Source organism: Variovorax sp. 05T418 (assembly GCF_056396385.1).
Genome location: NZ_JBFTLJ010000002.1, coordinates 506,364 through 560,848 on the forward strand (window position 1 = coordinate 506,364; position 54,485 = coordinate 560,848).

Annotated in this window: 57 protein-coding genes (2 of these 57 cut by a window edge); 21 read left to right on the top strand and 36 right to left on the bottom strand. The window is 68.2% G+C overall.

Translation table 11 applies throughout. The annotated features are described in order from the left end of the window. The 10 genes from AC1DMS_RS05690 to AC1DMS_RS05735 form a co-directional block, all read right to left on the bottom strand. Positions 1-230: the start of a bifunctional sugar phosphate isomerase/epimerase/4-hydroxyphenylpyruvate dioxygenase family protein gene (locus AC1DMS_RS05690; protein ID WP_478180794.1), read on the bottom strand. The gene continues 1,663 nt to the left of window position 1, outside the view; the window shows 230 of its 1,893 coding nt (coding positions 1-230); its start codon is at positions 228-230; the stop codon falls past the left edge of the window. A gap of 143 nt (positions 231-373) precedes the next feature. Then, entirely contained in the window at positions 374-1,138 is a 765-nt protein-coding gene (locus AC1DMS_RS05695) for an alpha/beta fold hydrolase (RefSeq protein WP_018905582.1), read from the bottom strand. After that, positions 1,135-2,355 (bottom strand): MFS transporter, encoded by a 1,221-nt coding sequence (locus tag AC1DMS_RS05700; RefSeq protein ID WP_478180795.1) that lies wholly within the window; start codon positions 2,353-2,355, stop codon positions 1,135-1,137. Before AC1DMS_RS05700 ends, AC1DMS_RS05695 begins: the two co-directional genes overlap by 4 nt. Then, positions 2,352-2,783, bottom strand: coding sequence for a carboxymuconolactone decarboxylase family protein (locus tag AC1DMS_RS05705; RefSeq protein WP_027729465.1), 432 nt, complete (start codon positions 2,781-2,783; stop codon positions 2,352-2,354). The genes AC1DMS_RS05700 and AC1DMS_RS05705 overlap by 4 nt, the downstream gene beginning before the upstream one ends. Next, positions 2,783-3,991: a 3-carboxy-cis,cis-muconate cycloisomerase gene (gene pcaB / locus AC1DMS_RS05710; protein ID WP_012748422.1), complete on the bottom strand. Its 1,209-nt coding sequence runs from the start codon at positions 3,989-3,991 to the stop codon at positions 2,783-2,785. The genes AC1DMS_RS05705 and pcaB overlap by 1 nt, the downstream gene beginning before the upstream one ends. A gap of 99 nt (positions 3,992-4,090) precedes the next feature. Beyond that, a complete protein-coding gene (locus AC1DMS_RS05715) occupies positions 4,091-4,924 on the bottom strand; it encodes a shikimate dehydrogenase family protein (RefSeq protein ID WP_018905578.1) in 834 nt (277 codons plus the stop codon). A 16-nt stretch (positions 4,925-4,940) separates the two neighbouring features. Then, positions 4,941-5,951, bottom strand: coding sequence for a TRAP transporter substrate-binding protein (locus AC1DMS_RS05720; protein ID WP_012748424.1), 1,011 nt, complete (start codon positions 5,949-5,951; stop codon positions 4,941-4,943). A 50-nt stretch (positions 5,952-6,001) separates the two neighbouring features. Then, positions 6,002-7,282 (bottom strand): TRAP transporter large permease subunit, encoded by a 1,281-nt coding sequence (locus tag AC1DMS_RS05725; protein ID WP_012748425.1) that lies wholly within the window; start codon positions 7,280-7,282, stop codon positions 6,002-6,004. A 15-nt stretch (positions 7,283-7,297) separates the two neighbouring features. Then, positions 7,298-7,849, bottom strand: a complete 552-nt coding sequence (locus AC1DMS_RS05730; RefSeq protein ID WP_012748426.1) for a TRAP transporter small permease — start codon at positions 7,847-7,849, stop codon at positions 7,298-7,300. 32 nt (positions 7,850-7,881) lie between these two features. Beyond that, positions 7,882-8,805 (bottom strand): shikimate dehydrogenase family protein, encoded by a 924-nt coding sequence (locus AC1DMS_RS05735; protein WP_012748427.1) that lies wholly within the window; start codon positions 8,803-8,805, stop codon positions 7,882-7,884. 201 nt (positions 8,806-9,006) lie between these two features. Between AC1DMS_RS05735 and AC1DMS_RS05740 the strand changes: the two genes are divergently transcribed. The 6 genes from AC1DMS_RS05740 (at position 9,007) to AC1DMS_RS05765 (ending at position 14,688) form a co-directional block, all read left to right on the top strand. Continuing rightward, entirely contained in the window at positions 9,007-9,801 is a 795-nt protein-coding gene (locus AC1DMS_RS05740; protein ID WP_018905576.1) for an IclR family transcriptional regulator domain-containing protein, read from the top strand. A 73-nt stretch (positions 9,802-9,874) separates the two neighbouring features. Continuing rightward, positions 9,875-10,885, top strand: a complete 1,011-nt coding sequence (locus AC1DMS_RS05745; protein ID WP_012748429.1) for a Bug family tripartite tricarboxylate transporter substrate binding protein — start codon at positions 9,875-9,877, stop codon at positions 10,883-10,885. Between the two features lie 24 nt (positions 10,886-10,909). Beyond that, positions 10,910-11,575, top strand: coding sequence for a response regulator (locus AC1DMS_RS05750; RefSeq protein WP_012748430.1), 666 nt, complete (start codon positions 10,910-10,912; stop codon positions 11,573-11,575). Next, positions 11,572-12,978 carry a sensor histidine kinase gene (locus AC1DMS_RS05755; RefSeq protein WP_478180796.1) on the top strand — a complete coding sequence of 469 codons (1,407 nt, stop codon included), beginning with the start codon at positions 11,572-11,574 and terminating at the stop codon, positions 12,976-12,978. Before AC1DMS_RS05750 ends, AC1DMS_RS05755 begins: the two co-directional genes overlap by 4 nt. A 17-nt stretch (positions 12,979-12,995) precedes the next feature. Further along, the gene (locus tag AC1DMS_RS05760; protein ID WP_478180797.1) at positions 12,996-14,015 is read left to right on the top strand and encodes a tripartite tricarboxylate transporter substrate-binding protein; all 1,020 of its coding nucleotides are present in this window, start codon (positions 12,996-12,998) and stop codon (positions 14,013-14,015) included. 196 nt (positions 14,016-14,211) lie between these two features. Continuing rightward, the gene (locus AC1DMS_RS05765) at positions 14,212-14,688 is read left to right on the top strand and encodes a hypothetical protein (RefSeq protein ID WP_478180798.1); all 477 of its coding nucleotides are present in this window, start codon (positions 14,212-14,214) and stop codon (positions 14,686-14,688) included. A gap of 6 nt (positions 14,689-14,694) precedes the next feature. On the opposite strand, the gene AC1DMS_RS05770 is transcribed toward AC1DMS_RS05765, so the two are convergent. The 3 genes from AC1DMS_RS05770 to AC1DMS_RS05780 are packed head-to-tail and all read right to left on the bottom strand — an operon-like array spanning position 14,695 to position 16,741. Beyond that, positions 14,695-15,033: a putative antibiotic biosynthesis monooxygenase gene (locus AC1DMS_RS05770; RefSeq protein ID WP_478180799.1), complete on the bottom strand. Its 339-nt coding sequence runs from the start codon at positions 15,031-15,033 to the stop codon at positions 14,695-14,697. A 50-nt stretch (positions 15,034-15,083) separates the two neighbouring features. Continuing rightward, positions 15,084-15,977 carry an NAD(P)-dependent oxidoreductase gene (locus tag AC1DMS_RS05775; RefSeq protein WP_478180800.1) on the bottom strand — a complete coding sequence of 298 codons (894 nt, stop codon included), beginning with the start codon at positions 15,975-15,977 and terminating at the stop codon, positions 15,084-15,086. Positions 15,978-15,979: 2 nt separating this feature from the next. Beyond that, positions 15,980-16,741, bottom strand: coding sequence for an SDR family oxidoreductase (locus AC1DMS_RS05780; RefSeq protein WP_412511307.1), 762 nt, complete (start codon positions 16,739-16,741; stop codon positions 15,980-15,982). Between the two features lie 167 nt (positions 16,742-16,908). Here AC1DMS_RS05780 and AC1DMS_RS05785 point away from each other — a divergent pair, with 167 nt between their 5' ends. Both AC1DMS_RS05785 and AC1DMS_RS05790 read left to right on the top strand, forming a co-directional pair. Next, positions 16,909-17,862, top strand: a complete 954-nt coding sequence (locus AC1DMS_RS05785) for a 2-hydroxyacid dehydrogenase (RefSeq protein WP_018905573.1) — start codon at positions 16,909-16,911, stop codon at positions 17,860-17,862. Positions 17,863-17,874: 12 nt separating this feature from the next. Next, complete coding sequence (locus AC1DMS_RS05790) at positions 17,875-18,945, top strand: L-idonate 5-dehydrogenase (RefSeq protein WP_012748438.1); 1,071 nt, start codon at positions 17,875-17,877, stop codon at positions 18,943-18,945. 18 nt (positions 18,946-18,963) lie between these two features. Here AC1DMS_RS05790 and AC1DMS_RS05795 read toward each other — a convergent pair whose 3' ends face one another. Then, entirely contained in the window at positions 18,964-19,974 is a 1,011-nt protein-coding gene (locus AC1DMS_RS05795; RefSeq protein ID WP_062366636.1) for a LacI family DNA-binding transcriptional regulator, read from the bottom strand. A gap of 231 nt (positions 19,975-20,205) precedes the next feature. On the opposite strand from AC1DMS_RS05795, the gene AC1DMS_RS05800 reads away from it, so the two are divergent. From AC1DMS_RS05800 to AC1DMS_RS05840, 9 genes are read left to right on the top strand one after another with little or no spacing between them, the layout of a single operon-like run. Beyond that, complete coding sequence (locus AC1DMS_RS05800; protein WP_478180801.1) at positions 20,206-21,138, top strand: SMP-30/gluconolactonase/LRE family protein; 933 nt, start codon at positions 20,206-20,208, stop codon at positions 21,136-21,138. Next, positions 21,135-22,652: a sugar ABC transporter ATP-binding protein gene (locus tag AC1DMS_RS05805; protein ID WP_478180802.1), complete on the top strand. Its 1,518-nt coding sequence runs from the start codon at positions 21,135-21,137 to the stop codon at positions 22,650-22,652. Before AC1DMS_RS05800 ends, AC1DMS_RS05805 begins: the two co-directional genes overlap by 4 nt. Continuing rightward, positions 22,649-23,740 (top strand): ABC transporter permease, encoded by a 1,092-nt coding sequence (locus AC1DMS_RS05810; protein ID WP_478180803.1) that lies wholly within the window; start codon positions 22,649-22,651, stop codon positions 23,738-23,740. Before AC1DMS_RS05805 ends, AC1DMS_RS05810 begins: the two co-directional genes overlap by 4 nt. A gap of 28 nt (positions 23,741-23,768) precedes the next feature. Continuing rightward, positions 23,769-24,890 (top strand): ABC transporter substrate-binding protein, encoded by a 1,122-nt coding sequence (locus AC1DMS_RS05815; RefSeq protein ID WP_062366633.1) that lies wholly within the window; start codon positions 23,769-23,771, stop codon positions 24,888-24,890. Positions 24,891-24,893: 3 nt separating this feature from the next. Then, positions 24,894-25,604 (top strand): cytochrome b family protein, encoded by a 711-nt coding sequence (locus tag AC1DMS_RS05820; RefSeq protein WP_278876933.1) that lies wholly within the window; start codon positions 24,894-24,896, stop codon positions 25,602-25,604. Between the two features lie 26 nt (positions 25,605-25,630). After that, the gene (locus tag AC1DMS_RS05825; RefSeq protein WP_307592158.1) at positions 25,631-26,725 is read left to right on the top strand and encodes an ABC transporter ATP-binding protein; all 1,095 of its coding nucleotides are present in this window, start codon (positions 25,631-25,633) and stop codon (positions 26,723-26,725) included. 32 nt (positions 26,726-26,757) lie between these two features. Continuing rightward, entirely contained in the window at positions 26,758-28,089 is a 1,332-nt protein-coding gene (locus tag AC1DMS_RS05830) for an extracellular solute-binding protein (protein ID WP_062366631.1), read from the top strand. Between the two features lie 19 nt (positions 28,090-28,108). After that, positions 28,109-28,984, top strand: coding sequence for a carbohydrate ABC transporter permease (locus AC1DMS_RS05835; protein ID WP_012748447.1), 876 nt, complete (start codon positions 28,109-28,111; stop codon positions 28,982-28,984). Then, positions 28,981-29,805, top strand: coding sequence for a carbohydrate ABC transporter permease (locus AC1DMS_RS05840; RefSeq protein ID WP_478180804.1), 825 nt, complete (start codon positions 28,981-28,983; stop codon positions 29,803-29,805). Before AC1DMS_RS05835 ends, AC1DMS_RS05840 begins: the two co-directional genes overlap by 4 nt. A gap of 71 nt (positions 29,806-29,876) precedes the next feature. Here AC1DMS_RS05840 and AC1DMS_RS05845 read toward each other — a convergent pair whose 3' ends face one another. The 6 genes from AC1DMS_RS05845 to AC1DMS_RS05870 all read right to left on the bottom strand — a co-directional run bounded on the left by AC1DMS_RS05845 (position 29,877) and on the right by AC1DMS_RS05870 (position 34,706). Continuing rightward, positions 29,877-31,100: an ROK family transcriptional regulator gene (locus AC1DMS_RS05845; protein ID WP_012748449.1), complete on the bottom strand. Its 1,224-nt coding sequence runs from the start codon at positions 31,098-31,100 to the stop codon at positions 29,877-29,879. Beyond that, positions 31,093-31,890 (bottom strand): ATP-binding cassette domain-containing protein, encoded by a 798-nt coding sequence (locus AC1DMS_RS05850; protein WP_012748450.1) that lies wholly within the window; start codon positions 31,888-31,890, stop codon positions 31,093-31,095. The genes AC1DMS_RS05845 and AC1DMS_RS05850 overlap by 8 nt, the downstream gene beginning before the upstream one ends. Then, complete coding sequence (locus AC1DMS_RS05855; RefSeq protein ID WP_012748451.1) at positions 31,890-32,849, bottom strand: ABC transporter permease; 960 nt, start codon at positions 32,847-32,849, stop codon at positions 31,890-31,892. Before AC1DMS_RS05855 ends, AC1DMS_RS05850 begins: the two co-directional genes overlap by 1 nt. 16 nt (positions 32,850-32,865) lie before the next feature. Continuing rightward, a complete protein-coding gene (locus AC1DMS_RS05860) occupies positions 32,866-33,870 on the bottom strand; it encodes a sugar ABC transporter substrate-binding protein (RefSeq protein WP_278876922.1) in 1,005 nt (334 codons plus the stop codon). 195 nt (positions 33,871-34,065) lie between these two features. Then, the gene (locus AC1DMS_RS05865) at positions 34,066-34,569 is read right to left on the bottom strand and encodes a pentapeptide repeat-containing protein (protein ID WP_418145604.1); all 504 of its coding nucleotides are present in this window, start codon (positions 34,567-34,569) and stop codon (positions 34,066-34,068) included. After that, positions 34,566-34,706, bottom strand: coding sequence for a hypothetical protein (locus AC1DMS_RS05870; RefSeq protein WP_478081360.1), 141 nt, complete (start codon positions 34,704-34,706; stop codon positions 34,566-34,568). Before AC1DMS_RS05870 ends, AC1DMS_RS05865 begins: the two co-directional genes overlap by 4 nt. A gap of 244 nt (positions 34,707-34,950) precedes the next feature. On the opposite strand from AC1DMS_RS05870, the gene AC1DMS_RS05875 reads away from it, so the two are divergent. Further along, positions 34,951-36,312 (top strand): hypothetical protein, encoded by a 1,362-nt coding sequence (locus AC1DMS_RS05875; protein ID WP_478081435.1) that lies wholly within the window; start codon positions 34,951-34,953, stop codon positions 36,310-36,312. Positions 36,313-36,408: 96 nt separating this feature from the next. Here AC1DMS_RS05875 and AC1DMS_RS05880 read toward each other — a convergent pair whose 3' ends face one another. From AC1DMS_RS05880 to AC1DMS_RS05900, 5 genes are all read right to left on the bottom strand, one after another. After that, the gene (locus AC1DMS_RS05880) at positions 36,409-37,599 is read right to left on the bottom strand and encodes an MFS transporter (protein ID WP_278876912.1); all 1,191 of its coding nucleotides are present in this window, start codon (positions 37,597-37,599) and stop codon (positions 36,409-36,411) included. Then, positions 37,599-38,711, bottom strand: coding sequence for a chorismate synthase (aroC, locus tag AC1DMS_RS05885; protein WP_412511317.1), 1,113 nt, complete (start codon positions 38,709-38,711; stop codon positions 37,599-37,601). Before aroC ends, AC1DMS_RS05880 begins: the two co-directional genes overlap by 1 nt. A 32-nt stretch (positions 38,712-38,743) precedes the next feature. Beyond that, a complete protein-coding gene (locus AC1DMS_RS05890) occupies positions 38,744-38,929 on the bottom strand; it encodes a hypothetical protein (protein WP_478081436.1) in 186 nt (61 codons plus the stop codon). Between the two features lie 79 nt (positions 38,930-39,008). Further along, positions 39,009-39,479, bottom strand: a complete 471-nt coding sequence (locus AC1DMS_RS05895; RefSeq protein WP_062366610.1) for an SRPBCC family protein — start codon at positions 39,477-39,479, stop codon at positions 39,009-39,011. Further along, on the bottom strand, positions 39,368-39,814 hold the full coding sequence (locus tag AC1DMS_RS05900; RefSeq protein ID WP_478081437.1) for an ArsR/SmtB family transcription factor: 447 nt from the start codon (positions 39,812-39,814) through the stop codon (positions 39,368-39,370). The genes AC1DMS_RS05895 and AC1DMS_RS05900 overlap by 112 nt, the downstream gene beginning before the upstream one ends. 128 nt (positions 39,815-39,942) lie before the next feature. Here AC1DMS_RS05900 and AC1DMS_RS05905 point away from each other — a divergent pair, with 128 nt between their 5' ends. Then, positions 39,943-40,365, top strand: a complete 423-nt coding sequence (locus AC1DMS_RS05905; protein ID WP_478081438.1) for a cupin domain-containing protein — start codon at positions 39,943-39,945, stop codon at positions 40,363-40,365. 7 nt (positions 40,366-40,372) lie between these two features. Here AC1DMS_RS05905 and rhmD read toward each other — a convergent pair whose 3' ends face one another. Genes rhmD through AC1DMS_RS05925 form a run of 4 tightly spaced genes read right to left on the bottom strand, consistent with a single transcriptional unit; the run spans position 40,373 to position 44,585 of the window. After that, on the bottom strand, positions 40,373-41,560 hold the full coding sequence (gene rhmD, locus AC1DMS_RS05910) for an L-rhamnonate dehydratase (protein WP_018905552.1): 1,188 nt from the start codon (positions 41,558-41,560) through the stop codon (positions 40,373-40,375). Positions 41,561-41,605: 45 nt separating this feature from the next. Then, the gene (locus tag AC1DMS_RS05915; RefSeq protein ID WP_478081439.1) at positions 41,606-42,913 is read right to left on the bottom strand and encodes an MFS transporter; all 1,308 of its coding nucleotides are present in this window, start codon (positions 42,911-42,913) and stop codon (positions 41,606-41,608) included. Between the two features lie 56 nt (positions 42,914-42,969). Continuing rightward, positions 42,970-43,731 (bottom strand): SDR family NAD(P)-dependent oxidoreductase, encoded by a 762-nt coding sequence (locus AC1DMS_RS05920; protein WP_062366600.1) that lies wholly within the window; start codon positions 43,729-43,731, stop codon positions 42,970-42,972. Further along, a complete protein-coding gene (locus AC1DMS_RS05925) occupies positions 43,728-44,585 on the bottom strand; it encodes a fumarylacetoacetate hydrolase family protein (protein ID WP_018905549.1) in 858 nt (285 codons plus the stop codon). The genes AC1DMS_RS05920 and AC1DMS_RS05925 overlap by 4 nt, the downstream gene beginning before the upstream one ends. Positions 44,586-44,671: 86 nt before the next feature. On the opposite strand from AC1DMS_RS05925, the gene AC1DMS_RS05930 reads away from it, so the two are divergent. After that, positions 44,672-45,652, top strand: coding sequence for a LysR family transcriptional regulator (locus AC1DMS_RS05930; RefSeq protein WP_478081444.1), 981 nt, complete (start codon positions 44,672-44,674; stop codon positions 45,650-45,652). A gap of 74 nt (positions 45,653-45,726) precedes the next feature. After that, positions 45,727-46,308 (top strand): GbsR/MarR family transcriptional regulator, encoded by a 582-nt coding sequence (locus AC1DMS_RS05935; RefSeq protein WP_478081441.1) that lies wholly within the window; start codon positions 45,727-45,729, stop codon positions 46,306-46,308. Between the two features lie 11 nt (positions 46,309-46,319). Here the strand turns inward: AC1DMS_RS05935 and cydX are convergent, their stop codons facing one another. From cydX to AC1DMS_RS05970, 7 genes are all read right to left on the bottom strand, one after another. Continuing rightward, positions 46,320-46,469: a cytochrome bd-I oxidase subunit CydX gene (gene cydX, locus AC1DMS_RS05940; protein ID WP_012748462.1), complete on the bottom strand. Its 150-nt coding sequence runs from the start codon at positions 46,467-46,469 to the stop codon at positions 46,320-46,322. A 13-nt stretch (positions 46,470-46,482) separates the two neighbouring features. Next, on the bottom strand, positions 46,483-47,637 hold the full coding sequence (gene cydB / locus AC1DMS_RS05945; protein WP_478081442.1) for a cytochrome d ubiquinol oxidase subunit II: 1,155 nt from the start codon (positions 47,635-47,637) through the stop codon (positions 46,483-46,485). Further along, positions 47,634-49,238, bottom strand: coding sequence for a cytochrome ubiquinol oxidase subunit I (locus AC1DMS_RS05950; protein ID WP_018905545.1), 1,605 nt, complete (start codon positions 49,236-49,238; stop codon positions 47,634-47,636). The genes cydB and AC1DMS_RS05950 overlap by 4 nt, the downstream gene beginning before the upstream one ends. A gap of 52 nt (positions 49,239-49,290) precedes the next feature. Then, entirely contained in the window at positions 49,291-50,997 is a 1,707-nt protein-coding gene (locus tag AC1DMS_RS05955; protein ID WP_478084484.1) for an amino acid ABC transporter ATP-binding/permease protein, read from the bottom strand. After that, on the bottom strand, positions 50,994-52,700 hold the full coding sequence (cydD, locus tag AC1DMS_RS05960; RefSeq protein ID WP_478081864.1) for a thiol reductant ABC exporter subunit CydD: 1,707 nt from the start codon (positions 52,698-52,700) through the stop codon (positions 50,994-50,996). The genes AC1DMS_RS05955 and cydD overlap by 4 nt, the downstream gene beginning before the upstream one ends. A gap of 145 nt (positions 52,701-52,845) precedes the next feature. Further along, positions 52,846-53,958: an acyltransferase family protein gene (locus tag AC1DMS_RS05965; RefSeq protein ID WP_478081865.1), complete on the bottom strand. Its 1,113-nt coding sequence runs from the start codon at positions 53,956-53,958 to the stop codon at positions 52,846-52,848. 50 nt (positions 53,959-54,008) lie between these two features. Further along, a protein-coding gene (locus AC1DMS_RS05970) for an NAD(P)H-dependent flavin oxidoreductase (RefSeq protein WP_018905541.1) crosses the window boundary here: on the bottom strand, positions 54,009-54,485 show its end. The gene runs 486 nt beyond the window's last position; the window shows 477 of its 963 coding nt (coding positions 487-963); its start codon lies off the right edge, out of view; it ends in the stop codon at positions 54,009-54,011.

Consider the following 54,485-nt stretch of genomic DNA (forward strand, 5'->3'; position numbering starts at 1 on the left):
CTGCGGCGGAACTGCGCCTCGGGCATGCCCTCGAAATCGCGGAACGGCTGGTACAGGTCGATCGAGAGGCCGAGGTCCGAGGCGATGCGGCCCAGCTCGGCGGCGCTGCCCTTGAAGTTGACGAAGTCGGCCTCGAACAGCTCGATGCCGTCGAAGCCTGCGGCCGAAACGGCTTCGAGCTTCTGGCGAAGCGTGCCGCTGAGGGAGACGGTGGCAATGGAGCGATGCATGGGGGGTGACTGTAGGAATAGCCGCCGCCGCCCACAACGCTCCACATGTGCTCAGCGTTCGATCATCGGACGCGTGCGTGCATTGTTCGCACGGATTAGGGGTTAGACCTAGGGCCGTCCCCTGGGCTCGGAGCCCGCATTTCTCAAAGGCTGCGCCAGTAATCGATCAGCAGCTGCGTGAACTCGACCGGCCGCTCCACCGCGCTCAGGTGCGCCGCGTCGATGGTGGCCAGGCGCGCGCCGGGAATGGCGGCCACGATGGCTTCGGACATGGCCAGCGGCGTGGCCTCGTCCTGCAGGCCCGCGATCACCAGCGTGGGCACGGCGATGCGGCGGTTGCTGTCGCGGAAATCGATGGCGGCCACCGCGTTGCAGCTTTCGATGTAGCCCTGTGCATCGGTGCGCACCAGCACGTCGTGCAGCGCCTCGGCCGCGGCCTTGCCCTCCTGCGTGGTGACGTAGCCGTGCGTGAGCCAGCGCGCCACCGCGCCCGGCGCAATGGCGGCCACGCCCTTGGCGGCGACCGTCTCGGCGCGCGCGCGCCAGGGCGACTGGTCGGGGTAGTGGGCCGACGAATTCGCGATCACCACGCTGCGCAGCAGCTCGGGATGGCGCACCGCCAGCGCCTGCGCGGTCATGCCGCCCATCGACAGGCCGACGAAGTGCACCGGCTCCCCGCCGGCCTCGCGCTGGATGAGCTCGGCCGCGTCCTGCGCCAGCGTCTCCACGCGCAGCGCACCCGGCACCACCTGCGAGCCGCCATGGTTGCGGTGGTCGTAGCGGATCACGGTGTGGGCGCGCGCAAGCTGCTCGGCCACGCCGTCCCACATGTGCAGGTCGCAGCCCAGCGCATGGCTCAGCACGACAAAAGGACCGCTGCCTTCGCGGACGACGTTCAAACGGGTCATGTTGATTCCTTTTCTTTCATCGGATGTTGAAGACGCGGCAGCCAGAGGAACGCGATGGTCAGCAACCCGCAGCCCGCGAGCAGCATCGGAACGACCATCGGCCAGGCGCCGTTCGAAAAATCGGTGTCGACGAACTGCGCGGCCACCTGCCCGACGCTGAACGCCACCATCATCATGCCGAAACCCGACCACGACACGGCCCGCCCCGCAAGGTGCGGCAGGTCGCCCACGGCGCCGGCCTGGCCGCAGGGCTGGTGGATGCCGTGGCCCAGGCAATAGACCGCGTGGCCCGCGAGCAGCGGCAGCGCGCTGTGCGGCGCCAGCCAGCAACCCAGCGCCTGGATCGCCGCGCCCGTGATGCTCAGCGTGGCGCCCAGCTGCACGGTGCCCACCGGCCCGTATCGGCGCAGCAGCCGCCGGCACATCGTGGTGCTGAAGATGTAGACCAGCGAGCCGCCGGCGGGAATCCAGCCGTACATCGCGGGCGACCAGCCCAGGTAGCCGATGTAGACCATCGGCGACAGCAGCAGGAAGCAGAAAAGGCCGCCGTAGGTGGTTGCGGCCACCGACGCCCAGGCCCGGAAGCTGCGGCTCGCGAACACGGCGCGGGTGCTGCCGCGCGGCGCCGAAGGCTCCCCGGCCAGCGGCCGCCGCGTCTCCGCGAACGAGCGCCAGCACAGCGCAAGCAGCACCAGCGCATAGAGCGCCATCGACGCCATCACCCAGCGCCAGCCGGCGCCCTGCACCAGCCATGCGCCCAGGAGCGGCGCCAGCAGCCCGACCACGCCCAGGCCCGTGAGCCCGCGCGCCATCACGTGCGGACCTTCGTGCGCGGGATAGAGGTCGCGCACCGCGGCGCGCGCGCACACCAGGATGGCCGCCATCGAAAAGCCCTGCAGCGTGCGCCAGCCCGCGAGCACCGCCACGCTGCCGGCGAAGGCGCCGCCCAGCGCCGCGATCGCGTAGCAGCCGAGCCCCGCCAGCAGCACCGGCCGGCGGCCGAAGCGGTCGGCCAGCGGGCCGCACAGCAACTGTGCAAAGCCGAAGGCCAGCACAAAGAGCGTGAGGCTGGTGCTGGCCGAGCCCAGCTCCATGGCGATGGCGGGCAGCGCGGGCAGGTAGCTGTCGGTGGCCACGGGCTGCGCTGCGAGCAGCAGCGGCAGCAGCAGGCCGAAGCCGATCTCGAACCGGTCCTTGCGCAGGCTCGGCCCGGTCACTGCGCGGCCGCGGCCAGCAAGCCCTTCTCGCGCAGGATGCCGGCCGCAATGCCGAAGGCGTGGTTCGCCACCGGCACGCCGCAGTAGATGGCCGCCATCATGATGACTTCCTTGATGTCCTCGGGCGTGAGGCGCGATTCGGGCGGGCCGTCGAGCGCGGCGCGCACGTGCATCGCGAATTCTTCATAGGCATGGATGCCCAGCATCATCGACAGCACCATGTAGCGGCGCGTCTTGTCGCCGAGCGCGGGCCGGCCCCAGATGTCGTTCCAGGCATGGCGCGTGATGAGCTCCTGGAACTCGGCGTTGAAGGCGTTGCGGTTGGCCAGCGACTTGTCGACCCAGGCATCGCCGAGCACGCGGCGTCGGTTGACGAGGCCGGCTTCGTAGTCGCTGGGAGGTGTGGTCATGCTTGCTTCGTCGGTCATCAGGGGGTGTCTTTCGCAATCAGTTGGGCGCGCAGTGCCGCGACTTGCCGCAGCGCGGTTTCGCCGGCCGGGCCGGCCAGCGCGGGGTCGAACCATTCGTCCGCCGCCTCGCGCGGCAGCTCCGCGCGCAGGGTGTCGATGTTGGCGCGCATGCGCGCCGCGTCGATCTGCAGGCCGGGCAGCGCACTGGCCAGCGCACGCGCGCTGCCGTGCGCCGACATCAGCAGCTGCGGCCATTCGGCCAGTTCGGCCTGCCAGCCGCCGAGTGCGCGCTCGTGTTCCTGCGGCATCGCGGCCAACAGTGCGGCCACCCGCTGCGGCGCGCGCTGGGCCGCGGCCAGTGCCACCATCGCCGCCACCGGGTTGCGCTTGTGCGGCATTGCGGAGGAGCCACCGCGGCCCGGCTCGGTGGGCTCAGCCACCTCGCCGACCTCGTACTGGCCCATGAGCGCGATGTCGCGCGCGATCTTGCCGAGGCTGCCCGTGAGCAGCCCCAGCTCGCAGCCGAGCGCAACCCATTCGTCGCGCTGCGTGTGCCAGGTGGCGCCGGCATTGCCGAGGCCGAGCTCGTCCGCCACGCGCTGCACCACGGCCGCGCCCTGCCCCTTCATCTGCGAGAGCGTGCCGACGGCGCCGCCGAGCTGCACGCTCAGCGCATGGCGCGCGGCGCCCCGCAGGCGGGCCCGGCTGCGCACCAGCGGCGCGGCCCAGCCGGCGCACTTGAGGCCGAAGCTCGTGACCGACGCAGGCTGCATCAGCGTGCGCGCAAGGATCGGCGTGGCGGCATGCTGCGTGGCGTGCTGCAGCAGCGCCTCGATGGCGCGGTCGACATCGGCTTCGATCAGCGCGATGCCTTCGCGCGTGACCAGCGCCATCGCGGTGTCGATCACGTCCTGGCTGGTGCTGCCGAAATGCACGAAGGGCACGGCGGCGGGATTGAACAGGCCCACGGCCTCCTTCAAGGCCTTGACCAGCGGAATCGCGACGCTGCCGGCGCGGCCGCTGTCGCGCACGATCTTGGCCACGTCGAACAGCTCGACCTTGCAGCTGCCGACGATCGAATGCGCGGCCGTCTCCGGCACCAGCCCGAGCGCGGCCTGCGCGCGGGTCAATGCGGCCTCGAAGCGCAGCATCGCGCCGACGAAGTTGTGGTCGCTGAAGGCGGAAAGCGTCTCGGACGTGGAAAGGAAGCCTTCGAAAATGCTCATGGTGAATGTGTTCTTGCGTCAAAAAAATCGAGCGAGCGCAACCGCATTACACCGCGTCTTCCCTCGCGCCGCACGGCAGCGGGCAGGCGTTGCACTCGCTCAGTAGCTGATCTTCGCCTCGGCCCGCAGTGCATCGGCCGTGGCGGTGCCGAAGCCGAAGAACTCGAGGTACGCGGGAATCATCTCGAACAGCATGTCGGTGCCCACCTGCACGGCGCAGCCCTTGTCGCGGGCGGCACGCAGCAGCGGCGTGTATTCGGACTTCATGACCACTTCGCCGACAAAGGTCGAGGCCGCGATGCGGTCCACGTCGAAGGGCAGCGGATCGCCCTCCTTCATGCCCAGCGGCGTGGCATTGACGACGAGGTCGAAGCCGGCCGGATCGTTCGAGCCGGTGGACACGGCCAGCGCCGGATAGTGCGTGCGCAGCCGCCCGGCCAGCGCTTCGGCCGAAGCCGCGTAGGCATCGAAGAGCGCGATTTCCGCCACGCCGGCCGCGGCCAGCGAGGCCGCAATTGCCGAGCCCACGCCGCCGCTGCCGGAGACCAGCACGCGCGCACCCTCGAGCACACAGCCCTTGCGCAGCACGCCGCGCACGAAGCCGGCGCCATCGAACTGGTCGCCCACCAGCGTGCCGTCGGCGCGCTTGAGCACCGCGTTGCAGGCGCCGGCGATCTTTGCCGTTGGCGTGACTTCGTCGACCAGGCCCATGGTCGTGATCTTGTGCGGCATGGTCACCAGCGCACCGCGGATGTTGGTGAGCCGGAACAGCGCGGCGAAGGTTGCCGGATAGTCCTCGGGCTTCACGCCCATCGGCACCACGACGGCGTCGATGCCCTGCTTCTCGAACCAGGGGTTGTAGATCATCGGCGCCTTGAAGCTTTCGGTGGGAAAGCCCAGGTGCGCGACGAGGGTGGTCTTGCCGGAAATCATGGAAATCGGCCCGCCCTTATTTGCGGACCTTGGCGATCTCGGCGTACAGCTCCTTGACCACGGCCTCGCCCACCAGGGCGCTGTGCTTGTCCACCACCGGCTTGACCTTGTCGCGCAGGCGCTGCATTTCGGCGGGGCTGAATTCGGTCACCTGCATGCCGGCCTTCTTCAGGTCCTCCAGCGCGGCTTGCGCCTGCCCGCGCGACGTTTCGCGCTCGAACCTGGTGGCTTCTGCGGCCGCCTCGGTCATGATTTTCTTCTCGGTATCGCTGAGGGAATCCCAGAGCTTCTTGCCGACGATCAGCGCCTGCGGGTTGTAGACGTGCTGCGTGAGCGCGAGGTGCTTCTGCACTTCGGCGAACTTCGACGTGCGGATGACCGTGTTCGGGTTCTCCTGGCCGTCGACCGCCTTCTGCTCGAGCGCCGGATAGAGCTCAGGAAAGGGCATCGGCGTGGCATTGGCGCCCAGCGCATTGAAGAGATCGATGTAGATCGGCGACTGGATCACGCGGATCTTCAGGCCCGCCAGGTCTTCCACCTTGTTGATCGGGCGCTTGCTGTTGGTCACGTTGCGGAAACCCAGGTCCCAGTAGCCCAGGCCGATGAGGTTCTTGGCCGCGAGTTCCGAGAACAGCTTCTTGCCGAAAGGCCCGTCGGTCACCGCATCGGCTTCCTGCGGATTGGCGAACAGGAACGGGAAGTCGAAGACCGCGAAGGCCTTGACCTGGTTGGAGAGGATGCCGGCGTTGAGCACGGTCATCTCGATGGTGCCGCCCTGGAGGGCCGACACGGTCTGCACGTCGCCGCCGAGCGTGCCGCCCGGGAACAGCTTGACCTGCATCTTGTTGCCCGACTTCTGCGCGACGAGTTCGCCGAACTTCTTCGCGCCCAGGGCCTGCGGATGGTCGCCCTGGTTCTGGAACGCGAACTTGATCGAACGCTCCTTGATGTCCTGCGCCACGGCGGCGGCCACGGGCAGCAGCAGTGCGATGCCGAGGCAAAGGGCCCGGGTGAGGGTCTTCTTCATGGATGGTCTCCTTGGGGATTGAGTCAAAAAAAGAAACGTGAAACGTGGGGTCAGCCGGCGAACCAGCGCATGGGCACCATCACCAGCGAGGGGAAAAATACGAGCAGGAACATCACGATGAACTGCGCCGTCATGAACGGCAGCACGCCGCGCGTCACCTCGTCCATCTTCATCTTGCCGACGCCCGCCACCACGTTGAGCACCGTGCCCACCGGCGGCGTGATCAGCCCGATGGCGTTGTTGATGATGAACAGCACGCCGAAGTACACCGGGTCGATGCCCGCGGCCTTGACCACCGGCATCAGGACAGGCGTGAGGATCAGGATGGTCGGCGTCATGTCCATGGCCGTGCCGACCGCCATCACGAGCACCATGATCGCGATCAGCAACAGGGTCTGGTTGCCCATGAAGGGCTCCAGCAGGCTGATGAGCTTGCTCGGCAGGTCGGCCACCGTGATGAGCCAGGCCGAAACCATGGCCGCCGCCACCAGGAACATGATCACGGCCGTGGTCTTGGCCGCGCTCACGAAGACCCGATAGAGCTGCGCGAAGTTCATCTCGCGGTAGACCACCATCGCAACGAACAGCGCGTAGACCGCCGCGACGACGGCCGCCTCGGTGGGCGTGAACACGCCCATCTTGAGGCCGACCAGCACGATCACCGGCAGGAACAGCGCCCAGAGCGACTCCTTGAAGGCCTTCGCGCGCTCGGCGCCGGTGGCCTTGGGCGCAGGCTGGACGTTCTCGCGCTTGGCAACCCACCACCACGCAATGGCGATGCCCGCCCCCAGCATGATGCCGGGCACGATGCCCGCCAGGAACAGCTTGCTGATCGACACGTTGGCGGCCACGCCGAAGATCACGAAGCCGATCGAGGGCGGGATGACCGGCGCGATGATGCCGGCCGAAGCGATGAGGCCCCCGGCGCGCGCCTTGTCATGGCCCGCGCGCACCATCATCGGCAGCAGCAGCGCCGCGAGCGCGGCCGTGTCCGCCACCGCCGAACCCGACAGCGCGGCCAGCAGGCAGGCCGCCAGGATGGCGACGAAGCCGAGCCCGCCGCGGCGATGGCCGACGAGCGTCAGCGCCAGGTGGACGATGCGCTTGGAAAGGCCGCCGACGTTCATGATCTCGCCGGCCAGCATGAAGAACGGCACGGCAAGCAGCGGAAAGCTGTCGGCGCCGTTCACCACGTTCTGCGCGAGGATCTGCGCATCGAACAGGTCGAGGTGGACCATCAGTGCCACGCCCGAAAGCAGCAGCGAATAGGCAATTGGAATGCCCAGCGCCATGGCGGCGAGCAGCGAGCCGAGGAAGATGAATACGGTCATTGGGGGCTCCGGCTCTCAGCGCTTGCCATGGGGGTTGCCGTCGTCGCGCCCGAGTTGCGCAAGGTCCTCCGACTCCTGCACCATCACGAGCTCCTCTTCGCCCAGCCGGCCGGTGAGCGCACGCACCAGGTCGCTCAGCAGGAACACCGCCGCCGACACCGCGAACACGATGCCCGAGGCGTAGAAGATCGCCACCGATGCGCCGGTCACCGGCGCCTCCACGTCCCAATTGATCTTTGCCTGCGCCAGGCTGCCGCTGAACAGCAGCCAGGTCGCATACAGCATGAGCAGATGGCCCACGACCAGGCAGATCTTCTTGCCCAGCACCGGCAGGCGGGCCACCAGGAAGTCGGTGCCCAGGTGCCCGCGCTCCTTGACCGCGACCGCCGCTCCCAGGAACGTGACCCACACGAACAGCCAGCGCGACACTTCCTCCGACACGGTGATGCCCGAGTTGAAGGCATAGCGAAGCACCACGTTGCCGAACACCAGCACCACCATGATGGCAAGCGCCAGCGCGATCAGCATGTCGAGCAGCTTGCAGTAGCCGTCGAAAATCCTTGTCATTGCGTCTCCTCCTTGTAAATTGGTTTCCTCTGTCAGGCCACGCTCGGGGACTGGTAGCGCAGGGGCTGCCTGATCTCTGCGGCCATGGCCGGCGGATAGATCAGCTCGCGCAGGAAATCCGCATCCTTGCGCAGCGCTTCGGCCGCATCCTTGTGGCCGAAGTACCCGAAGTAGTGCGGCATCTGCTGGATCAGCATCTCGAAGCCGGCCTGCGCATTGAGGCCGCGCGCGCGTGCCGCGCGCACCAGCGGCGTCGGCTGGTTGCGCAGCAGGATGTCGAACAGCGCGGCATGGCCGTCCATGCGCGCGACGTCCACGGGCAGCGCGTCGGCTTCGTCGAGGCCCAGCGGCGTGGCGTTGATGACGAGGTCGTAGCCTTCGGGCGCATTGCTGTCGACCGCCACCACGTTGGCGTCGAAGAAGGCGTCGAGCTTGGCCGCCACGCCGGCCGCCCTGCCGGCCGAGGTGTCGTAGAAGGCGATGTGCTCGGCGCCGTCGACCGTGCCGCCTTCGGCCAGCGCCACGCCGATGGCCGCGGCGCTCACGCCGGCGCCCAGGATCAGCACCCGCTTGCCGCGGAACGGAATGTTGAAGTGGTCGAGCGCGCCCAGGAGGCCTTCGCCGTCGAACAGGTCGCCCTCCAGCTCGCTGTTCTCGATGCGGCGCACCACGTTGACCGAGCCCGCCACGCGGCCGAACAGGCCGCAGCCGTCGAGCAGGTCGACTGCCAGCGGCTTGTGCGGCGGCGCAATCACCATGCCGCGCACGTTGCGCGCGAGAAAGGCCGACTTGAAGAACACCGCGAAATCGCGCAGCGGCACCTGCACGGGCACCAGCACCGCGTCGATGCCGAAGCGCTCGAAGGCGGCGTTGAACATCCGCGGCAGGCGTACGTTGCGCACGGGGTCGCCGGGAATCAGGTAAGCCAGGGTGCTGCCGCTGATGGAGGTGGTCATGTCTTGCCTCTTTTTTGTACGGCAATCGCTCCAGGACCATTGCCAAGGCGAACTTTAGCCACCTCTCCGTGGATTTCGCTCGGGAATCAAGCCCCAATCGATCGACAATCATCCTTGTTCGTTCGATGATCGTACATAAACAGGGTTTGTCCTGATCCGGCCGAGCCGCCGCGCCGCCCGCCGCACGGCACACTTCGGGCCATGAGCACCGATGCCACCGATCTTTCCCCCCCGCCGGCCGGCCTCGACAAGCGCGACTGGATCGCCGGGCTGGAACGCGGCGTGAGCATCATCGAAGCCTTCGACGACGCCCATCCGCGCCTCACCGCCAGCCAGGCCGGCGAACGCACCGGCATGACGCGCACGGCCGCGCGGCGCTACCTGCTGACCCTGCAGCACATGGGCTACGTGGCGAGCGACGGCAAATTGTTCTGGCTCACGCCGCGCGTGCTGCGGCTTGGGCAGTCGTACCTCGACTCGGCCCGGCTGCCGCGCATCGTCCAGCCCTTCCTGCAGCGCGTGGCCGCCGGCACCAGCGAGATCGCCTACCTCAGCGTGATGGACGGCGACGAGGTGGTCTACATCGCGCGCAACGGACCCAACCGCAGCATGAGCACCGGCTACGTGCTGGGCGCGCGGGTGCCGGCGCAGGTCACGGCCGCGGGCATGCTGATGCTCGCGCTGCGCAGCGACGCCGAGCTGGCCGGCTGGCTCGCCACGCGGCAACTGCAGGTGTTCACCTCGCACACCATCGCGAGCATGGAGCGCATGAAGCTGGAGCTCGCGCGCATCCGGGCACAGGGCTGGGCGCTGTCGGAGCAGCAGCTGGACCTCAATTCGCGCGGCATCGCGGTGCCGCTGCGCGACCGCCACGGCACGCTGGTGGGCGCGCTCAACATCACCATGCCGATGGGCCACGAAAGCTCCGAGGACGCGGTGGCGCGCGTGCTGCCGGTCCTGCGTGAAACCGCGCAGGCCATGCGCAACCTGATCTGACCGACAGCTTTCCGACAGCATCCGTGGGGCAGGATGCGGGCTTTCTTTCACACAAGCGATGGAGACAAGCACCATGTTCGACGACTTCTTCCTGAACGATCCGCAGCCCACGCGCCGCCAATGGCTGCAAGGCGGCAGCGCCCTGGCCCTGGGCGGCCTGCTGCCTTCGCTGGCCTCGGCCCAGGCCGGCTGGCCGAGCAAGTCGGTGCGCTTCGTCGTGCCCTTTGCGCCGGGCGGCAGCTCGGAGATCGTGGCGCGCTCCACCGCCGCCGAGCTCTCGCGCACGCTGGGCCAGAGCGTGTTCGTCGACAACAAGCCGGGCGCGGCCGGCAACATCGCAATGAGCGAGGTGGCGCGCAGCACCGACCAGCACACGATCATCCTCGGCCACATCGGCACGCTGGCGGTCAACCCGTTCATCTTCGCCAAGCTGCCCTACGACCCCAACAAGGACTTCAAGCCCGTGAGCCTGCTGGCCAAGGTGCCCAGCCTCTACGTGGTGCACCCCGACGTGCCCGCGAAGAACCTCAAGGAATTCATCGCCTACGCCAAGTCGAAGCCGGGCAAGCTGAGCTACGGCTCCGCGGGCAACGGCAGCGCGGGCCACCTGGCCTTCGAATACCTGAAGATGACCGCGGACGTGTTCATGCTGCACGTGCCCTACCGCGGCACCGGGCCGATGGTGACCGACCTGCTCTCGGGCCGGCTCGACGCCTCGGCCATCGGCGCCGCGGCCATCATTCCGTTCATCAAGGCCGGCAAGGTGCGCTGCATCGCCACCGGCTCGGCCAAGCGCCTGGCGCAGCTGCCCGACGTGGCCACGGTGGCCGAGCAGGGCTTCCCCGGCTTCGAGATGACGCAGTGGTACGGCATGCTCGCGCCGGCCAACATGGAGCCCGCGAACCTGGCCCGGCTCTCGGCCGAGACGATGAAGGCCGTGAAGTCGCCCGATTCGATGCAGCGGCTCACGGCCGATGCCGCCGAAGCCGTCGGCGGCACGCCCGAGCAGTTCGCGCAGTTCATCGCGGCCGAGCAGGCGCGCTGGAAGAAGGTCATTGCAAGGGCAAACATCAAGCCCGACTGACGGCGCAGCCCCTAGCATCGCGCCATGCGCATCCTGCTGGCCGAAGACGAACACACCCTGGGCACCTGGCTCTGCAAGGCGCTGGAGCATGCGGGCATCCAGGTCGAATGGGTGGACGACGGCCGGCTGGCAGACCGCGCCTTGCAGCAGCGCGACCACGACGCGCTGGTGCTCGACCTCGGCCTGCCGGGCATGGACGGCCACACGGTGCTGCAGCGGCTGCGCGAGCGCGACCAGCGGCTGCCCGCGCTGATCCTCACCGCGCGCGATTCGCTGAACGAGCGCGTGGCCTCGCTCAACGCGGGCGCCGACGACTTCCTCGCCAAGCCCTTTGCGCTGGCCGAGCTCGAGGCGCGGCTGCATGCGCTGGTGCGCCGCGCGCGCGGCGTGGAGCATCCGCGCCTGGCCTGCGGCCCGCTCGCGTACGACGGCGCGCGCCGCCAGTTCGTGCTGGGCGGCGAGGCGCTGGCGCTGTCGCCGCGCGAACAGGCGGTGCTGCGCGCGCTGGTGCAGCGCAGCGGCGAACCGCTGTCCAAGCAGCAGATCCTCGACCGCGTGTTCTCCGACGACGACGAGGTGCATCTGGAAGCTGTCGAGGTGCTGGTCTACCGGCTGCGCAAGCGGCTCGACGGCAGCGGCGTGCGCATCGTGACGCTGCGCGGCCTGGGCTACGTGCTGGAGACCGAGTGAGCATTGCGGCTCGCCTGCGGCGCGCAAGCCTGTGGCAGCGGCTCGCGCTGCTGCTGTTCCCTGCCCTGCTGCTGGTGACCGGCATCGAGCTGTGGATGACGCGGCACGACGCGCTGGCCGCCGCCAATGCGGCCTACGACCGTTCGCTGCTCGGCGCGCTCAAGTCGATCGACGCCAACATCTCCACGGCCTCGGGCGGCCTCTCGGTCGAGCTGCCCTACACGATGTTCGAGTTCTTCGAGCTCACGGCCAGCGGCCAGGTGTTCTTTCGCGTGGCGACCTCCGACGGGCTGGTCGAACTCGGCAGCGCCGACCTGCCCGCGCCGCCCGCCACGCTGGCCATGGGCGTGCCGGCCTTCTACGACGCGACCTACTTCGGCGAGTCCGTGCGGCTGGCGGCCTACCGGCGCGACCTCGACCGCGCGCCGGCCGGCAGCACCGGACGCAGCGTGCTGATCCAGGTGGGCGAAAGCACGCGCTCGCGGCAGGAGTTCACCGCACGTTTTGTCCGCAGCGCCGCGCTGCGCGACGGGCTGGTGCTGGCGATGCTGCTGTGCGGCACCGCGCTTGCGCTTGCGGCGGCGCTGCGGCCGCTGTCGAGGCTGGCGCGCGAGGTGCAGGCCCGCACGCCGGACGACCTGACGCGCATCGCGGAGGCCGACCTGCCGGCCGAGGTACGCCCGCTCGTCGCAGCGGTCAACCAGCAGATGTCGCGCACGCAGGAACTGGTGGCGCAGCAGCGCCAGTTTCTCGACGATGCATCCCACCAGCTGCGCACCCACCTCACCACGCTGCAGATGCAGGCCGACTACGCGAAGCGCGAGCAGGACCCGGCGCAGGTGCAGGCCACGCTCGATGCGCTCGGCACCGAGATCGGCCGAGCGACGCGCAGCGCGCAGCAGCTGCTTGCGCTGGGCCGCAGCGACACGGTGGCGGTGGAACCCGCCGAATTCGACCTTGCGGCGCTGCTGCGCGAAGTGGCCGTCGACCTGCTGCCGCTCGCGCGCGCCAAGCGCATCGACCTGGGCATCCATGCGCCCGCGCCGGAGTTCTTCGCGGTGGCGGACCGCGGGCTGCTGCGCGAGGCGTTGAGCAACCTTGTGGCAAACGCCGTCGCCTACACGCCGGCCGAAGGCACGATCACGCTCTTCGCGGCGGGCGATGCGGCGGGCTGGAGCCTCAACGTCGAAGACGACGGTCCGGGCCTGAGCGGCGAAGAGCGCGCCGCGCTGGGCCAGCGCTTTCGCCGCGGCGCCCGCGCGGGCAAGGGCGGCTTCGGCCTCGGCCTGGCCATTGCACTCTCCATCGCGCAGCGGCACCGGGGAGAGCTGCGGCTCGAGGCACGCGAGGCAGGCACGGGCCTGCATGCGATCATCTGGTGGCCTCGGCCGGCCGCCAGCTAACCGGGCGCACACAGCCCATGCCGATCCCCTCTGCTACCCGCCGCCGTGCGCTTCGCGCACTGTCGGCATTGCTGCTGCCCGGAAGTCTTCGCGCCACTGCGGCCTCGGCCAACGATCCGTCCGAGGCCGCGGCGGATTGCATCATTCCCGCCAAGGCCGGCGGCGGCTTCGACCTCACCTGCGCCCTCGCGCGCGATGCGCTGCAGGCAGTGCGCCCGAGGCGTCCGCCATTGGGCCAGCGCTACCTGCCGGGCGGCATCGGTGCGGTGGCCTTCGACCGCATTGCCACCGGCCGGCTCGGCGGGCCGGGCACGCTGGTGGCGTTCTCGAGCGGCTCGCTGCTCAATCTTGCGCAAGGCCGCTTCGGGCCGCACCCGCCTACGGCGGTGCGCTGGATCGCCACGCTCGGCACCGACTACGGCGTGATTGCCGTTCACCGCGACTCCCCCTACAAGCGCCTGCCGGACCTGATCGCCGCCCTGCGGCAGGAGCCCTCGCGCGTGGCCTTCGGCGCGGGCGGCACGGTCGGCAGCCAGGACTGGGTGAAGGCCGCACTGCTGGTGCGCGCCGCGGGCCGCGACCACCGGGCCATGCGCTTCGTGTCCTTCGAAGGCGGCGGCGATGCGCTGGGCGCGCTGCAGGGAAGGCACGTCGATGTGTTCCCGGGCGATGCAGCCGAAGCGCTGCAGGCCATTGCGGGCGGCGCGGCGGTGCGCCTGCTGGCCGTGCTCTCGCAGGCGCGGCTGGGCGGCGCGCTCGCCGGCGTGCCGACCGCGCGCGAGCAAGGCGTGGACATCGTCTGGCCGACCGTGCGCGGCCTGTACCTGAGCGCGAACGTGCCCGATGCCGCCATGCGCGCCTGGACCGCGGCCTTCGCCGAAGCCACGGCCGCACCCGGCTATGCGGCGCTGCGCGAACGGCACGGCCTTTATCCTTTTGCGCTCACCGGCGCCGCGCTCGACGACTACGTGCAGGCGCGCATCAAGACCTACCAGGCGCTCGCGGACGAACTCGGACTGCGCCGCTGGAAGCCCTGAGCACACGAAGCAGCACCGGCCGATGCCGCATCCCGTCAGCGGCCGGCCCCTGGGCGCGCTCACGCCAATGGGCGGGGCAGTGATCTTCTCCGTAGCGGTTTCGAGACGGATTCCGTCAAGACGCATGGCGCAGGCCTACAGATGCGCGCGGTCCCTGCCGTTTACAACGGCTGGACACGAGTACGGAGCCTGCGCCATGAGCCTGCAACACAGGATCGACACCTTCAAGCCGCGCAAGGCCTCGCCGTCCCGCGGCGGCTCCGAACGGTACTGGGCCCCGTGCCTGGCGGTGGCGCTGGTGGCGGTGTCTCTCTTCTACGTGACGTTGAAAGACCTGGTGCACGAGAACGCGGCGCGCACGCCGGCTACGCCACCTGCGGTCATGCCGGCCTATGTCGAGGCCATCCAATCGGCCGGCCGCCTCGGGCTGCCGAATTCGGTGAAACGTTCATCGGTGGAGCCGGCCATGCCGGTGTTCCATCGCGCATCGCCGGCGAATGCGAACTTCGAAGCTCCCGTCGAGCCCGCCAAGGCGGCACCCGCCATCACCGTGGTGAGCAAATGCCTCATGCCCGAGGGTAACGCGATCTATTCCGACGGCCCCTGCCCCGAGGGAGCCAGCGCGAGCACGCTGCGGCTGCCGCGCGACCTGCACGCGTCGGCGAGCCAGTGAGCGCAGTCAGGCGGTGGGGAGCAGGAATTCCTCGGCGGTGAAGACCGTATGGAAAACGGTCCCGTCGAACATGTCGAAGAGGGCCTTGGACGCTTCGCGGCTTTCGTAGCGAACGGGTGAATCGAGAGCGCGCGCGATGTCTTCGCGGGTCGCGTAGCGGATGGACAGCACCATCGCGAGCTCGGGATCGCCCACATCGCTTTCCAGCTGGCGCAGCACGCGCACTTCGAGCGCGCCGGGAAAGCGGGTCCACAGCGGCACAAGCGTCTCGTGCACGTGGCGGTCGAAAGCCTGCTCCATGCCGGGCTTGACCCGCCCCTTGAAAAACGCGCAGCGGATGAACATGATTTTTCGTTTCCTTGATTGAGTTCGACAGGATGGGAATCGGCGCGTGTTCAGCCGCGGGCATAGCCGTCGAACTGCCGCATCATGGCCGCGGTGTCCTCGGGCCCGAGGCCGGCCGCCACGAAGGTGCGATGCAGCTCCGAGACGATGCCCGCAAGCGGCAACGGCAGCCGTTGGCCTTGCGCAAAACCCTGGACCGCCTCGAGATCCTTGAGCATGTTGTCGATGCGGCCGGTGGGCGTGTAGTCGCGCGCGGCCATCTTGGGACCGAACTCGCGCAGGATCTGGCTGTCGGCGCGGCCGCCGGCGAGGGCCGCGGGCAGCTTCGAGGCATCGACGCCGCCGGCTTCGGCGATTCGCACCGCCTCGGCCACGGCCTGGAAGCCGATGGCACACAGCAGCTGGTTGACCAGCTTGGTGGTCTGCCCGGCGCCGCTCTCGCCCATGTGGGTGTAGTTGGCGCACAGGCTGTCCATGACGGCGCGGGCGCGCGTCACGTCCTCCACGCTGCCGCCCGCCATCACCGTCAGTTGCCCGAGCAGCGCCTTGGGCGCGCCGCCCGAGAGCGGCGCATCCACGAAGCCCATGCCCGTGCGCTCGCGCAATGTCTGCGCGAGGCGGCGCGTGGACGGCGGATCGATGGAGGACATGTCGATCACCAGCCGCTGCGCGTCCGCCGGCGCATCGGCCACGCCGTTTTCGCCGAACAGTGCGCGCTCGACCACGGCGGCCGCGTTGAGGCTCGTGATCACGAAGTCGCTCGCGGCCGCTGCGTCGGCCGCGGTGGGAGCGGCATGGGCGCCCTGCGCCTGCAGGGCCTGGACCTTGGCCTTGTCGGGATCGAACACGCTCACTGTGTGCCCGCATTCGAGCAATCGGCGCGCAATCGCCGAGCCCATGATGCCCACGCCGATCACGGCGATGCGCTGGCGGTTGAATGTCATGGTCAGAGGCTGGCGGTGATGCCGCCGTCGACGTAGAGGATGTGGCCATTGACGAAGCTCGAGGCATCCGAGGCCAGGAAGATGGCCGCGCCGCCCAGCTCCTGCACATCGCCCCATCGTCCGGCCGGCGTGCGGCCCGAGAGCCATGCGGTGAAGGCTTCGTCGTTCACCAGCGCCTCGGTGAGTTCGGTCTTGAAGTAGCCGGGGCCGAGGCCGTTGACCTGGATGCCGTGCTTGCCGAGATCGATCGCCATGCCCTTGGTGAGCATCTTCACCGCGCCCTTGGTGGCGGCGTAGGGCGCGATGTTGGGCCGCCCCAGTTCGCTCTGCACCGAGCAGACGTTGATGATCTTGCCGCGCTTGCGCTCGATCATGCGCTGCGCCACGAAGCGGCCGACGAGGAACACGCTGTCGATGTTGGTGGTGGTGATCTTGTGCCAGGCATCGATCGGAAACTCCGCGAAGGGACCGCGATGCTGCATGCCGGCGTTGTTGACGAGGATCTCGATCGGGCCGATCTCCGCTTCGATGCGGGCCACGCCGGCTTCCACGGCAGCGGCGTCGGTGACGTCGAAGGACACGGCCTCGGCTGCCACGCCCTGGGTGCGCAGCGCATCGCGGGCCGCGGTGAGCGAAGCGGCATCGCGCGCATTGAGCACGACGCGAGCGCCGGCCGCACCGAGCGCCGCCGCCAGCGCGAAGCCGATGCCCTTGCTGGAGCCGGTGATGAGGGCGATGCGCCCGGACAGGTCGAACAATTTCAAGAAAAGCTCCTTGGGGAGGAAAGCGGATGCGGGATGGGTGTGTGACAGTCCTTTCAAGTTACCGGTATCTTGAATTGTCGTCAATGGGTGAAACCTGTATTCCATCTCTCCCTTGCGGCCTCTAGAGTTACCGATATCATATTTGCGATTCACCGCAGGAGAACCGTTTGACCGCTGCCACCCCATCCCCGCACGTGCTGATGCCCGGCACCTACCCCGAATGGGACATGGCACCCCTGCGGTCGCAGTACACGCTGCACCGCCTGTGGGAGGCACCCGACCGGCAGGCCTTCATCGCCGAACATGCGCCGAACATCCGCGCGGTCGCCACGCGCGGCGAACTGGGCGCGAACGCCGAACTCATCGCCGCCCTGCCCGCTCTCGAACTGATCGCCTGCTACGGCGTGGGCACCGACGGCATCGACCTTGCGGCCTGCCGCGCCCGCGGCATCCGCGTGACCAACACGCCCGACGTGCTCAACGGCGACGTGGCCGACCTCGCTGTCGGGCTCACGCTGGCATTGCAGCGGCGCATTCCCGCGGGCGATGCCTTCGTGCGCAGCGGCGCCTGGGCCAACGGCGGCATGCCGCTGACCACGCGCGTCTTCGGCCAGCGCATCGGCATCGCGGGCTTCGGCCGCATCGGCAGCACCATCGCGCGGCGGCTTTCGGGCTTCGAGATGGAGCTGGGCTACTTCAGCCGCACGGCGCGCGAGGACAGCCCGCATCGCCACTTCGGCAGCCTCGCGGCCATGGCCGAATGGTGCGACGTGCTGATCGTCATCCTGCCCGGCGGCGAGGCCACGCGGGGCATCGTCAACGCGGAAGTGCTGCAGGCGCTGGGGCCCAATGGCTGGTTCGTGAACGTGTCGCGCGGCACCACGGTGGACGAAGGCGCGCTGCTGCAGGCGCTCGAGCAGCGCAGCATCGCAGGCGCGGCGCTCGACGTGTTCCAGAACGAGCCGCGCATCGACCCGCGCTTTGCGGCGCTCGACAATGTGGTGCTGCATCCGCACCATGGCAGCGGCACCGAGCAGACGCGCCGCGCCATGGGCGAGCTGGTGCGCCGCAACCTGCAGGCGCACTTCGGCGGCCTGCCTCTCATTACCCCCGTGGCCTGAAGGAGAAATTCCATGCGTATGCGTTGTATGTGCCTCGTGATCCATGCCCCCGACGACCTGCGGCTGGAGGAACAGGACGCGGGCGAGATCGGCCCGGGCCAGGTGCTGGTGAAGGTCGGCATGGGCGGCATCTGCGGCTCCGACCTGCACTACTTCCACAACGGCGGCTTCGGCACGGTGCGCATCAAGGAGCCGATGGTGCTGGGCCACGAGGTGGCCGGCACCGTGGTGGCGACGGCGCCCGGCGTCGACAGCGTGCGCATCGGCGACAAGGTGGCCATCAATCCGAGCCGCCCCTGCGGCGCCTGCAAGTTCTGTCTCGAAGGCCTGCCCAACCAGTGCCTGGAGATGCGCTTCTACGGCAGCGCCATGCGCATGCCGCACGTGCAGGGCGCATTCCGCAACATGCTGCTGTGCGAGGCCACGCAATGCGTGAAGGTGGCGGACCACGTGCCGCTGCGGCTGGCGGCGCTGGCCGAGCCGTTCTCGGTCGGGCTGCATGGCGTCTCGCGCGCAGGGCCGCTGCTGGGCAAGCGCGTGCTGGTGTCGGGCTGCGGGCCCATCGGCGTGCTGGCCATTGCGGCGGCGCGCGTGCATGGCGCGGCCGAGATCGTGGCCACCGACGTGGTCGACGAACCGCTCGCGATTGCACGCGCCATCGGCGCCGACCACGCCATCAACGTCGCGCAGGACAAGGCCTGGGTGTCGCGCTATTCGGCCGACAAGGGCACGTTCGACGTGATGCTCGAATGCTCGGGCAACGAGCGTGCCCTGCGCGACGGGCTCGAGGTGATGCGCCCGCGCGGCGTGGTGGTGCAGCTGGGCCTGGGCGGCGACGTGAGCATTCCGCAGAACATGGTGGTGGCCAAGGAGCTCAGCATCTGCGGCTCGTTCCGCTTCCATGCGGAATTCGCGCTGGCGGTGCGGCTCATCAACGAAGGGCGGGTCGACCTGTCGCCGGTGGTGTCGCACACCTTTCCGATGCTGCAGGCGCGCGAGGCTTTCGAGCTGGCGAGCGACCGGAAGCAGGCGATGAAGGTGCTGATCGATTTTGCGGACGCCGGGGAAGCCGCAACCGCCTGAGTCCGCGCGGGAGCGGGCTCAGGAACTCTCGCGCTGGGTGATCTGGAACGGGATCAGCACCGTTTCCGGCGGTGGGCGATGGCCGTCGACGGCACCATCCATCACGCGCAGCAGCAGCTCGCCGGCCGCCTTGCCCAGGCCCACGCAATCCACCGCCACGGTCGTGATGCGCGGGTGCGAGGCGCGCGCGACCTCGAAGTCGCCGAAGCCCGCGATCGCGATGCGGCCCGGCACCTCCCAGCCGCGGCGCTGGCATTCCATCAAGGCGCCGAACGCCGACAGGTCGGACACGCAGAGCACCGCGTCCACGTCGGGCCACTGGCGGATCAATTGCGCCACCGCTTCGCCGCCCTGCGCCATCGAGATCGGCGGCTGGCCGAAGCTGATCACGCGGCCGTCGGGCAGGCCGAGTTCGCGGATCGCCTGCGCATAGCCGCGCTGCCGGTCGGCCCCGCGCGTGTCGCGGTTCGAGGTGCCGCCGATGAAGGCGATGCGCCGGTAGCCCTGTCCGTGCAGGTGCCGCACCATCGCGCCGGCCGCCTCCGCATTGGAGAAGCCGACCGTGTGCTCGATGGGCGTGGCGGGCAGGTCCCAGGTCTCGACCACCGGCACGCCCGCCGCTTGCAGCATGGCGCGCGCGGCGGGGGTGTGCGAGCCGCCGGTGAGGATCACGCCTTCGGGCCGGCGCGCGAGCATGGCGCGCAGCAGGCGCTCCTCGTTCTCCACGCGGTAGTCGGTATAGCCCAGCAGCACCTGCAGGCCGCGCGCTTCGACGGCCGCGGTGATGCCCTGCGCGGTTTCGGAAAAATTGGAGTTGTTGAGCGACGGGATCAGCACCGCGATGAAGCCCGAGCGCTTGCTGGAGAAGGTGCGCGCGGTCTGGTCGATCACATAGCCCATCTCCTCGCAGGCCTGCAGGATGCGCTGGCGCAGCGCCTCGGAGGTCGCGCGGTCGCTGCCCGCGCTGCGGTTCAGCGCGCGCGACACCGTCATCTTCGAGACGCCGACGCGCGCGGCCACGTCGGCCATTGTTGCCGGGCGGGACGGGGGGGCGGGGGCTTTGGTCGGGGGCAAGTGCTCTCTCTGGAATGGGCTTGAGGATATGCGAGGGATTCGATGGATACCGATAACGAAAATTTCGCATCCGGATCGGATCTTCCGATGTCCGGCATGGTGGAAATTCTAGAGTGACGCCAGACCGCACTCCTGTTCGGGAAAAGCCTAGGTTACCGGTATCACACTCGATGCCAGACTTCGGCCATGACCATCGAAGTCTTCGACGCCCGTTTCGCACCCGTGGTCCATGGCGCCCCGCCGCTCGAACGCCTGTGCACCGGGGCGGCATGGAGCGAAGGCCCGGTGTGGATGCGCGAAGACGGCGCGGTGCTCTGGAGCGACATTCCCAACAACCGCATGCTGCGCTGGCACGCCGACACCGGCATGAGCGTGTGGCGCGAAGGCGTGGAGTTCACCAACGGCCACACGCGCGAGGCCGATGGCGCCCTGCTCCATTGCTCGCACGGCCGGCGTGCCATCGTGCGCACCCGCTTCGGCCCGGGCTTCGTGCCGCTGGCCGACGAGGTCGTGGTCGACCGCTACCAGGGCCGGCGCCTCAACTCTCCGAACGACGTGGTCGTGAAGCGCGACGGCAGCATCTGGTTCACCGATCCGCCCTACGGCATCGTCTCGGACCATGAAGGCCACAAGGCCGAGAGCGAACTGGGCTGCAACCATGTCTTTCGCTTCGACCCCGCCACCGGTGCGCTGCGTGCGGTGAGCGACTTCATCGAAGAGCCGAACGGCCTGGCCTTCTCGCCCGACGAAAGCATCCTTTATGTGAGCGACACCTCGGCCGCATTGCGCACCGACGGCTCGGGCCACCACCACATCGTCGCCTTCGACGTGATCGGCGGACAGGACCTCGCCAACCCGCGCGTGTTCGCCGTGGTGAACCCGGGGCTCTCCGATGGCTTTCGCGTCGACGTGAACGGGTTCCTCTACACGAGCAGCGCCGACAGCGTGCAGGTCTACCACCCCGACGGCACGCGCATGGCGCGCATCGCCGTGCCGGAAAAGGTGGGCAACCTCACGTTCGGCGGCAGCGGCGGCAGCGACGGCAACGCGCTCTACGTGTGCGCCTCCACTTCGCTCTATCGCATCCGCCTCCACACGCGCGGAGCGACCTGCCCATGAGCGCGCCCCTCCTGCAATTCCAGTCCCTCTGCAAACGCTTCGGCGGCACGCAGGCCGTGGACCACGTGACGCTCGATGTGCGCGCCGGCGAAATCCTCGCGCTGCTCGGCGAGAACGGCGCGGGCAAATCCACGCTCATCAAGCTGCTCGCGGGCATCTATCCCGCGGACCAGGGCGAGATTCTTTTCGACGGCCAGCCGCAAGCCGCCTGGCGGCGCACCGACCGACGCGAGCAACCCGTCGCCTTCATTCACCAGGACCTGGGCCTTGTCGAATGGATGACCGTGGCCGAGAACGTGTGCCTCGGCACCGGCTACCCTCGCCGCTTCGGGCTCATCGACTGGTCCGCCGCGAACGACACCGCACGCCGCGTGATGGCGCGCGTGGGCTGCGACATCGACCCCGGCCGCCGCGTGTTCTCGCTCACGCGGGCCGAGAAATCGTTGCTCGCCATCGGCCGTGCGCTCGAAGTCAAGGCGCGCCTGCTGGTGCTCGACGAGCCCTCGGCCAGCCTGCCGATGAGCGACGTGGAGCGCATGTTCGGCGTGCTGCGCGAACTGCGCCGGCAGGGCATGGCGATGCTCTACGTGTCGCACCGGCTCGACGAAGTGATGGCCATCTCCGACCGCGCAGCCGTGATGCGCGACGGCAAGCTGGTGGCGGTGAAGACCACGGCGCACACCAACGAAGGCGAACTGGTCGGCCTGATCGTCGGCAAGGCGCTCTCGGCCTCGGTGCCCAAGGCGAACGTTCCGGCAGCAAGCGCACCGGTGCTGCAGCTGGACGGCGCGGCCAGCGGCAATGCCGGCCCGCTGAGCCTCTCTGTGCACCGCGGCGAAGTGCTGGGCCTCGTCGGCCTGCGCGGCGCGGGGCACGAGGCCATCAGCCGCGCGATCTTCGGGCGCGAGCCCTTGTCGGCCGGCCGCATGCGGCTGCTCGGCGGCGAATGCGATTTCACCCGCCCCGCCGATGCCATTCGCGCGGGCGTGGCCTATGTCGCCGGCGAGCGGCTCGAAGAAAACCTCGCCGGCTCGATGACGGTGCTGGAGAACCTGTTCCCCAACGCCGCGCTGCATGGTGATCGCGGCCTGGCCTTCGACCGTCCGCGCCGCGAGAACAACAGCGCGCTCGCATTGATCCGCCGCTTCGACATCAACCCGCCCGCGCCGTCGGCCGAGGTGCAGCAGCTCTCGGGCGGCAACCAGCAGAAGGTGGTGCTGGCGCGCTGGTTCCACCTGGACAAGCCGCTGGTGGTGCTCGAGGAGCCCACGGCCGGCGTCGATGTCGGCGCCAAGCGGCAGATCTACGGCGTGCTGCGCGAGCGCGCGGAGGCCGGCACCGCGCTGGTGGTGGTCTCCACCGACTTCGAGGAAATCGCGACCGTGTGCACCCGCGTGCTCGTCTTCCGCGACGGGCTGATCGCCGCCGAACTGACGGGCGAGGCGATCACGGTGGAAAAACTTTTGGCATTGGCAGCAGGCGCCGCCGTGGCGCACGAGGAAATTTCCGCATGAGCAGTTCGATCAAATCCACCGCCCTGGAGCCCGACAAGTCGCTCGACGGCGAGGCCGTTTCCTTCGCGCAGCGCATCGGCCGCGCAATGCCGGTCTATGGCCTCGTGGCGCTGATGGCGGGCCTCGCCCTGCTGTTCTCGCTGCTGCTGCCCGACACCTTTCCAACGCTGTTCAACCTGCGCGCGATCCTGGCCGACAAGTCGGTGATCGCGCTGCTGGCGCTCGCCGCGACCATCCCGATGATCACCGGCAAGATCGACCTCACGGTGGGCTACGGCATCGTGCTGTGGCACATCCTCGCGATCAGCCTGCAGACGCAGTTCGGCTTGCCGTGGCCGGCCGCGGTGCTCATCGTGTTGCTGTGCGCGGCGCTCTTCGGCGTGCTCAACGGCCTCCTGGTCGAGCTCGCGCAGATCGACTCCTTCATTGCCACGCTGGGCACCGGCACCGTGATCTATGCGGTCGCGATGTGGCACAGCGGCGGACGCCAGGTGGTGGGCGACCTGCCCGAGGGCTTCGTCGGCATCGCGGGCGGCAGCCTGCTGGGCCTGCCCGTCGGCGCGTTCTACGTGCTCGCGGTGAGCGTCACGCTCTGGGTCGTCACCGAGTTCACGCCGCTGGGCCGCGCGCTGTACGTGATCGGCGCCAACCCGAAGGCGGCGCAGCTCAACGGCATCGCGGTGCGCAAGCATGTGATGGGCGCCTTCGTCGCCTCGGGCCTGCTCTCGGGCTTTGCGGGCGTGCTGCTCGCCTCGCGCCTGCAGATCGGCCAGGCCAGCGTGGGGCTCGAATTCTTGCTGCCGGCGCTGGTCGGCGCCTTCCTGGGTTCCACCACCATCCGGCCCGGCCGGGTGAACGTGTGGGGCACGCTGGTGGGCGTGGCGATCCTGGCGATCGGCATCTCGGGCATCCAGCAGTTCGGCGGTGCCTTCTATGTCGAGCCGCTCTTCAACGGGCTCACGCTGCTGGTGTCCATCGGCATCGCGGGCTGGGCACAGCAGCGGCGCAACCGCTCGATCAAGCGGCGCATCGCCGAGCGCCAGCTCGACCATGCGCAACAACCGATTCCCTCAACGCCGTCGAAGTGACGGTTCACCGCAACGACTGGAGACAAGCATGAAGAAGAAGAGTGTGGTTCCCGCGCGCACCGTCGCCGCCGCCGTGCTGGCGCTGTGCGCCGCCGCGCTGGCGCCCAAGGCGATGGCCGACGACTTCCTGGATGCCGCGAAGAAGAAGGTCGAGATCGCCACGATGACCAAGGAAAAATGGGATGGCCCCACCACCGGCCCCAAGGCCGCCGCGGGCAAGACCATCGTCTTCGTCGCGGGCGACATGAAGAACGGCGGCATCGTGGGCGTGAGCAAGGGCGTGGAGGAAGCGGCGCGCGCCATCGGCTGGACGGTGCGCGTCATCGACGGCCAGGGCACGGTCAGCGGGCGCACCGCGGCACTCAACCAGGCGCTGGCCGTGAAGCCCGCGGGCATCGTGGTCGGCGGCTTCGACACCACCGAGCAGAAGGCGGCATTCTCGGGCGCGGCCAAGTCGGGCATTCCGCTGGTCGGCTGGCATTCGGGCGAGCAGCCGGGTCCGAACGACAAGGCGGGCCTCTTCGCCAACGTGACCACCGTGACCGACGACGTGGCCGACGTCGCCGCCTCGTGGGTGGTGGCCGATTCGGGCGGCAAGGCGGGCGTGGTGATCTTCACCGATTCGCAGTACGCGATTGCGCTCTACAAGGCGCGCGCGATGGAGGCGGTCATCAAGAAGTGCGGCGGCTGCACCGTGCTGAGCTTCGAGGACAGCCCGATCTCCGAAAGCTCGACCCGCATGCCGCAGCTCACCACCTCGCTGCTGCAGCGCTTTGGCGACAAGTGGACGCACTCGCTCGCCATCAACGACCTGTACTTCGACTTCATGGGCCCCTCGCTCACCGCGGCGGGCAAGAAGGGCGACGGATCGCCCAAGGCGGTGTCGGCCGGCGACGGCTCCGAGGCCGCCTACCAGCGCATCCGCACGCAGCGCTACCAGGCCGGCACGGTGCCCGAACCGCTCAACATGCAGGGCTGGCAGATCGTCGACGAGCTCAACCGCGCCTTCGCCAAGGAGAAGTGGTCGGGCTACGTGCCCAAGGTGCATCTGGTGACGGCGGGCAACGTGGGCAAGGACGGCGGGCCGAAGAATGTGTTCGATCCGGACAACGGCTATCGGACGCAGTACAAGGCTGTGTGGGGCAAGTAGGCCGTGCCGCCGCTCGACTGGCTCATGGCACCGTTGAGTGGTGCGACAACCCACGAGATCGCATCCTGGGCCGCCTGGCACGCACGTCTCATGGTGCTGGGATGGGGCCTGTTGCTGCCCCTGGGGGCACTGGTGGCCCGCTTCTGCAAGGTCATGCCGTCGCAGGGATGGCCGCACCGGCTCGACAACCCCTTCTGGTGGCGTGCGCACCGCGTGCTGCAGTGGAGCGGCGTTTTGGCGATGACGGTAGGCGCGCTGCTCGCGTGGCGCGGTGCCCAGGGGGCTGGGGGTAGCGGACTCGCGCGCCTCCATGCGGTGGCGGGTTGGGCGCTGTGCCTGGCCGGGTGGGCGCAGGTGGCCGGTGGTTTTCTGCGCGGCAGCAAGGGCGGCCCGACCGATCACCGGCTTCGCGGCGACCACTACGACATGACGCCATGGCGGCTGGCCTTCGAGCGCATCCACAAAACAGTCGGCTGGCTCGCGGTGGCCGTGGCCGTCGGCGTCATCGCGCTCGGGCTGGTGGTGGCCGATGCGCCGCGCTGGATGCTCCTGGTACTGGGCTTCTGGTGGGTAGCCCTGGGGGTTGCATTCTCGGCACTGCAACGGCGGGGGCGCTGCATCGACACCTACCAGGCGATCTGGGGCCCCGACCCCATGCACCCTGGCAATCGAATACCACCGGTCGGCTGGGGCGTGCGTCGGCCCTTTCATTGAATCGAAATAAAAAAGGGAGTGTGTTCATGGCAGGTCTGGAATTGAGCAACGTCGCCAAGCGGTTCGGCGATGTCACCGTCGTGCAGCAGCTCGACCTTGCGGTGCATGAAGGCGAGTTCGTCGTGCTGCTGGGCGAGTCGGGCTGCGGCAAGAGCACCACGCTGCGCATGGTGGCGGGCCTGGAGAGCGTGAGCGAAGGACAGATTCGTATCGGTGGGCGAGACGTGACCGCACTGCCTCCGATGTCGCGCGACATCGCGATGGTGTTCCAGAACTATGCGCTGTACCCGCACATGGACGTGGCGCAGAACATGAGCTTTGCGCTCAGCCTCGCAGGCCGGCCCGCAGCGGAGATCCGCGCCAAGGTGGCGGTCGCGGCCAAGGTATTGAACATCGAGCACCTGCTCAACCGCCGGCCGAAGGAGCTGTCGGGCGGGCAGCGCCAGCGCGTGGCCATCGGCCGCGCCATCGTGCGCGAGCCCAAGGTGTTCCTGTTCGACGAGCCGCTGTCGAACCTCGATGCCAAGCTGCGCGGCCACATGCGCGCCGAGTTGGCACTGCTGCACGAGCGCCTGGCAAAGACCACCGTGTATGTCACGCACGACCAGGTGGAGGCGATGACGCTGGCCGACCGGATCGTCATCTTCGACAAGGGGCGCATCCAGCAGGTCGGCACGCCGGCGGAGGTTTTCAACCGGCCGGCGACGCTGTTCGTCGCGGCATTCATCGGCATGCCGGGCATGAACCTGCTGCCGGTGCGCTTCGCCGACCGGCCAGCGGGCCACGGCACGTTGTGCGGCGAAGGCTTCGAGCTGCCCGCGCCCGCCTGGCTGCGTGAAAGAGTGAGCTCGGCGGACCAGGCGCTCACGCTCGGCATCCGACCGCAGGCCCTGCACGTGGCCAACGGCTACGCACCTCTGAACGTCAAGGTCGACATCGTCGAGTACCTCGGCACCGAGAGCCAGGTCGTCGGTCACCTGGCGTCGCCGGGTGGCGCGCGCATTACAGCCACGGTGCAGGGCGATGCGCATGGACTGCTGCACGGTCCGCTGGGGCTGAACGCCCACGTTGAAGACATGCACCTGTTCGACACGGCCAGCGGCCAATCGCTGCGACCCTGACGGTTTTCGCTTTTTTCCCAAGGAGAGGTTCCATGCAACGCAGAGACATCATCAAGCGCACCGCGATCACCGTGTTCGGCGCCGGCCTGCCATTCAGTGGCGCGCTCGCGCAGAACCGCTACGCCAAGTACGCGGGCCAGACAGTCACCCTCAACGTGCCTTCGCATCCGCACTACGACGCAATGGCGAAGATACTGCCGGAGTTCACGCGCGAGACCGGCATCAAGGTCGAGATCGACAAGCTCGCGATGGCACGCCTCAAGGACAAGCAACTGCTCGAAATGGCCAAGCCCCAGGGCGACTACGACCTGGTGAGCTACGTCGTCATGTGGAAGGGCGAGTACGCAGCCAAGAACCTGGTACGCCCGCTGGAGCCTTACCTGTCGGACGCGGCGCTCGCCGATCCGGCCTACGACATCAAGGACATCATTCCGATCTACCTGGAGAACCTCGGCCTCGTCGGCGGCCCCAAGGGCTATCTGCCCGGCGCAGGCGCCAAGCTCTATGGCCTGCCGTACGGCGCCGAGACCTCGGTGCTGGCCTACCGCCGCGACATCTTCGCCAAGCACAACCTGCAGCCGCCCGAGAACTACGAGCAGTTCGGCAAGCTGCTGCGCCTGATCAAGGACAAGGAAGGCATGGGCGCGCTGGCCTCGCGCGGACAGGCCGGCCACCAGTGCGTGCATGCCTGGCTGCTGCACCTGAACCCGATGGGCGGCGCGATCTTCGACGCCAGATGGGAGCCGCGCTTCAACGATTCGGTAGGCGTGGCCGCGCTGAAGTTCCTGCAGGAAGTGGTCGCCACCGGCCCGGCGGGCATCGCGGGCTATGGGCAGGGCGAGAGCAACACGGCCTTCCTGCAGGGACAGGCCTCGATGTACCTCGACTCGACACTGCTGGCCGGCCTGGTCAACGACCCCGCCAAGAGCCGCGTCGCAGGCAAAGTGAGCTGGGCGCTGCATCCTGCGGGGACGCGGCGTTCCTCGCAATCGGGCGGGCTGGGCCTTGCGATTCCGAAGAACGCGAAGAACGCCGATGCCGGTTTCCTGCTGATGCAGTGGCTGACTTCGAAGGCGCAGGACAAGGCGGTCGCGCGCGCGGGCGGCGTGCCGATCCGCAATTCGACGATGGCCGATGCCGACCTGGTGCGCCAGTACCCCGAGTACATCGTCTTTCGCGAAGCGCTGAAGTATTCCAATCCCGACTGGCGCCCGATCATCGCGGCCTGGGACAAGATCAACGTGCAGGCGCTTGGCGTGGGCATTTCCGAAGCACTGATCGGCAAGAAGACAGCCGAGGCCGCGCTCAACGAACTGGTGCCGACGGTGAAGAAGATCATGCGCGAATCCGGCTACACGGTCTGACGCCACGGCACGATCCCCGATGCGCAGACCCGCCTGGCTTCCTGTCTTCTACGTCGGCCCCGCCGTGCTCGTCATGGCGGCCGCTTGCCTCTATCCGGTCGTCTCGGCCATCCAGCTCGGCTTCTTCGACTGGGGCCTGGGCACGCCCTGGTCTGGCGCGCGCTGGGCCGGCCTGGACAACTTCGTCTCGGCCTTCTCCAACCCACGCGTGTGGTCGTCGCTGTGGACCACGCTGATGTTCGCGGCCGTGTGCGTGAGCGCCGAGATGGTGCTGGGCATTGCGCTGGCCCTGGCGCTGGAGCACCCGGTGCGCGGGACAGCCTTGTTTCGCACGCTGTTCATCCTGCCGATGATGATCGCGCCCATTGCCGTGGGGCTCGCGTGGCGCTACATCTTCGATGCGCAGTTCGGCCTGCTCAACGCGTTGCTGGGCATATTCGGCGTGGCGCCCATGGGCTGGCTGGCCGACCCGACGCTGGCCTTCATTGCCATCGTCATTGCCGACGTCTGGCAGTGGACGCCCTTCGTCTTCATCATGATGGTGGCAGCACTGGCGAACGTCGACGGCGCGGTCATCGAGGCCTCGCGCATCGACGGCGCGCGCTGGTGGCAGATGACCTTCAAGGTCAAGCTGCCGATGGTGATGAACGTCATTGCCATCACGCTGGTGATGCGGCTCATCGACGCCTTCCGCGTGCTGGAGGTGATCTACGTGTTGACCTTCGGCGGGCCGGGCGACAGCACCGAGATACTGTCGCTGCACATCTACAAGACCGCGTTTGTGGGACAGCAGCTCGGCGTGGCGGCTGCGGTGTCGGTTCTGCTGCTGGTCGTGGTGGCGGCACTGTCGTGGGGCGCACTACGGTTGTCCAACCCGCTGAAGGAGTCGGCATGAAGCGGCCTTTGCTCCTGGTGGTGGCGCACTACGCGATGCTTGTTGCGCTGGGCCTGCTGTGCGTGGCGCCCATTGCGCTGATCTTCACGACCAGCCTGCGCCAACAGGTGAGTATCTTCGCGGAGCCGCTGAATTTCATCTTCATGCCCACGCTGGAGAACTACCGCGCAGTGCTCACTGAAGACAACCTGGGGCGCTATCTGGGCAACAGTCTGTTCGTCGGCGTGATCGCCACAGCCATTACCCTGGTGCTGGGCTGCATGGCCGCCTATGGGCTGGCGCGCTTTCGCTTTCCGGGCCGTTCGGCAGTGGGCTACACCACTTTGCTGCTGCGTACGGTGCCTCTGGCCGTGCTCGCGATTCCGGTGTTCATGATCTGGAGCCAATGGCAACTGGTGAACAGCCTGTGGGGACTGATCCTGCTGTACGTCGCGGTGAATCTACCGTTCACCATCTGGCTGCTCTATGGCTTCGTACTGCAGGTGCCGGTCGAACTGGAGGAGGCCGCGGCGATCGACGGCTGTGGGCCGGTGCGGGTGTTCACCAAGGTGCTGCTGCCGCTGATGGGGCCGGGTCTCGCGGCGGCGTCCATCTTCACCTTCCGCATCGCGTGGAACGAATTCATCCTCGCGCTGGTGCTGACCGACCGGCAGACACGCACGCTCCCAGTGGCTGCGTCGCTGTTCATCACCGACATGGGCGTGGATTGGGGCAAGGTGATGGCAATGGGCAGCCTGATCGCCATCCCGCCTCTGATCTTCACCTTCGTAGCAGCGCGGCAGATCATCACGGGGATGACCGCGGGGGCGGTAAAAGGCTGAACTTTCACCCAAAGAAGGGGGCGGCCCGCAAAGGCGTGCATGAGGTACGTTGCGACGGCAGCAACGGCTTCTCAACCAGCCTTGAGGAACACGTCATGGTCGGGCGCGAAGTTGGCGTGCAGCGGCAGCATCGCCCCGCCGAGCGCACAGGCCTGCGCCCCCACCCTGCCCCCGTGCAACTGCGGCGGCCACAGGCCCTCCCAGTTGCATTGCGCGAGCGCGGCGCGCGTCTGTTCCAGAAGGGCCTGGAGCAATGCGCGCGACATGGAACCGTCCATCACCACGTCGGCCAGATCGAGCACTGCGGTGCCGCTGACGATGGCGTGCGCCAATGCCAGCGATGCGGAGCCGAGCCATGACTGCGTTGCAGCGGCAAAAGGGGGCTGCAACGCGCGGTCGTCGTAGGCCGCGGCAGGATCGAGCCCTTCGCCTTGCAGGCGCTGCTCCAGCTCCCACAGCGAGGCCTCGGCCATCACCTGCGGCGGCAGCGCGCCATCGGCTCGCACCGACTGCATCGGCAACGAAGCCAACGCGCCCGCGTTGCTGTGCGCGCCCGTGTGCAGGTGCGAGTTGATGACCAGCCCGCCGCCCACGAAGGTGTCGACGAAGATGTAGAGAAAGCTCTTCAAGTCATGGCCGCGCCCGCCCACCAGCTCGGCCACGCAGGCCGCCACGGTGTCGCGCGCAAAGCTCACGGGCACCTCGGTGCGCGCGCGCACCTCGGCCGCCAGGTCCATCTGGTTCCAGAGGTCGGCCTGCGCCTTCGACAGCCCCAGCGTGCGGTGCCAGCCGCCCAGCTGGAACGGCGCGGCCAGCCCCGCGCCCACGTTGCGCACGGCCAGCGGCCCGAGGCCCTCGCGCAGCCGGTGGATGTGCTGCGCGATGGCGGGCAGCAGCTCGTCCGCATCGGGAAAGTCGTAGCTGATCGCATGCCGCTCGCGCACCTTCGCGGTGAAGTCGATCAGCAGCCATTCGGCGCCGCGCCGGCCCACCTTGATGCCGATGGCAAAGGCCCCGTCGGGGTTGAGCGCGAGCGGCACCGAAGGCTGCCCGATGCGGCCGCGCACGCGCCCCTGCTTGACGATGAGCCCGTCTTCCTCGAGTCGCGCGGTGATGAGTCCGATGGTCTGCGCGCTCAGCCCGGTGAGCCGCGCGAGGTCGGCCTTGGGCAGGCTGGTGTGGACGCGCAGCGCCTGCAGCACCGTGCGCTCGTTGAACTGGCGCATGCCGACCTGGTTGGACCCGCGGGGCCGCAGCAGGTCGGGCGAGCGCGCAGGGGCTTCTGCATCAGGCATGCGCCTCCGCGGGCAGCTGGTCGGCGGTCATGGCGCCGGTCATCACGGCCACCGTGTCGCTCATGCTGATGTTCTTGGGATTGAGCACCGCCGCTCGCCTGCCCAGGCGCGCCACGTGGATGCGGTCGGCCACCTCGAACACATGCGGCATGTTGTGGCTGATGAGCACCACCGGCAGGCCGCGGTCGCGCACGCGGCGGATCAGCTCGAGCACCATGTTGCCCTCCTTCACGCCAAGCGCGGCGGTGGGCTCGTCCATGATGACCACGTGCCGCGCGAAGGCCGCGCTGCGCGCCACCGCCACGCACTGGCGCTGGCCGCCCGAGAGCGTTTCCACCGCCTGCGTCATCGACTGGATGCCGACCTTCAGGTCCGCCATGCGGGCCGCGCTTTCGTGCAGCATCTTCTTCTTGTCGAGCATGCGCAGCATGTTGCCCAGGAAGCCCGGGCGGCGCAGCTCGCGGCCGAGAAAGAGGTTCTCGTAGATGGTCATGGCGGGCGCCACGGCCAGGTCCTGGTAGACCGTCTCGATGCCCGCGCGCCGCGCATCGAGCGGGTTGCGGAAGTGCACCGGCGAGCCGTCGAGCAGGATCTCGCCCTCGTCGGGCACGATGGCGCCCGACAGCGCCTTGATCAGCGACGACTTGCCCGCGCCGTTGTCGCCGATCACCGCGAGGATTTCTCCTTCGCGCAGCTCGAAGTCGACACCGTCGAGCGCCGTGACCTGGCCATAGCGCTTCACCAGGCCCCGGGCCTGCATCACGATCTTGGGGTTTGCGACGGCATTCATCAGCGGGCTCCCCGGCGCGACAGCTGGTCTGCCGCCACCGCCAAGATCACGAGCACGCCCGTCACCAGCACCTGGTAGATCGAGGACACGCCCATCAGCGTGAGCCCGTTGCGGAACACGCCCACGATCAGCACGCCGATCAGCGAGCCCAGCACCACGCCGCGGCCGCCGAACAGGCTGGTGCCGCCGAGCACCACCGCCGTGATGGCGTCGAGGTTCTCGGTCTGCCCCGCGTTCGGGTCGCCCACGCCGGTGCGCGCCACCGACAGCAGCGAGGCAATGCCGTAGAGCGCGCCCGCCGCCACGTAAACGCCCAGCAGCACGCGCTGCGTGGGAATGCCCACCAGGCGCGTGGCTTCTGCGTTGTTTCCCACCGCGTAGATATGCCGCCCCGCGGCCGTTTCGCGCAGCACGAACCATGCGAGCGCATAGAGCACCAGCATCAGCACCGCGCCCCAGGCCACCGCGGCGCCGCCGACGGCGAAGGTGGTGCCCAGGCCCGTGAGGCCGGCGGGCAGGTCGGTGACGGTCTGCGAGGACGAATACAGCTGCGTGATCGCGAAGGCGATGTTCAGCGTGCCCAAGGTCACGATGAAGGGCGGCAGCTTGATGCGCGTGACCAAGAGGCCGTTGACCAGCCCGAACAGCGTCGTCACGCCGATGCCGCAAAGAATGGCCACCGGCACCGGCAGCCCGAGCTCGGTCGCGAACTTGCTCATGATGATGCCGCCCAGCGCCATCACCATGCCGCACGACAGGTCGATGCCCGCCGTGAGAATGATCAGCGTCTGGCCGATGGCGATCACGCCGACCACCATCACCTGCTGCAGGATCAGCGAGAGGTTGTCCCCCGTCAGGAAACGGTCGGACTGCGTCGCAAAGAAGATGCATGCGCCAAGCAGAGCCAGCCACGGCCCCAGGGCGCCCCACGGGATGTGGTGCTTCGGAGATTTCGCCATCAAAACGCTCCGATGCTTACTTCTTGCCCCAGCACAGCTCGGCACCGGTCTTGGTGTCCTTGCTGTCGACGCCCGACACGCTCTTGCCGGCGATCAGGGTCACGCCCGTGTCGACGTAGCCCGAGGCCTTCTTGCCCGTCTTGGCAAACTCCACGCCCGCCGCCACGCCCATGGCGGCCATCTTGAGCGGGTATTGCTGCGAGGTGGCGGCAATGATGCCGGCGCTGGTGTCCTTGATGCCCTGGCAGCCGCCGTCCACCGAGACGATCAGCACGCCCTTCTCCTTGCCCGCGCGCTTGAGCGCGTTGTAGGCACCGGCCGCGGCGGGCTCGTTGATGGTGTAGACCAGGTTCACCTCGGGCGCCTTCTGCAGGCAGTTTTCCATTGCGGTCTGCGCCTTGGCCTGGTCGCCGAAGCTGTCGGCCATGCAGACGATCTCGGGCGCCTTCGACAGCTCGTTCGACTTGGCGTCGTTGGCCGGCAGGCCGAAGCCCTTCATGAAGCCGTTGTGCCGCTGCGCGCCCACCGGGTGGCCCGGCAGCAGGTCGAGCGCGACGATCTTGGCGGGCTTGCCGGCCATCGCGGCCTTGGCGTATTCGCCGATCAGCACGCCGGCCGTGTAGTTGTTGGTGGCAAAGAGTGCGTCGGTCGCATCCGGCGGATCGGCCGGGCTGTCGAGCGCGATCACCATCACGCCCTTGTCGCGCGCCTTCTTGATCGCCGGCACGATGGCCTTGGCATCGCTCGGTGTGATCAGGATGGTCTTGGCGCCCGCGGCAATCATGTTTTCCATGGCGGTGATCTGGCCCGCGTTGTCGCCGTCGGCCTTGCCCGAGCCAGAGAGCAGCTTGGCGCCGAGCTTCTTGGCCTCTTCCTGCGCGCCCTCCTTCATCTTGACGAAGAAGGGGTTGGTCTCGGTCTTGGTGACCAGGCCGATGACGGGCTGGTCGGCGGCGAAGGCGGCGGACGATGCAGCCAGGGACATGGCCGCCATGGCCAGGATGGAGCGGGAGCTGAACATGGTTTGTCTCCGTACGTTCGTTGGCGGGCGGCACGCGCCCGCAGGGCTGGATAACCGGCCGCGTGCCCTCTGTGCAAGGGAGCGGCGGCCGGACGCAGGGAGACTATCGATGAGGGGAGCGACTAAATCAAGTGGTTTTAGTTATCGAAAACCCGGGGTTGCGGGGCTCGGCCGCGTCCCCCGTTTCCGGCCCCTTCACCGGCTGTTGTTGAGCAAGGCGCCTTCGAATTCGAGCTGCTCGAAATAGCTGTTCGTGAAGTCGACCTGCTCGCCGCGCAGGTTCCTGGCGTGCACGTCCGTTCCCTTGCATTCCAGCACCTGCACGTTCCGCCAGTCGCTGCCGTCGAAGTTCATGCCGTTCCATGTGCACTGGACAAAGCGGCAGCCGCGAAGCGAGCTCTGGCTGAATTGCGCATGGTCGAAGGCGCAGCGCGTGAACACGCAATCCACCATGGCAATGTGCTCGAAATTGCAGCGCGTGAAGCTGCAGCCGTCGAACTGGCAGGCGGTCCAGCCGGCGTGCCGGAAGACCGTGTCCGTGAAGCTGCTGCCCGCGAAGGACGACGAGTCGAATTGCGCCGTCTCCAGGTCGAGCCCCGCATAGGCATTGGCATCGCTTTGGCCGGCCAGCCCCGCGGGCGCGCCGCCGAGGCCTTTGCGCCATTTGTCGTGGTCGAGGATGATTTGTTGGGCGCTCATGGTTTTTTATTTGCCCGGATTCTTGTATTGAGCGGCGATCCTGCAATTTGCGCAAACGCGCGCCGACGGCTTGCGCCTCGCGCTTCAACAGCCCGCAGATCAGGAAATAAGATTTTTGTTTTCAATTTGAGCTTCATGCTCGCCTCCTTGTGTGCAATTATTTTAAGTATCGATTTATGGCGAGCGGCAATACGAAGACCCATCCAATTGCCGGCAAAGTCGACACCGCCTGCGCACCTCGGAGACGCGGATGAGACATCGTTCGGGATATCCCGAATGCCTATAAATTCTTACATTTCTCTGTATTCATTTACGATCTGACAGTCGAGGGGCATGTCTTCCGATGGGTGGCGACATCAATCAAAAAATGGAATAAATGTAATGAAATGGTTTTATTTTTCCGCTGCGGCCGCTTTGGTCGGGGCGTTGGGGGGATGTGGAGGAGGTGGTGGTGGCGGTGGTGGGGGCGGCGGATTGCCGTTTCCGATCCTGCCCGCGGCCACCTTGAGCGTGACGGTTCAGGTCAATGGCAGTTCCGCAACGGCCAATGGGGACGGCAAGTACTCCATCAAGCCGGGTGACGTGGTCACGGTAACCCCGAACCTTGGCTCGGACTGGAACAGCAGTTCCGACCCTGCCGGTTCCGTGAGCCTGCGCAATGCGGATATTTCCAGCACCAAGTGGTCTGCGCAGATCGCGAACAACACCAATGCGGCCAGCATGTTTACCGTCAGCGCGAAGGCGACGGCCAATGCAGCCCTGACCAAGGACACGGTCTTCAATGTTGCCGCAGGCGACGCCCGGAACCTGTCTTACAAGGTGTACGCGACGAACGGCAGCCAGCAGACGCTCGCGCTCAATTTCGACACGATGTCGTACGTGATGACCGACGAGACCGGCCTCGCCGTGTCGGACTCGTTCAGTGCCGACGCTGCGCAACCCGGAACCTATGTCTTCAAGAGTTCGCGCAATACCGCGGCGACGAACAACAGCCGTTTCCGGCTGATCACCGACGCCGTGGTGGGCTCGTTCCCGTTCCAGGTTGCACAGGTCCCGGGCAGCTACGCTGTCCAGCCGTTCATCGGGTCCCGCGCCATCGTGACGACCCAGAGTGCGCTCGACGGGATCTACATCCGCTTCGGCATCAATATGCGGCCGGGCGTGATCGACTCGCAGATCCGCCAGGTTCAAGTGACGGGAGGCGGTACATCGCTGCTCATGTGCAATGAGGTTGGCATCACCTCCATTGCCGCCTGCCCACCTGCCTCGATCGCAACCTACGCCATTTCGGCGGGTTCGTCCGCCGGGTCGTGGAGCACCGTGAACGTGGCCAACGCGAGCGACAAGGGTGCTCTGGCGGTCATCATGGTGGACGGAAAGAAGGTCTACGTCGCGGCGGGCATCAACTCCGTTGCGCCGAACGACTCCATCTTCCGCATCGGCCTTGTCGATTCGTCGACGTGGCTCAACACCACGGCGCGCGGTGGAGACAACAACGGCACCTGGGGCACCTTCGGCTTCGACGCGACGACATATACCGCAGCGCTGACCAAGCCTGATGGCACCGTCTCCAACGTCAGCTATGGCCTCACTGCGGCGAGCGCCTCGATTCCCGCCCTGAAGCTCATCAACAGCAGCGGCACCGACCGCTATTTCGCGATGCAGGACGGCACGCTGTCGGTCGTCGTGGGTGCGCGCACCAACCCGGCCACCGGCTACCTCCAGATCGGCCTGGTGCCCTGATCGCACGGCGCCGGCATGGGCCGGCGCCGTTCACATTCGCGTACGCCGCGTTGTGCCGCAGTTGCGGTGCAACGCGGCTTTCTTTTTGCGTGAGTGCTAGGCGGCGCGCGTTGCCGCCCCCTCCAGCCTCACCACCCGCCAGGCACACAGGCTCCCCACCGCCGCCAGCACAGCCGCCAGCGCGAACATGGTCCTGTACCCCAGCTCCTGCGCCACCGCACCACCGAGCAGCACGCCCAGCACACCACCGAACCCGTAGCCGATCACGGTGAAGAGCGCCTGCCCGCGCCCGCGCAGCCGGCCCGGAAAGCGCCGCGACACCACGGCGATACACGTCGTGTGGTGCGCCGCAAAGCTCAGCGCATGCAGCCATTGCGCGACGACGAGCGCTGCGATCGAGCCGCCCAGCCCGGCCGTGAGGCCCAGCCGCGCCACGGCGGCAATGCCGCACACCAGCATCCAGCGCGGCATCGGCAAGAGGCCGATGAGCCGTCCCTGCAGGAAGAACCAGACGATCTCGGCCACCACCGACAGCGCCCACAGCAGGCCGATGACGCTCTTGCCGTAGCCGAGCGAGTCGAGGTACAGCGAGAAGAAGGCATAGACCGAGAAGTGCGACATCACCTGGAAGAACAGCGATGCGAAGAACCACCGCACCGCAGGAATGCGCAGCACCGGGCCGATCGGCTCCCTGGCCGCGTCGTGCGCCGCCACCGGCTCGCGGATGTCGGGCAGCTTCATGGTCGCGATCAGCACGATGGCCAGCGTGCCCGCGGCCCAGGCCGGAAAGTGCTTCATGCCGAAGCGCTCGAACCACTCGCCCGCAAAGAACACGGTCACCAGGAAGCCGGCCGAGCCGCAGAGCCGGATGCGCCCGTAGCGCCCCCAGTCGCCCGCCACCAGCTGCGCCATGGCGGCTTCGGTGAGCGACATCATCGAGCTGGTGTGGGTGAACATCACCAGCAGCACCAGCGCCAGCCACCAGGCGCCGCCATGCCACCAGAGCCCGAAGGAGCTGGCGAGCGCCACCGCGGCGCTGAAGCGCAGCAGCTTCACGCGCTGCCCCGTGTGGTCGCTGAGCGCGCCCCAGGCATAGGGCGCGAACACGCGCGTGATCGACTGCACCGAGGCCAGCAGGCTGATCGTGAAGATCGGCAGCCCCAGGTCCTTGAGCCACAGCGGCAGGTACGGGTTGAAGAAACCGATGTGCGCGAAATAGCTGGCCGACAGACCAGCGAACGCCAGCAGGTGGCCGCGCCCGGCGGCCACAGGCGGCGCGGTAGACACTAGAGAAAGGACGCCTGCGGCGAGGCGGATTCCGGCTTCTCGGCTTGCGTTTGCACATCGCCGCACTGCGCGCGGTTGCGCAGCACGTGCTCCATGACCACGAGCGCAAGCATGGCCTCGGCGATGGGCGTCGCGCGGATGCCGACGCACGGATCGTGGCGGCCCTTGGTGACCACCTCGACGGGGTTGTTGTGGATGTCGATGGACTGGCGCGGGCTGATGATCGAGCTGGTGGGCTTGATCGCGATGCTCACTTCGAGGTCTTGCCCCGAGCTGATGCCGCCCAGGATGCCACCCGCGTTGTTGGTGACGAAGCCCGTGGGCGTGATCGAATCGCCGTGCGTGGTGCCGCGCTGCGTGATGCTCTCGAAGCCGGCGCCGATCTCCACCGCCTTCACGGCGTTGATGCCCATCATCGCGTAGGCGATCTCGGCGTCGAGCTTGTCGAACAGTGGCTCGCCGAGGCCGATGGGCACATTGCTGGCCGTGACGCGGATGCGCGCGCCGCAGGAGTCGCCGGCCTTGCGCAGGCGGTCCATGTAGGCCTCGAGCTCGCTCACGTCAGCCATCGGCGCGAAGAAGGGGTTGGCGGGCACGTGGTCCCAGCTCTCGAACGGAATGGCGATCTCGCCGATCTGTGTCATGCAGCCGCGAAACACCATGCCGTATTTTTCGGCCAGCCACTTCTTGGCGACCGCGCCCGCCGCCACCATGGGCGCCGTGAGCCGCGCCGAAGAGCGCCCGCCGCCGCGCGGATCGCGGATGCCGTATTTCTTCCAGTAGGTGAAGTCGGCGTGGCCGGGGCGGAACTGCTGGGCGATCTGGCCGTAGTCCTTGCTGCGCTGGTCGGTGTTCTGGATCAGCAGCGCAATCGGGGTGCCGGTGGTCTTGCCTTCGTAGACGCCGGAAAGGATCTGCACCGCGTCGGGCTCGTTGCGCTGGGTGACGTGGCGGCTGGTGCCGGGGCGGCGGCGGTCGAGGTCGCCCTGGATGTCGGCCTCGCTCAGTTCCATGCCCGGCGGGCAGCCGTCGATGACGCAGCCGATGGCCGGGCCGTGCGACTCGCCGAAATTGGTGACCGCGAAGAGAGTTCCGAAGGTGTTGCCGCTCATGGTGGGGATTATCCCTACAAAGCGGCGGCCACTCAGTCCGTCGTGTTTTCCACGCGCCTGGTGAGCGTGCCCAGCTGCAGTTCGATGGCAAAGAGCCGTTCGTTCAGCACGGCAGTCTGCAGCCGTATGGCCTCGACGATGGCCTTGGTCTGCGGGTCCGAGGTGTTGTCGGCCAGTTCCGCCAGGTCGTGCAGCTTCTTGCGAAGTTCGTTGCTCATGGGAGGCTCCGTTCGTCGTCTCGTCGTGGAGGCCCCAGTATGGGTCTTCGCCCGCGCGCCGGCAATGCGTGAAAGCCGCTCAGGCGCCCTGATGCTGCCCTGCCAACCACTTCCCGAGCTTGCCCATGGCGCCGGTCCAGCCATGGCTGTGCCCGTCGCGCGCGGCCTCGTCGAAGAACTGCTCGTGCAGCAGGACCAGTTCGCAGCCATTGCCGTCGGGCTCGATGCGCACCGTGACGCGCGACTCGCGCTCCGGCGTGCTGCGCCAGGCCCAGCTGAAGACCAGCTTGCGGTTGGGCACGAGCTCCAGGTAGGTGCCGCTCACGTCGTGCGTCTCGCCGTCGGCCGCGCGCATGGCCACCCGAAAGCGGCCGCCCACGCGCAGGTCGACTTCGGCCAGCGGCACGGAAACGATTTCTTCAGGGCCGAACCAGGCCTTCAGCGCTTGCGGGTCGGTCCACGCGCGCCAGACTTTTTCGGGGGCAACGGGGTAGTGCCTGCGGAGGGTGAGCGAGGGTCGCTCGGTGGCGGGGGCGGCAGCTTTTGCCATTCGGTCTCCTCTTGGTGGTAGAGAAAGCGCGCCAGTGCATCGAGGCGCCCGGTCCAGAATTTCTCATAGCGCGACAACCACACGGCAGCCTCCTGCATGGGGCGCGGCGAGAGCTCGCAGCGCACGATGCGGCCCTCTTTCGTGCGCGAGATGAGCCCGGCGTCCTCCAGCACCCGCAGGTGCTTCATGAAGCCGGTCAGCGACATGCCATGCGGCTCGGCCAGCTCGGTCACGCTGAGGCTGCGCTCGCCCAGCGTTTCCAGCACCGTGCGGCGCGTGGGGTCGGAGAGCGCGGCAAAGACGGCGTCGAGCGTGGCATTGTCTGAGTGAACCATGTGGTTGAGTATCCTGGCACGCCGCGGAGGCGTCAAGCAATGCCCGCATCAGCCCTTCGCGGCCGGTGTCTTTGGGAACGCTTTATGCGTGCCGCACCATCACCACCACTGCCGCGAAGGAGCGCCCCATGCTGGACCGAACCGCCACCCAGTTCTCCCACGTCAAGCCCGGCGACACCGCGTACGTCTCGGGCGGCCTGCGCGATTTCTTTCTCTACCGCGACCTCGGCATTGCCGAGGCCACCAACGGCAAGGTCATCGCGCACCTCGTCAAGGCCAACATGGCACCGGAAATGGGCACCGGCTGGCACCGCCACGAGGCCGACTTCCAGATCGTGATCATGCTCAAGGGCTGGGCCCGCTTCATGTACGAGGACAAGGAAACGCGGGTCGAGGCCGGCGACGTGGTGCACCAGCGGCCGGGCATCCGGCACTTCCTGTTCGACTACTCGCCCGACATGGAATACCTGGAGATCGTCTCGCCGGCCGACTTCAAGAGCATCGACGTCGACCCGGTGTGCGAGATTCCGCCGCCGACGCCGTGGGTCTAGGGGGCGCTCATCTGGGAAAGGGGCGGTGCAGTGCGCAGTCCGGGTTGAGCCGCACGCCGAAGCCCGGCGCGTCGAGCGCGGAGGCCTTCATGCGGCCATTGACCGGCACCGGCTCGTCCAGAAGCTGGGGGTTGAACATCGGCACCACCTCGTCGGCCTTCGGCGCCATCATCAGGAACTCGGCGAACGGGCTGTTGTGGCGCGTGATGACGAAGTGGTAGCTGTAGACCGACGAGCCGTGCGGCACCACCAGCTTGCCGTGCGCATCGGCCAGGTTCGAGATCTTGATCAGCTCGGTGATGCCGCCGCACCAGCCCACGTCGGGCTGCAGGATGTCGCAGCACTCCATCTCGAGCAGCAGCCGGAAGCCCCAGCGCGTGGCTTCGTGCTCCCCGGTGCTCACCAGCAGGCCGCGCGGCACATTGCGGCGCAGCTCGGCGTAGCCCCAGTAGTCGTCGGGCGACAGCGCTTCCTCGATCCACTTGAGGCCGAACTCGTTGCGCGCGGCTGTCGCCAGGCGCGTGGCGTATTCCACGTCCAGGCTCATCCAGCAGTCCAGCATGAGCCAGAAGTCGGAGCCCACCTTGGCACGCATGTCGGCCAGCATCTCGAGGTTCTTCTTGAGGCCCTCCTCGCGCTCGGCGGGCCCATGGTGCAGCGGCATCTTGCCGCCGATGAACCCCATCTCCTTCGCCAGGTCCGGCCGGGCGCCGGTGGCGTAGAAAGTCAGTTCGTCGCGCACCGGGCCGCCCAGCAGCGCATGGACCGGTTCCTTGCGGACCTTGGCCAGCAGGTCCCACAGCGCCAGGTCGACCCCCGAGATGGTGTTGAGCACGATGCCCTTGCGCCCGTAGAACAGCGTGGCGTTGTACATCTGGTCCCAGATCTTCTCGATGTCGGTCACCCGGGCGCCCTCGATGAAGCGGGCCAGGTGCTTCTCGACGATCCAGCAGCCGAGATCGCCGCCGGTCGTCACCGAGAAGCCGACGGTGCCGTCGCTGGCCTCGATCTCCACCACCAGCGTGCCCAGCACGTTGAGGCCGAAGCTGCGGCGGCTCTGCCGGTACTCGGGGTACTTGCTCATCGGCGTGGAGATGTGGTCGTCGATCCAGTGGCCATCGGCCTGGTCGTGGTAGTCGGCGCCGCCACCGCGGAGGGTGAAGGCGCGCACGTGCTTGATCGTGGGCATGCTCATGGGGAATCCTTTCGTCGAGCAGAGGGAGAGTGATGAAGGGCGGCGCTACGCGGCAGCCTCTGCTGCGGCGCTGCGCGTCTGGCGCAGTGCCAGGAACAGCATGGCGCCGACCACCGTGGTCGCGGCCAGCAGGTTGAGCCCGGCGCTGGGCGATGCGAAGGCATGCTCGGCCCAGGTCTTGACGTTCGGAGCGACAAAGCCGCCCATCGCGCCGAGCGAATTGATCAGCGCAATCCCGCCCGCCGCCGCCGCGCCGCCGAGGTAGGCGGTGGGGAAGCTCCAGAACACGGGCTGCACCGCAATGAAGCCGGCGGCCGCAAAGCACAGCGCGACCAGTGCCACCAGCGGCGAGGCGGCATTGACCGACACCGCGATGCCGGCCGCCGAAACCGCCAGCACCACCAGCGCGATCAACGCATGCTGGCCGCTGCGCTCGGCCAGGCGCGGCACGAAGTACGCGGCCGCCAATGCGCAGACCCAGGGAATGGCGGTGACAAAGCCCACCAGCAGCCCCACGTTCTTGCCGAGCAGGGCCGCCACCTGGGTCGGCAGGTAGAACACCACGCCATAGACGCTGACCTGGATCAGGAAGTAGATCAGCGAAAGAAACAGCACGCGGCCATTGGTCAGCGCCTTCAGCACCGTGGCGGGGCCGTGCGCGGTCTTCTGCTCTTCTTCGGCGTCGATGGCGCGCTCCAGTGTCTGGCGCTCTTCGGCGGACAGCCAGCGCGCGTCCAGCGGCTTGTTGTCCAGGTACCAGTAGGCCCACACGCCGACCACCGACGCCATCACGCCTTCGACCAGGAACAGCCACTGCCAGCCCTTCAGGCCCCACACGCCGTTCAGTTCGAGCAGCAGGCCGGAGAGCGGGCTGCCGAAGATGAACGCGAGCGGCGCGCCAAAATAGAACATGCCGATCACGCGTGTGCGCGCCTTGGCCGGGAACCACCGCGTCAAAAAGTAGATGACGCCTGGGAAGAAGCCCGCCTCGGCAACGCCGAGCAAAAAGCGCAGGACATAGAAGCTGGTCTCGTTGTGCGCGAACATGAGCGCGGCCGAGACGAGGCCCCAGGTCACCATGATCCGGCACATCCAGACGCGCGCGCCGACGCGATGCATGATCAGGTTGCTCGGCACTTCGAACAGCGCATAGCCGATGAAGAAGACGCCGGCGCCGAAGGCGAACACGGCGTCCGAAAGGCCGGTGTCGAGCTGGAAGGCTTTCTTGGCAAAGCCGACGTTGGCGCGGTCGAGAAAGGCCAGCACGTACATCAGCAGCAAGAAGGGCACCAGGCGGCGGATCGCCTTGGCGATCACCTTGTCGAGCGCGGTGCTCGTGGCGATGGAATTCATAATTGAGGTCTCCGTTATTTGTGTTTGTTGGTTCGCGGCATGCCGGCCGCACGGCTTCAATAGGTGGCGCGGCCTCCCGAGGCGTCGAACACGCTGCCCGTGGTGAACGAGCACTCCTCGCTCGCGAGCCAGCCGATCACCGCCGCGATCTCGTCGACCGTGCCGAAGCGCCCCATCGGGATCTTCGACAACATGAACTCGATGTGCTGGGGCGACATCTGGTCGAAGATCGCGGTCTTCACTGCCGCCGGCGTCACGGCATTGACCGTGATGTTGGCCTTGGCGAGTTCCTTGCCGAGCGACTTGGTCAGCCCGATCACTGCCGCCTTCGATGCGCTGTAGGCCGAGGCGTTGGGATTGCCTTCCTTGCCCGCCACCGAAGCCACGTTGACGATGCGGCCGTAGTTGCCGGCCTGCATGTACGGCAGCACCGCGCGGTTGCAATAGAAGAGCCCGTTCAGGTTAACGTCGACCACCCGCCGCCACTGGTCCACCGGGTACTCCGCCAGCGGCACGTTGGGCCCGGTGATGCCCGCGCAGGCCACGAGCACGTCGATGCCGCCGCCCAGCTGCGCGGCCGAGGCGGCGGCCGCTGCCTCGACCTCCGCCCAGTCGGCCACGTTCACCGGGACTGCGGAAGCCCTGGCACCAAGCGCGGCGCACGCCTGGTCCAGCGCTTGCTGGTTCATGTCCCACAGGCTCACGGAGCCGCCTTCGGCGACGAAGCGCGTGGCAAAGGTCAGGCCGATGCCGGCGGCGCCGCCGGTGACGACGGCGCGGCGGCCGGCGAAGCGGTTGGCGTAGGAAGCGGCAGTCATGCGGCCTCCTTCCATGCGACCACGGTCTGCCTCTGCGTGCCGAGCCTGTCGATGCCCAGGGTCATCACGTCGCCGGCCTTCAGGTACACCGGCTCGGGCTTCATGCCCATGCCAACGCCGGGCGGCGTGCCGGTGGTGACGACGTCGCCCGGCATCAGCGTCATGAACTCGCTCAGGTAGCTCAGGATGGTTGCGCAGTCGAACACCATCGTGCCGGTGCTGCCGGTCTGGCGGCGCTGGCCGTTCACGTCGAGCCACATGCCCAGCTGCTGCGCATCCCCCACTTCGTCGCGCGTCACGAGCCAGGGGCCGATCGGCCCGAAGGTGTCGCAGCCCTTGCCCTTGTCCCAGGTGCCGCCGCGCTCGATCTGGAAGGCGCGCTCGGACACATCGTTGACCAGCACGTAGCCCGCAATGTGCTCGAGCGCGCGCTCCTTGGGTACATAGCTTGCGCGCGTGCCGACCACAAAGCCCAGCTCCACCTCCCAGTCCGTCTTGGCCGACCCGCGCGGAATGGTGACCTCGTCGTTGGGGCCGACGATGCAGGACGTCGCCTTGGTGAACACCGTCGGCTCGGTCGGCAGCGGCAGGTTCGATTCGGCCGCATGGTCCGCGTAGTTCAGGCCGATCGCGATGAACTTGCCGATGTTCGCAACCGGCGCACCCAGCCGCGGCTGGCCCGGCACGGCCGGAAAGCCTTGCGGGTCGAGCGCCGCGAGCTTTGCCAGGCTCGCGGGCGAAAGCACTTCGCCGGTGATGTCGGGCGCAAAGGACGACAGGTCCCGAAGGATCCCGTCGGCGTCGAGCAGGCCCGGTCGCTCCTGGCCCGCGGGGCCATATCGCAGCAGTCTCATGTTGTCTCCTTGGTGTTCGATGGCCTGGACTCTAGAAGCCGCCGCCATTACGATCCAATCGAAAATTTGGCATGAGCATTTCCAAAATGGAATATCGAATCGACAGCCCGAACAGCGCGCCCCGGCTCATCAATCGCCTGCGCCTGAAGCACTGGGCGCTTCTCGCCGCGCTGGCCGAGAGCCCGGTGCTCGCCCAGGCCGCGTCCGCGATCAGCGTGACGCAGCCTTCGGCCACCAAGATGCTGGCGGACATCGAATCGGCCTTCCGGTTTCCATTGTTCGAGCGCCACTCGCGAGGGCTGCGCCCCACGCCGCTCGGAGAAGAAGTCGTCGCCTATGCGCGCCAGTCACAGGCCGGCCTGTCCCGCTTCCTCGAAGGCCTGGAGATCAAGCGCCGCGGCGGCCACGGACAGCTGGTCATCGGCGCGATCATGGGCGCGGCTCCCGACCTCGTTGCACGTGCGATGGCCGAGATCAAGCGCGAGCGCCCGCTTCTCAACGTCCGCATCCTCGGCGAGACCAGCGATCAGGTCGGCGCCCTGCTGGAGCGGCACGAGATCGAATTCGCCGTCGGGCGCTTCTCCTCGCTCAAGCAGCACAACACCTTTGCCTTCGCACCGCTGGCCAACGAGACCATGCAGGTGGTGGTGCGGCGCGGGCACCCTTGCGCACGCCAGCGCGGCCTGACGCTCGAGGCGCTCACGGCCTGGCCCTGGATTCTTCAGCCACTGACCAGCCCGGCGCGGCAACTGATGGAGGATGAATTCACCTCGGTGGGACGGAGCACGCCGGCCAACCTCGTGGAATGCGCGTCGGTCTTCGCCACCTTGCAATTGCTGCAGGCCAGCGACGCGGTGGGTGCCCTGCCGGAATCCGTCGTGCGCGACCACGTGCGCGCGAAGCTGCTGCGCGTGCTGCCCGTGCCCATCGGCAAGGACCTGAAGGGCTTCGGCGTGCTGACGCGCATCGGCGAGCCGCTGTCGGAGACGGCCGCGACCTTCATTGCGCACCTGCGGCGCTTCGCCGATGCCCAAGCACAGGCGCAGGCACAGGCACAGGCCGCCTGAACGCGATCGGCCTCCCATCCCGGAAAGATTCAGTCTTTCTTGAAGCTACAGCAATTCGCAACGAAAATCTGCGGATGCCCACCGCCACCCTTCCCCCGCTCAGCCGCCAGTTCGTCGCCCACTTCGGCGAGATGGGCAGCAAGTGGGGCATCAACCGCACCGTCGGCCAGATCTATGCGCTGATCTTCATTTCCGAGCATGCGCTCAATGCCGACGAGATTGCCGAGCTGCTGGAGTTCTCGCGCTCCAACGTGAGCATGGGCCTGAAGGAACTGCAGGCGTGGCGGCTGGTGCATCTGCGCCACCACCCCGGCGACCGGCGCGAGTATTTCGAGGCGCCGGCGGATGTGTGGGAGATCTTTCGCGTGCTGGCCGAGGAGCGCCGCCGCCGCGAGATCGAGCCGACGCTTTCGATGCTGCGCAGCGCGCTGCTCGAATCCCCCGCGAGCGACGCCGAACGCCACGCACAGGAGCGCATGCGCGAGATGCACGACCTGATCGACCGGCTCATGAAGTGGTTCGACGACGTCCAGCGGCTCGCGCCCGAAACCGCGATGCAGCTGATGGGCATGGGCGCCACCGTGACCAAGGTGCTGAGCCTCAAGGACCGCATCACCGGCAGCACGCCCAAGAAGAAAAAGCCGGCCGCCGGCTGAGCGGCCTTTTGTCAGAGCCGCTCCTGCCCCTGCGGCGCTTCGGGCAGCGCGAGCTTCTCCTTGCGGATAGCGTCGTCGTCCATCAGTTCGTACCACATCGCGTTGAGCACGGCGAAGGCGGCCGCCAGCGGCAGGCCGAGGATCCAGGCGAAGTACCACATTTTTTTGCTCCGTTCAGTACGCGTGTCCGCTCTCTTCGCGGATCGCCTTTTCGTCGACCTTGCCCCACAGCACGTGGTAGACCCAGGTGGTGTAGGCCAAGATGATGGGAATGAAGATGCCCGTGACCACCAGCATGATGAAGAGCGTGAGGTGGCTCGACGATGCGTCCCACACCGTGAGGCTCGCGCGCGGGTCGATCGACGACGGCAGGATGAACGGGAACATCGAGGCGCCCACGCTCAGGATGATGCCGGCAATGCCGAGCGCAGCCGCCAGCAGCGCCAGCACGGGCCGGCGCAGCAGCAGGCCCGCGAGCGCACCCAGCAGGCCGGCAAAGCCCGCCGCCGGCGCGGCCATGGTCCAGGGATGGGCCGCATAGTTGGCAAGCCATGCACCTGCATGCAGCTCGACGGTCTTCAGCAGCGGATTCGACGGCCCGGTCATCTGGGCGGCGCTGGTGATGCGGTAGCCGCCGATGGCAGATGCCATCCACACGCCCGCGAGCGCATACAGCACGATGCCAGCCACCGCGGCAACGCTGCCATAGAGCCGCGCGCGCTCGGCCACCGGACCCGCGGTCTTGAGCTGCAGCCATGCCGCGCCGTGCGTGACCATCATCGCCACCGACACCAGCCCGCACAGCAGCGCGAAGGGATTGAGCAGCGCGAAGAAGCTGCCGTCGTAGTGGATGTGCATGTCGGTCGCAAAGCGAAACGGTATGCCCTGCAGCACGTTGCCCACGGCCACGCCGAAGATCAGCGCCGGCACCAGGCCGCTGAAGAACAGCACCGCGTCCCAGCGCGCGCGCCAGGCCGGCTCTTCGCGCTTGCTGCGGAACTTGAAGGCCACGGGCCGCAGGATGAGCGCCGTGAGAATCACGAACATCGCCAGGTAGAAGCCCGAGAACGACACCGCGTACAGCTGCGGCCAGGCCGCGAAGATCGCGCCGCCGCCAAGGATCAGCCACACCTGGTTGCCCTCCCACACCGGGCCCACGCTGTTGATGACCACGCGGCGCTCGAGATCGGTACGCGCGGCGAACGGCAGCAGGATGCCGCTTCCCAGGTCGAATCCGTCGGTGACCGCAAAGCCGACCAGCAGCACGCCGATCAGCGCCCACCAGATGATTCGAAGCGTGTCGTAGTCGATGAGTTGATGCAGGATCATGAGGAACTCCCTGGCGCCGCCATGGCGCGAACTGGCGGAACATGGGACCGGGCTTCGCCGACATCGGGCGCATGCTCGGCGTCCGGCCCCTTGCGTATCACCTTGAGCAGCAGCTTCATCTCGATGATGAAGAGCGTGGTGTAGATCGCGATGAAGCCGCCAAGCGTGATGAGCAGCGTCTTCACGCCCAGGTTCGACACCGCCACCGCCGTCGGCAGCACGCCTTCGATCACCCAGGGCTGGCGGCCGAACTCGGCCACCAGCCAGCCGGACTCGATGGCGATCCACGGCAGCGGGATGGCCAGCACCGCGGCCCTGAGCAGCCAGCGGTGGCGGTCGAGCCGGCGCCGCGCCGAAAGCACGAAGAAGGTGGCCGTCAGCACGATCAGCAGCATGCCGATGCCCACCATGATCCGGAACAGCCAGAACAGCGGCGCCACCTGCGGCACGGTGTCCCATGCGGCCTTGGCGATCTGCTCGGGCGTGGCGTTGCGCGGGTCGTCGACGTAGCGCTTGAGCAGCAGCGCATAGCCCATGTCGGTGCCGCCGTTCTCGAAGGCGTCGCGCACGCCCTGCGGCACGGCCTGCGTGCTGCCGGCGGCGCGGATCTGCTGCAGCGCGTCGTAGGCCTTGATGCCTTCGCGGATGCGCACCTCGGCGCGCTTCACGAGCTCGTCGATGCCCGGGATCACGGTGTCGAGCGAGCGCGTGCCGATCAGCCCCATCACCGCCGGAATGTGGATGGCGTAGTGCGTCTCGCGCGCTTCCTGGTCGGGGAAGCCGAAGGCGGTGAAGGCCGCCGGCGCGGGGTGCGTTTCCCACATGGCCTCGATGGCGGCCAGCTTCATCTTCTGGTGCTCGGTCGACAGGTAGCCGCTCTCGTCGCCCAGCACCACCACCGACAGCGACGCCGCCAGGCCGAACGAGGCCGCGACCGTCATCGAGCGCTTGGCCAGTTCGAGGTGGCGGCCCTTGAGCACATACCAGGCCGACACGCCAAGCACGAACACCGCCGCGCACACATAGCCCGCCGACACGGTGTGCACGAACTTGGCCTGCGCCACGGGATTGGTCAGCACCGCGAAGAAGTCGGTCACCTCCATGCGCATGGTCTGCGGGTTGAAGGCCGCGCCCACGGGGTTCTGCATCCAGCCGTTGGCAATGAGGATCCACAGCGCCGAGAAGTTGGAGCCGATGGCCACGGCCCAGGTCGCGACCAGGTGGCCCACCTTGGAGAGCTTGTCCCAGCCGAAGAAGAACAGGCCCACGAAGGTGGCTTCCATGAAGAAGGCCATCAGCCCCTCGATGGCCAGCGGCGCGCCGAAGATGTCGCCGACGTAGTGGCTGTAGTAGCTCCAGTTCATGCCGAACTGGAACTCCATCACCACGCCGGTGGCCACGCCCATCGCAAAGTTGATGCCGAACAGCACGCCCCAGAACTTGGTCATGTCGCGCCAGATCACGCGGCCCGTCATCACGTAGACGGTTTCCATGACCGCGAGGATGATCGACAGCCCGAGCGTCAGCGGCACGAACAAAAAGTGGTAGAGCGCCGTGACGGCGAACTGCAGGCGCGATAGCGCAACGATGTCGAGGTCCATGGGGTGGCTTCCTTTTTGTGTTCCCTGTTTTTGGTCTTTGGCTTCTGTCTGTTCAGTCGGGCCGCAGCGCGTTCAGCGCGGCCTCGAAGGCGGGACTGCCGCGCCGCAGCTCGGCAACGATGCGTCCCTGGCGCATGCACACCAGGCGGTCGGCCAGCGCGGCCTCGCGGCGCAGGTGCGTGGCAATCAGCAGCGTGCGCGGCCCGGCTTCCTTGGCCAGGCGCTGCAGCACGTCATGCGCGATGGCGGCATCCAGCGCCTCGGTGGGCTCGTCGAGCAGCCAGAGCGGCACCGGGCGCAGCAGCAGCCGCGCGAGCGCGAGCCGGCGCGACTGCCCGCCTGAAAGGCCCAGGCCGCCTTCGCCCAGCGCGGTATCGAGTCCGGCGGGAAAGGAGCGCACGTCGCCCGCAAGGCCGGCCGATTGCAATGCGCTCCACAGGCGGTCGTCGTCCGCGGCGGGGTCGGCGAGCCGGAGGTTGTCGCGCAGGCTGTCCTGGAAGAGCTCGGTGCGCTGGGTCAGGAGGCACACCGGCTGTGCGTTGACGCTGCCGGCCAGCGGCGCGATTTCTCCGGCGATCACCGCGAGCAGCGTCGACTTGCCCGCGCCGCTCGCGCCGATCAGCGCCACCCGCTCGCCCGGCGCAATGGCCAGCGAGACATCGTTCAGCGCAGCAATGCCGCTGCCGGCGTGCGCGGCGCTCAGGCCGGACAGGCTCACTGCGCAAGCCGCGCCGGGTTCGACGGCGGCGACGCATGGCCGCGCCTCGTCAGGTGCCATGCGCGGCGCGAGGCGCCGCACCGCGAGCCAGGTGCGGCCGGCATCGAGCGCACTGCGCCGCAGGGCCGCGAACGGCTCCGTGGTCGTCAGCGCCACCAGCAGCCCCAGTGCGGCAGCGGGTGCGCCGATGGCGCCCTCGCCCACGAGCGCACCCACCGCCAGCAACACGCCCACCAGCGTCAGCGTGCCGGCCACGTTGTAGGCCGCGCCGGCCGAAGTCTCGAGCCTGTTCAGCGCGAGGTCGGCCTTGGCCAGGCGCGCATCGGCATTCATCAGTGCTTCGCGCTGCGCATCGGCACGCCCCGCCATCACCAGGTCGGTCTGGCCCGCGACGAGGTCGGCGGTGCGCGCCCGCAGCGCCTCGATGCCATGCGCGCGGCGCACCGCCGGACGCCGGGCGCGCCGCGCGATGAACAGCGCCAGGCCCCAGCCGGCGGCCACCAGCCACAGCAGCAGCGCCAATCCCACGCCGGCGTGCATGAACCCGAGCACCACGCCCGCGAGCAGCGCCGCGCCCAGCGCAGCGGCGGCGGGCACGAGCAGCCGCAGGTAGAGCGACTCCAGCGCATCGATGTCGGAGGTCAGCCGGAACAGGAGCCGCGATGGCCGCATCGCCAGCTGGAGCGCCGCGCCGGGGCGCGCCCAGCCGCGGAACAGGCGCACGCGCAAGGCCGCGAGCACGCCGAAGCTTGCGTCGTGCGTGACCAGGCGCTCGCCGTAGCGCGATGCGGTGCGCCCGAGCGCCAACAGCCGGATGCCGGCCGAGGGCATGAACACGTCGAAGGTGAAGGCCGTGGCCGCATGCAGGCCCGCGAGTGCCGTCGCGGTGATGAACCAGCCCGACAGGCCGAGCAAGGCCATGCCCGCCAGCACGGTGGCCGCCGCCAGCACGCCGCCCCACAGCAGCGCGCGGGGCTGCGCCGCCAGGAACGGCCGCAGCACCAGCCGGAGGTCGCGCCAGCCACCCTGGGAACTGCTCATGCGGCGCGCTCCAAGGCGGCATCGGCCGGCTCGGCATCGAGACGGACCGAGCGGTTCATGCGCGCCGCCAGCACCGGGTCGTGCGTGGCGACGACCAGGGTCTTTCCGCGGGCCAGGGCCAGCAGCGCGTCGGCCACCTGGGTGGCGGTTTCGGTGTCGAGGTGGGCGGTGGGCTCGTCCACCAGCAGCAGGTCCGCATGGGGGTGGACCGCGATGCGCGCCAGCGCCAGGCGCACCGCCTCCCCGCCCGACAGGCCGATGCCGCCCTCGCCCAGCGCCACGCCCGGATGCGCCTGCGCCACCGTCTCGAGGGAGGCGAAGCGCATCGCCGCCGCAACCTGCGAGGCGCCCACGCCCGCGCGCCCGAGCGCGACGTTGGACTCGACCGAGCCCGCGAACACATGCGGCCTCTGCCCCATCCAGGCGATGCGCTGGCGCAGCGCACCCGCGGTGCGATCGGACAGCGGCACGCCGCCAATCGAGATGTCGCCGTGCGCGGCCGGCAGCAGCCCCGCCAGCAATGACAGCAGCGCCGTCTTGCCCGCGCCGCTCGCACCGGTGAGCGCCACGTGCTCGCCGGCCCCGATGCGCAGGTCCAAGCCATCGAAGACCTTGCGCGCCTCGCCCGGCCAGGCGAAATGCAGGCCGCGGATCACGATGGCGGGCGCGGAGCCCGTGCGGGCCGCGCCTGTGGCGGCACGTGCGACCGGCGCATGCGCCCCGGGCAGCGGCAACGCGCGCCTTTGCAACGCGTCGAGTGCCTGCAGTGCCGCCTCCCCAGCCGCGCGGTCGTGCCACACCGCCGAGAGTTCGCGCAGCGGTTCGAAGAACGCCGGCGCAAGCAGCAGGATGAACAACCCTTCTCCCAGGCTCAGCTGGCTTCCCCAGGCGCCGAAGCCCAAGCTGCCCAGCAGGTGGAAGCCGACGTAGGCCGCCACCATGGCCACGCCCAGCGCCGAGAAAAGCTCCAGCACCGCCGACGAGAGAAAGGCGATGCGCAGCACCGCCATGGTCCGCGCCCGCAGCGCCTCTGCCGCCTGCGCGAGCCGCCCGGCCGCGGCATCGACCGCATCGAGCGCGCGCAGCGTGGCCAGCCCGCGCAGGCGGTCGAGCAGGAAGGCGTTCATGCCGCCCATCTCGACCATCTGCGCCTCGCTCGCGGCCTTGGCGCGCCAGCCGACGATGGCCATGAAAAGCGGGATCAGCGGAGCGGCCACCAGCAGCACGAGCGCCGCCACCCACGAAAGGCTGGCCACCGCCGCCAGGATGACGATGGGAACCACCGTGGCGCGCCAGCGCGCGGGCCGGTAGCGCACGAGATACGGCACCAGCGCTTCGGCCTGCTCGGCCAGCACGCTGGCCGAGCGCCCGGACTCCGCACGCTCGCGGTCCAGCGGCGAACCGGCCGCCAGCGCCCGGGCAGTCTGGGCACGCAGGGCCGAGAGTTGCGCCCGCGCGTGTCCGAAGATGCGCCGTGCGCCCCATGCCTCGCAAACAGCCCGCAGCACGCCCAGCAGCAGGATGCCGCAAGCCGGCCACTGCACCGCCGCAATCCCCTGCCCCGAGGCCAGCCCCTGCACGGCCATGGCCAGCAGCGCCGCCTGCGGAATCCACGTGAGCGCCGCCACGCCTTGTACGAGGCTTGCGGCGTCCGGCCGCGCAGAAAGCTGCAGCGGGAGCCGTGGCGGAGGATGCTTGATCATTCCTTGATATTTTGTATTTTCAGTATTTACTGAATTTTCGCAATCTTATCAAAGGCGGAGAAACCCTGAAGCAGCCGGGAGCGTGACCGCTCCGGCGCCCTCTTGCAACCATTTCAGAGAAAACGGCCGGCGCGGGCGGCTCAGGTCAGAACGAGACGAGCATCCCGCTGACCAGCAGGCCCGCGAACAATGCCGCGACCACGCGCCACGACGCGGGCCGCAGCTCGACCCTGCGGTGCAGCAATTGCGCGGCCGCCACCGACAGCCCGAAGGTGGCGGCCAGGCCCAGCGCATCGAACCAGGCGGGGTGCGGCCCCATCTGCGCCGCCGCCGCATTGGTGGCCAGCAGCACCGGAAAGTGGATCAGGAACAGCGAATACGACATGCGGCCCAGGCGCTGCAAGGGCATGGCCGCATCCGGCCGGCGACCGAGCGAGAGCCAACCCCGCCGCTGCGCAACGGCAATCAGCAGCGCGCTCACCAGCGCGGTGGCGATGCGGCTGCGCCAGTCGACCGCGAGCGCGCCCGCGCCGGTCAGCGCGAGCAGCACGATGGCACTGCGCCAGGTGCTCGCGCGCGTCGCGCGTCCGATCCAGAAGGCCAGCATGCCGAGCCCGTAGGCACCGAAGAAATAGAACGCCGTGCCGTCGAGATCGGCATTGCGGTTGAAGAGCAGCAGCGAAGCGGTGGCCACCACCAGCACCAGCGCCACGGGAATCCAGCGCTCGTACGAAGCCGCTGCAGCCGCCGCCGGCGCCCGCCGCAGCATCGCGGGAAGGCCCATGAGCGCCAGCGCCAGCACGAACAGCTGGAAGTCGATGGCCACGTACCAGACGCCCGTGGACAGTGCCTCGTAGCCCAGCAGGTCCTGCATCAGCAACCCGTGCGCGAGCAACTGGCCGATGCTCGGCGCGGCCGGCACGTCGTCGCCCACCATCCAGGGGCGCACCAGGGCCGCCACCAGCACCGACACCGTGAGCGCCGCCAGGTAGGGCATGACCAGCCGGCCGTAGCGCTGCAGGATGCGCGCCATCGGCCGCTCCACGCGCAGCAAGCCGTCGGGCGCCAGGCTGGAAGCCGCAAGAAAGCCGGCAATCACCAGGAAGACCTGCACCGCGAGCCGGCCGTCACTGGCCAGCCAGCCCAGCAATCCGGGCGCCAGCAGGAAGGCGCCCACCGGCATCGCGCCGTAGCGCGACAGGTGGTGCCCGACGATCACCGCGCAGGCCAGGCCCTTCGCGATGTCGAGCAGGGGCATCCGCCCGCGCTGCGCGGGCAGCCCGGCAGGCGCCGGGTCGCACGCGCCGCTCAAAGTGCGAGCCGCTGCCTGGCTTGCTGGTACTCGCGCTTGAGTTTCTCGATGAAGGCCGCGGCGCTGGCCACTTCGGTGACGGCGCCGATGCCCTGGCCCGAGCCCCAGATGTCCTTCCAGGCCTTGGCCTTGCTGCCCTCGCCGCCGCCGAAGTTCATGGTCTTGACGTCGCCTTCGGGCAGGTTGGCCGGGTCCATGCCGGCCTTGACGATGCTGGGCGCCAGGTAGTTGCCGTGCACGCCGGTGAACAGGCTCGAATAGACGATGTCGTCCGAGGTGCCGTCCACGATGGCCTGCTTGTATTCCTCGCTCGCGCGCGCCTCCTCGGTGGCGATGAAGGCGGTGCCGATGTAGGCGAAGTCGGCACCCATGGCCTGCGCCGCGAGCACCGCGCCGCCGGTGGCTATGGAGCCCGACAGCGCGATGGGACCGTCGAACCACTGGCGGATTTCCTGCACCAGCGCGAACGGGCT

What these genes read in the sequence shown, in the direction of transcription:
- AC1DMS_RS05845 (WP_012748449.1), bottom strand. Translation starts at nt 31,100, where the DNA reads ATGCCTGATGCAGAAGCCCCTGCGCGCTCGCCCGACCTGCTGCGGCCC.
- AC1DMS_RS05815 (WP_062366633.1), top strand. Translation starts at nt 23,769, where the DNA reads ATGAAGAAGAAGAGTGTGGTTCCCGCGCGCACCGTCGCCGCCGCCGTG.
- AC1DMS_RS05765 (WP_478180798.1), top strand. Translation starts at nt 14,212, where the DNA reads ATGAGCCTGCAACACAGGATCGACACCTTCAAGCCGCGCAAGGCCTCG.
- AC1DMS_RS05900 (WP_478081437.1), bottom strand. Translation starts at nt 39,814, where the DNA reads ATGGTTCACTCAGACAATGCCACGCTCGACGCCGTCTTTGCCGCGCTC.
- AC1DMS_RS05715 (WP_018905578.1), bottom strand. Translation starts at nt 4,924, where the DNA reads ATGATTTCCGGCAAGACCACCCTCGTCGCGCACCTGGGCTTTCCCACC.
- AC1DMS_RS05725 (WP_012748425.1), bottom strand. Translation starts at nt 7,282, where the DNA reads ATGACCGTATTCATCTTCCTCGGCTCGCTGCTCGCCGCCATGGCGCTG.
- AC1DMS_RS05810 (WP_478180803.1), top strand. Translation starts at nt 22,649, where the DNA reads ATGAGCAGTTCGATCAAATCCACCGCCCTGGAGCCCGACAAGTCGCTC.
- AC1DMS_RS05925 (WP_018905549.1), bottom strand. Translation starts at nt 44,585, where the DNA reads ATGAGACTGCTGCGATATGGCCCCGCGGGCCAGGAGCGACCGGGCCTG.
- pcaB (WP_012748422.1), bottom strand. Translation starts at nt 3,991, where the DNA reads ATGAGCATTTTCGAAGGCTTCCTTTCCACGTCCGAGACGCTTTCCGCC.
- AC1DMS_RS05730 (WP_012748426.1), bottom strand. Translation starts at nt 7,849, where the DNA reads ATGACAAGGATTTTCGACGGCTACTGCAAGCTGCTCGACATGCTGATC.
- AC1DMS_RS05905 (WP_478081438.1), top strand. Translation starts at nt 39,943, where the DNA reads ATGCTGGACCGAACCGCCACCCAGTTCTCCCACGTCAAGCCCGGCGAC.
- AC1DMS_RS05825 (WP_307592158.1), top strand. Translation starts at nt 25,631, where the DNA reads ATGGCAGGTCTGGAATTGAGCAACGTCGCCAAGCGGTTCGGCGATGTC.
- AC1DMS_RS05920 (WP_062366600.1), bottom strand. Translation starts at nt 43,731, where the DNA reads ATGACTGCCGCTTCCTACGCCAACCGCTTCGCCGGCCGCCGCGCCGTC.
- cydX (WP_012748462.1), bottom strand. Translation starts at nt 46,469, where the DNA reads ATGTGGTACTTCGCCTGGATCCTCGGCCTGCCGCTGGCGGCCGCCTTC.
- AC1DMS_RS05950 (WP_018905545.1), bottom strand. Translation starts at nt 49,238, where the DNA reads ATGGACCTCGACATCGTTGCGCTATCGCGCCTGCAGTTCGCCGTCACG.
- AC1DMS_RS05775 (WP_478180800.1), bottom strand. Translation starts at nt 15,977, where the DNA reads ATGACATTCAACCGCCAGCGCATCGCCGTGATCGGCGTGGGCATCATG.
- cydB (WP_478081442.1), bottom strand. Translation starts at nt 47,637, where the DNA reads ATGATCCTGCATCAACTCATCGACTACGACACGCTTCGAATCATCTGG.
- AC1DMS_RS05850 (WP_012748450.1), bottom strand. Translation starts at nt 31,890, where the DNA reads ATGAATGCCGTCGCAAACCCCAAGATCGTGATGCAGGCCCGGGGCCTG.
- AC1DMS_RS05835 (WP_012748447.1), top strand. Translation starts at nt 28,109, where the DNA reads ATGCGCAGACCCGCCTGGCTTCCTGTCTTCTACGTCGGCCCCGCCGTG.
- AC1DMS_RS05695 (WP_018905582.1), bottom strand. Translation starts at nt 1,138, where the DNA reads ATGACCCGTTTGAACGTCGTCCGCGAAGGCAGCGGTCCTTTTGTCGTG.
- AC1DMS_RS05855 (WP_012748451.1), bottom strand. Translation starts at nt 32,849, where the DNA reads ATGGCGAAATCTCCGAAGCACCACATCCCGTGGGGCGCCCTGGGGCCG.
- AC1DMS_RS05795 (WP_062366636.1), bottom strand. Translation starts at nt 19,974, where the DNA reads ATGGCCGACGTGGCCGCGCGCGTCGGCGTCTCGAAGATGACGGTGTCG.
- AC1DMS_RS05770 (WP_478180799.1), bottom strand. Translation starts at nt 15,033, where the DNA reads ATGTTCATCCGCTGCGCGTTTTTCAAGGGGCGGGTCAAGCCCGGCATG.
- AC1DMS_RS05870 (WP_478081360.1), bottom strand. Translation starts at nt 34,706, where the DNA reads ATGAAGCTCAAATTGAAAACAAAAATCTTATTTCCTGATCTGCGGGCT.
- AC1DMS_RS05935 (WP_478081441.1), top strand. Translation starts at nt 45,727, where the DNA reads ATGCCCACCGCCACCCTTCCCCCGCTCAGCCGCCAGTTCGTCGCCCAC.
- AC1DMS_RS05890 (WP_478081436.1), bottom strand. Translation starts at nt 38,929, where the DNA reads ATGAGCAACGAACTTCGCAAGAAGCTGCACGACCTGGCGGAACTGGCC.
- AC1DMS_RS05720 (WP_012748424.1), bottom strand. Translation starts at nt 5,951, where the DNA reads ATGAAGAAGACCCTCACCCGGGCCCTTTGCCTCGGCATCGCACTGCTG.
- AC1DMS_RS05895 (WP_062366610.1), bottom strand. Translation starts at nt 39,479, where the DNA reads ATGGCAAAAGCTGCCGCCCCCGCCACCGAGCGACCCTCGCTCACCCTC.
- AC1DMS_RS05840 (WP_478180804.1), top strand. Translation starts at nt 28,981, where the DNA reads ATGAAGCGGCCTTTGCTCCTGGTGGTGGCGCACTACGCGATGCTTGTT.
- AC1DMS_RS05760 (WP_478180797.1), top strand. Translation starts at nt 12,996, where the DNA reads ATGCCGATCCCCTCTGCTACCCGCCGCCGTGCGCTTCGCGCACTGTCG.
- AC1DMS_RS05740 (WP_018905576.1), top strand. Translation starts at nt 9,007, where the DNA reads ATGAGCACCGATGCCACCGATCTTTCCCCCCCGCCGGCCGGCCTCGAC.
- AC1DMS_RS05735 (WP_012748427.1), bottom strand. Translation starts at nt 8,805, where the DNA reads ATGACCACCTCCATCAGCGGCAGCACCCTGGCTTACCTGATTCCCGGC.
- AC1DMS_RS05930 (WP_478081444.1), top strand. Translation starts at nt 44,672, where the DNA reads ATGGAATATCGAATCGACAGCCCGAACAGCGCGCCCCGGCTCATCAAT.
- AC1DMS_RS05955 (WP_478084484.1), bottom strand. Translation starts at nt 50,997, where the DNA reads ATGAGCAGTTCCCAGGGTGGCTGGCGCGACCTCCGGCTGGTGCTGCGG.
- AC1DMS_RS05965 (WP_478081865.1), bottom strand. Translation starts at nt 53,958, where the DNA reads ATGCCCCTGCTCGACATCGCGAAGGGCCTGGCCTGCGCGGTGATCGTC.
- AC1DMS_RS05830 (WP_062366631.1), top strand. Translation starts at nt 26,758, where the DNA reads ATGCAACGCAGAGACATCATCAAGCGCACCGCGATCACCGTGTTCGGC.
- AC1DMS_RS05790 (WP_012748438.1), top strand. Translation starts at nt 17,875, where the DNA reads ATGCGTATGCGTTGTATGTGCCTCGTGATCCATGCCCCCGACGACCTG.
- AC1DMS_RS05915 (WP_478081439.1), bottom strand. Translation starts at nt 42,913, where the DNA reads ATGAATTCCATCGCCACGAGCACCGCGCTCGACAAGGTGATCGCCAAG.
- AC1DMS_RS05860 (WP_278876922.1), bottom strand. Translation starts at nt 33,870, where the DNA reads ATGTTCAGCTCCCGCTCCATCCTGGCCATGGCGGCCATGTCCCTGGCT.
- rhmD (WP_018905552.1), bottom strand. Translation starts at nt 41,560, where the DNA reads ATGAGCATGCCCACGATCAAGCACGTGCGCGCCTTCACCCTCCGCGGT.
- aroC (WP_412511317.1), bottom strand. Translation starts at nt 38,711, where the DNA reads ATGAGCGGCAACACCTTCGGAACTCTCTTCGCGGTCACCAATTTCGGC.
- AC1DMS_RS05805 (WP_478180802.1), top strand. Translation starts at nt 21,135, where the DNA reads ATGAGCGCGCCCCTCCTGCAATTCCAGTCCCTCTGCAAACGCTTCGGC.
- cydD (WP_478081864.1), bottom strand. Translation starts at nt 52,700, where the DNA reads ATGATCAAGCATCCTCCGCCACGGCTCCCGCTGCAGCTTTCTGCGCGG.
- AC1DMS_RS05750 (WP_012748430.1), top strand. Translation starts at nt 10,910, where the DNA reads ATGCGCATCCTGCTGGCCGAAGACGAACACACCCTGGGCACCTGGCTC.
- AC1DMS_RS05865 (WP_418145604.1), bottom strand. Translation starts at nt 34,569, where the DNA reads ATGAGCGCCCAACAAATCATCCTCGACCACGACAAATGGCGCAAAGGC.
- AC1DMS_RS05800 (WP_478180801.1), top strand. Translation starts at nt 20,206, where the DNA reads ATGACCATCGAAGTCTTCGACGCCCGTTTCGCACCCGTGGTCCATGGC.
- AC1DMS_RS05875 (WP_478081435.1), top strand. Translation starts at nt 34,951, where the DNA reads ATGAAATGGTTTTATTTTTCCGCTGCGGCCGCTTTGGTCGGGGCGTTG.
- AC1DMS_RS05745 (WP_012748429.1), top strand. Translation starts at nt 9,875, where the DNA reads ATGTTCGACGACTTCTTCCTGAACGATCCGCAGCCCACGCGCCGCCAA.
- AC1DMS_RS05705 (WP_027729465.1), bottom strand. Translation starts at nt 2,783, where the DNA reads ATGACCGACGAAGCAAGCATGACCACACCTCCCAGCGACTACGAAGCC.